At 45.3% G+C, this 57,671-nt stretch carries 42 protein-coding genes and 1 rRNA gene (1 of these 43 running past the window's edge); 25 read left to right on the top strand and 18 right to left on the bottom strand.

The window, feature by feature from the left end; all coding sequences use genetic code 11:
• Window positions 1–278 carry the 3' portion of a VolA/Pla-1 family phospholipase gene (locus L5M40_RS14885; protein ID WP_263175591.1) on the top strand. 2,206 nt of this gene lie to the left of the window's left edge, so the window shows 278 of its 2,484 coding nt (coding positions 2,207–2,484); its start codon lies off the left edge, out of view; it ends in the stop codon at window positions 276–278.
• A 111-nt stretch (window positions 279–389) separates the two neighbouring features.
• A complete protein-coding gene (gene sohB / locus L5M40_RS14880) occupies window positions 390–1,406 on the top strand; it encodes a protease SohB (protein ID WP_198572807.1) in 1,017 nt (338 codons plus the stop codon).
• A gap of 87 nt (window positions 1,407–1,493) precedes the next feature.
• Here the strand turns inward: sohB and L5M40_RS14875 are convergent, their stop codons facing one another.
• The gene (locus tag L5M40_RS14875) at window positions 1,494–2,561 is read right to left on the bottom strand and encodes a DUF3083 family protein (RefSeq protein WP_028760986.1); all 1,068 of its coding nucleotides are present in this window, start codon (window positions 2,559–2,561) and stop codon (window positions 1,494–1,496) included.
• A 145-nt stretch (window positions 2,562–2,706) separates the two neighbouring features.
• Window positions 2,707–3,306, bottom strand: coding sequence for an arylesterase (locus L5M40_RS14870; RefSeq protein ID WP_263256837.1), 600 nt, complete (start codon window positions 3,304–3,306; stop codon window positions 2,707–2,709).
• Window positions 3,307–3,358: 52 nt separating this feature from the next.
• Between L5M40_RS14870 and L5M40_RS14865 the strand changes: the two genes are divergently transcribed.
• The 3 genes from L5M40_RS14865 (at window position 3,359) to lepB (ending at window position 7,560) form a co-directional block, all read left to right on the top strand.
• Window positions 3,359–4,087, top strand: coding sequence for an ABC transporter ATP-binding protein (locus L5M40_RS14865; protein ID WP_263175589.1), 729 nt, complete (start codon window positions 3,359–3,361; stop codon window positions 4,085–4,087).
• A gap of 2 nt (window positions 4,088–4,089) precedes the next feature.
• Window positions 4,090–6,585, top strand: a complete 2,496-nt coding sequence (locus L5M40_RS14860; RefSeq protein ID WP_263175588.1) for an ABC transporter permease — start codon at window positions 4,090–4,092, stop codon at window positions 6,583–6,585.
• Window positions 6,586–6,897: 312 nt separating this feature from the next.
• Window positions 6,898–7,560, top strand: a complete 663-nt coding sequence (lepB, locus tag L5M40_RS14855; RefSeq protein ID WP_263175587.1) for a signal peptidase I — start codon at window positions 6,898–6,900, stop codon at window positions 7,558–7,560.
• Between the two features lie 75 nt (window positions 7,561–7,635).
• Here the strand turns inward: lepB and gltS are convergent, their stop codons facing one another.
• From gltS to folX, 3 genes are all read right to left on the bottom strand, one after another.
• On the bottom strand, window positions 7,636–8,859 hold the full coding sequence (gene gltS / locus L5M40_RS14850) for a sodium/glutamate symporter (RefSeq protein ID WP_113940752.1): 1,224 nt from the start codon (window positions 8,857–8,859) through the stop codon (window positions 7,636–7,638).
• A 532-nt stretch (window positions 8,860–9,391) separates the two neighbouring features.
• Window positions 9,392–10,285 (bottom strand): TIGR01777 family oxidoreductase, encoded by an 894-nt coding sequence (locus tag L5M40_RS14845; protein ID WP_263175586.1) that lies wholly within the window; start codon window positions 10,283–10,285, stop codon window positions 9,392–9,394.
• Window positions 10,286–10,372: 87 nt separating this feature from the next.
• Entirely contained in the window at window positions 10,373–10,735 is a 363-nt protein-coding gene (gene folX, locus L5M40_RS14840) for a dihydroneopterin triphosphate 2'-epimerase (protein ID WP_006082167.1), read from the bottom strand.
• Between the two features lie 98 nt (window positions 10,736–10,833).
• Between folX and L5M40_RS14835 the strand changes: the two genes are divergently transcribed.
• Both L5M40_RS14835 and L5M40_RS14830 read left to right on the top strand, forming a co-directional pair.
• The gene (locus tag L5M40_RS14835) at window positions 10,834–11,943 is read left to right on the top strand and encodes an AI-2E family transporter (RefSeq protein ID WP_028760979.1); all 1,110 of its coding nucleotides are present in this window, start codon (window positions 10,834–10,836) and stop codon (window positions 11,941–11,943) included.
• 6 nt (window positions 11,944–11,949) lie between these two features.
• Window positions 11,950–12,867: a class I SAM-dependent methyltransferase gene (locus L5M40_RS14830; protein ID WP_263175585.1), complete on the top strand. Its 918-nt coding sequence runs from the start codon at window positions 11,950–11,952 to the stop codon at window positions 12,865–12,867.
• A gap of 800 nt (window positions 12,868–13,667) precedes the next feature.
• Here L5M40_RS14830 and L5M40_RS14825 read toward each other — a convergent pair.
• The 3 genes from L5M40_RS14825 to ackA form a co-directional block, all read right to left on the bottom strand.
• Window positions 13,668–14,102, bottom strand: coding sequence for a hypothetical protein (locus L5M40_RS14825; protein ID WP_105252133.1), 435 nt, complete (start codon window positions 14,100–14,102; stop codon window positions 13,668–13,670).
• A gap of 477 nt (window positions 14,103–14,579) precedes the next feature.
• On the bottom strand, window positions 14,580–16,733 hold the full coding sequence (gene pta, locus L5M40_RS14820) for a phosphate acetyltransferase (protein WP_263184831.1): 2,154 nt from the start codon (window positions 16,731–16,733) through the stop codon (window positions 14,580–14,582).
• A gap of 111 nt (window positions 16,734–16,844) precedes the next feature.
• Window positions 16,845–18,044 carry an acetate kinase gene (ackA, locus tag L5M40_RS14815; protein WP_219234385.1) on the bottom strand — a complete coding sequence of 400 codons (1,200 nt, stop codon included), beginning with the start codon at window positions 18,042–18,044 and terminating at the stop codon, window positions 16,845–16,847.
• A 141-nt stretch (window positions 18,045–18,185) separates the two neighbouring features.
• Between ackA and yfbV the strand changes: the two genes are divergently transcribed.
• On the top strand, window positions 18,186–18,629 hold the full coding sequence (gene yfbV / locus L5M40_RS14810; RefSeq protein WP_081729091.1) for a terminus macrodomain insulation protein YfbV: 444 nt from the start codon (window positions 18,186–18,188) through the stop codon (window positions 18,627–18,629).
• A gap of 44 nt (window positions 18,630–18,673) precedes the next feature.
• On the opposite strand, the gene pflA is transcribed toward yfbV, so the two are convergent.
• Window positions 18,674–19,414 carry a pyruvate formate lyase 1-activating protein gene (gene pflA, locus L5M40_RS14805; RefSeq protein ID WP_105252135.1) on the bottom strand — a complete coding sequence of 247 codons (741 nt, stop codon included), beginning with the start codon at window positions 19,412–19,414 and terminating at the stop codon, window positions 18,674–18,676.
• Window positions 19,415–19,477: 63 nt separating this feature from the next.
• Window positions 19,478–21,760: a formate C-acetyltransferase gene (gene pflB / locus L5M40_RS14800; RefSeq protein WP_028760972.1), complete on the bottom strand. Its 2,283-nt coding sequence runs from the start codon at window positions 21,758–21,760 to the stop codon at window positions 19,478–19,480.
• 1,216 nt (window positions 21,761–22,976) lie between these two features.
• On the opposite strand from pflB, the gene focA reads away from it, so the two are divergent.
• Complete coding sequence (focA, locus tag L5M40_RS14795; RefSeq protein ID WP_028760971.1) at window positions 22,977–23,972, top strand: formate transporter FocA; 996 nt, start codon at window positions 22,977–22,979, stop codon at window positions 23,970–23,972.
• A gap of 154 nt (window positions 23,973–24,126) precedes the next feature.
• Here focA and L5M40_RS14790 read toward each other — a convergent pair whose 3' ends face one another.
• The 4 genes from L5M40_RS14790 to cysK form a co-directional block, all read right to left on the bottom strand.
• On the bottom strand, window positions 24,127–26,841 hold the full coding sequence (locus L5M40_RS14790) for a TonB-dependent receptor plug domain-containing protein (RefSeq protein ID WP_113940758.1): 2,715 nt from the start codon (window positions 26,839–26,841) through the stop codon (window positions 24,127–24,129).
• A 693-nt stretch (window positions 26,842–27,534) separates the two neighbouring features.
• Window positions 27,535–28,533 carry a TDT family transporter gene (locus L5M40_RS14785; protein WP_173244152.1) on the bottom strand — a complete coding sequence of 333 codons (999 nt, stop codon included), beginning with the start codon at window positions 28,531–28,533 and terminating at the stop codon, window positions 27,535–27,537.
• 152 nt (window positions 28,534–28,685) lie between these two features.
• Window positions 28,686–29,759 carry a methyltransferase gene (locus tag L5M40_RS14780; protein ID WP_263175581.1) on the bottom strand — a complete coding sequence of 358 codons (1,074 nt, stop codon included), beginning with the start codon at window positions 29,757–29,759 and terminating at the stop codon, window positions 28,686–28,688.
• A gap of 202 nt (window positions 29,760–29,961) precedes the next feature.
• Window positions 29,962–30,930, bottom strand: a complete 969-nt coding sequence (cysK, locus tag L5M40_RS14775; protein WP_113940761.1) for a cysteine synthase A — start codon at window positions 30,928–30,930, stop codon at window positions 29,962–29,964.
• Between the two features lie 250 nt (window positions 30,931–31,180).
• Between cysK and L5M40_RS14770 the strand changes: the two genes are divergently transcribed.
• Entirely contained in the window at window positions 31,181–32,383 is a 1,203-nt protein-coding gene (locus L5M40_RS14770) for an RDD family protein (RefSeq protein WP_263175580.1), read from the top strand.
• Entirely contained in the window at window positions 32,380–33,501 is a 1,122-nt protein-coding gene (locus L5M40_RS14765) for a beta-ketoacyl-ACP synthase III (protein WP_028760965.1), read from the top strand. The genes L5M40_RS14770 and L5M40_RS14765 overlap by 4 nt, the downstream gene beginning before the upstream one ends.
• 100 nt (window positions 33,502–33,601) lie before the next feature.
• On the opposite strand, the gene L5M40_RS14760 is transcribed toward L5M40_RS14765, so the two are convergent.
• Both L5M40_RS14760 and cysZ read right to left on the bottom strand, forming a co-directional pair.
• Window positions 33,602–36,043 (bottom strand): DUF5916 domain-containing protein, encoded by a 2,442-nt coding sequence (locus L5M40_RS14760; RefSeq protein ID WP_411568999.1) that lies wholly within the window; start codon window positions 36,041–36,043, stop codon window positions 33,602–33,604.
• A gap of 144 nt (window positions 36,044–36,187) precedes the next feature.
• A complete protein-coding gene (gene cysZ / locus L5M40_RS14755; protein WP_263175578.1) occupies window positions 36,188–36,967 on the bottom strand; it encodes a sulfate transporter CysZ in 780 nt (259 codons plus the stop codon).
• Between the two features lie 197 nt (window positions 36,968–37,164).
• Here cysZ and L5M40_RS14750 point away from each other — a divergent pair, with 197 nt between their 5' ends.
• The 12 genes from L5M40_RS14750 (at window position 37,165) to L5M40_RS14695 (ending at window position 53,841) form a co-directional block, all read left to right on the top strand.
• Window positions 37,165–40,581, top strand: coding sequence for a chromosome segregation protein SMC (locus L5M40_RS14750; RefSeq protein WP_263146359.1), 3,417 nt, complete (start codon window positions 37,165–37,167; stop codon window positions 40,579–40,581).
• 23 nt (window positions 40,582–40,604) lie between these two features.
• On the top strand, window positions 40,605–41,678 hold the full coding sequence (gene zipA, locus L5M40_RS14745; RefSeq protein ID WP_113940764.1) for a cell division protein ZipA: 1,074 nt from the start codon (window positions 40,605–40,607) through the stop codon (window positions 41,676–41,678).
• 103 nt (window positions 41,679–41,781) lie between these two features.
• Window positions 41,782–43,839, top strand: a complete 2,058-nt coding sequence (ligA, locus tag L5M40_RS14740; RefSeq protein ID WP_263175577.1) for an NAD-dependent DNA ligase LigA — start codon at window positions 41,782–41,784, stop codon at window positions 43,837–43,839.
• A gap of 248 nt (window positions 43,840–44,087) precedes the next feature.
• Entirely contained in the window at window positions 44,088–44,573 is a 486-nt protein-coding gene (locus L5M40_RS14735) for a DUF2919 domain-containing protein (protein WP_131523553.1), read from the top strand.
• Window positions 44,574–44,795: 222 nt separating this feature from the next.
• Complete coding sequence (locus L5M40_RS14730) at window positions 44,796–46,001, top strand: HD-GYP domain-containing protein (protein ID WP_263146366.1); 1,206 nt, start codon at window positions 44,796–44,798, stop codon at window positions 45,999–46,001.
• A gap of 56 nt (window positions 46,002–46,057) precedes the next feature.
• Window positions 46,058–46,921: an NAD(P)-binding domain-containing protein gene (locus L5M40_RS14725; RefSeq protein WP_198572821.1), complete on the top strand. Its 864-nt coding sequence runs from the start codon at window positions 46,058–46,060 to the stop codon at window positions 46,919–46,921.
• A gap of 121 nt (window positions 46,922–47,042) precedes the next feature.
• Window positions 47,043–47,663: a thiol:disulfide interchange protein DsbA/DsbL gene (locus L5M40_RS14720; RefSeq protein ID WP_173244167.1), complete on the top strand. Its 621-nt coding sequence runs from the start codon at window positions 47,043–47,045 to the stop codon at window positions 47,661–47,663.
• A 632-nt stretch (window positions 47,664–48,295) separates the two neighbouring features.
• A complete protein-coding gene (locus L5M40_RS14715) occupies window positions 48,296–48,562 on the top strand; it encodes a DUF4212 domain-containing protein (RefSeq protein WP_006082142.1) in 267 nt (88 codons plus the stop codon).
• 11 nt (window positions 48,563–48,573) lie between these two features.
• Complete coding sequence (locus tag L5M40_RS14710) at window positions 48,574–50,310, top strand: sodium:solute symporter family protein (RefSeq protein ID WP_028760955.1); 1,737 nt, start codon at window positions 48,574–48,576, stop codon at window positions 50,308–50,310.
• A 198-nt stretch (window positions 50,311–50,508) separates the two neighbouring features.
• On the top strand, window positions 50,509–52,356 hold the full coding sequence (locus tag L5M40_RS14705; protein WP_263175573.1) for a DUF294 nucleotidyltransferase-like domain-containing protein: 1,848 nt from the start codon (window positions 50,509–50,511) through the stop codon (window positions 52,354–52,356).
• A gap of 1 nt (window position 52,357) precedes the next feature.
• On the top strand, window positions 52,358–53,044 hold the full coding sequence (locus tag L5M40_RS14700; RefSeq protein ID WP_263175572.1) for an exonuclease domain-containing protein: 687 nt from the start codon (window positions 52,358–52,360) through the stop codon (window positions 53,042–53,044).
• A 203-nt stretch (window positions 53,045–53,247) separates the two neighbouring features.
• Window positions 53,248–53,841 (top strand): lecithin retinol acyltransferase family protein, encoded by a 594-nt coding sequence (locus L5M40_RS14695; RefSeq protein WP_263175630.1) that lies wholly within the window; start codon window positions 53,248–53,250, stop codon window positions 53,839–53,841.
• A gap of 88 nt (window positions 53,842–53,929) precedes the next feature.
• Here L5M40_RS14695 and L5M40_RS14690 read toward each other — a convergent pair whose 3' ends face one another.
• Together L5M40_RS14690 and L5M40_RS14685 are read right to left on the bottom strand one after the other, a co-directional pair.
• Window positions 53,930–54,997: a ketoacyl-ACP synthase III gene (locus L5M40_RS14690; RefSeq protein WP_028760951.1), complete on the bottom strand. Its 1,068-nt coding sequence runs from the start codon at window positions 54,995–54,997 to the stop codon at window positions 53,930–53,932.
• Between the two features lie 91 nt (window positions 54,998–55,088).
• A complete protein-coding gene (locus L5M40_RS14685; RefSeq protein ID WP_028760950.1) occupies window positions 55,089–55,760 on the bottom strand; it encodes a GntR family transcriptional regulator in 672 nt (223 codons plus the stop codon).
• A gap of 467 nt (window positions 55,761–56,227) precedes the next feature.
• Here L5M40_RS14685 and gmhB point away from each other — a divergent pair, with 467 nt between their 5' ends.
• Together gmhB and L5M40_RS14675 are read left to right on the top strand one after the other, a co-directional pair.
• A complete protein-coding gene (gmhB, locus tag L5M40_RS14680) occupies window positions 56,228–56,776 on the top strand; it encodes a D-glycero-beta-D-manno-heptose 1,7-bisphosphate 7-phosphatase (RefSeq protein WP_263175571.1) in 549 nt (182 codons plus the stop codon).
• 640 nt (window positions 56,777–57,416) lie between these two features.
• Window positions 57,417–57,671 (top strand): 16S ribosomal RNA (locus L5M40_RS14675); the annotation flags it as partial.

The raw sequence follows: 57,671 nt of genomic DNA, 5'->3' as shown, positions 1-57,671 counted from the left end.
TCGATAACTTCCCATTATCGGGCACTGAGCCGCTGATCGCTGCCATCGGGCTACCTTGTGCCGATAGCACGAGCAAAGGTCATGGCGTTGTGCGCTTCGCTAAAGGTCACCACAGTTCGATTGTTGATCCTAAAGAAAAGGAATCAACGGATGGTATGGCCGCGGCTGCCACGGTTGAAATGCAGACTCAAGTGGCAACCTATGCAGCTACTGCAGGTAAGGACGATGCGACGATTTTAGTGACAAACAGTGGGGTCATTGCGACTTGTCCTAACTAATCTTGCCTTAATCGGAAAAACCCAGCCTTTGCTGGGTTTTTTTATGGGCCTTTAGGCTGTTAGAATAGCGCGCAATTGACTGAATGATGTAACGCCCTAACGGAGAACACTTTGGAATTTTTATACGAGTATGGAATGTTTTTGGCGAAAGCCGTCACAATAGTGGTCGCAATCGTTGCCGTTATTATTGTGGTGTTGGCTTCCACTGTAAAACACAAGTCAGATAAGGGCGAGCTGAGGATCACTAACTTGTCTGAAGAGTTAGAAGAACTTAAGCATGGCTTAAAAGAAGAACTTCTGTCAAAGAAACAATTCAAAGCCTATGAAAAGCAATTAAAAGCTGACGAAAAGGCAAAAGACAAAGCCGCAGATGAAGCCTGCACGGGCAAAGTGTTCGTGATTGATTTTAAGGGCAGTATCGATGCCGCTGAGGTTGCATCACTGCGTGAAGAAATCAGTGCAATTATCGCTATCGCAGAAAAAGGCGATGAAGTGGTTGTCAATGTAGAGAGTGGCGGTGGTATGGTGCATGGTTATGGTTTAGCCTCCAGCCAGTTAGATCGCTTACGTCAATCAGATATTCCATTGACTGTCTGTGTTGATAAAGTCGCCGCCAGTGGTGGCTATATGATGGCTTGTGTTGCGAATAAAATTTATGCTGCACCTTTTGCCATTGTCGGTTCTATTGGTGTTGTTGCTCAACTGCCTAACTTTAATCGCCTGCTGAAAAAGCATGAAATTGATTATGAGCAACATACGGCCGGTAATTTTAAGCGCACCTTGACAGTATTTGGTGAAAACTCCGATGAGGGAAGACAGAAGTTTCAAGAAGAACTCGAAGAAACCCACGTCTTATTTAAAGCGTTTGTTGGTAAGTATCGCCCTGAGTTGGATTTAGTGAAAGTCGCTACTGGCGAGCATTGGTACGGTCAGCAAGCCATTGAATTAGGTTTAGTTGATGCGATTTCGACCAGCGATGATGTGATAATGTCACTCGCCACAGAGCGTACTGTGTACAAGATACGTTATCAGGTGAGAAAGAAACTCGCTGATAAAATTGCCCACGGTGCCTCTTTGTCTGTGAACGCTATTTTCAATCGCCTCATAGAAAAAAATCGTCCTATGTAATTCTGTCTATTGGTGAATAAAAGTAAAAACGCCTGCATTTGCAGGCGTTTTCATTTGCTGAGCTTTCGCGGCTAATACCGAAGCGGGTTAGATTTGATAGCTGATATGTTGATGGAAACGTACGATGAGATCTTCACGCTCCGGATCGACACCTATGTCCGCAGCAAAGGCCTTCAGGGCTGTTTCAACATTGTTCATAAAGCGACCGAAACCCGAATCGTCACAGTCCTTAGTACCTGCCACTATGGTAAAGTGCGCGGCTTCGACCAAGTTATCGGCATCCCAGCGACGGATAACTTGTTGCTCAGTCGCATTAGGATCGAACCCTATCATTTGTACTTCGGCTTTGCTGTCGAGCTTTTCAAACTTACTGTTACGCACAAGCGGTGTTAAGCCGTTCGCTATCATAGCAAGGCGTGTCAGCTGTCTATTAGCTGCCGCTTTGAGGAAGCAGTCTTCAAGATGCTGATATAAAGGCGTAAAGTCAGTGGCTGAGTCAGGTAATAAACCCTGTTTGAGTTTGCGACTCAGCGGCAAGCTTACCGTCACATAGGTAAGAGAGCTAACGTTTTCTGGTAACTCACATTTTCTGGCTTTATATCTTGGGCCGATGGCGCGCAGTTTATAACCATAGGTTTCTTTATAGCCCTTAGCTTTTGCGAACAGATCATAGGATAAATGCTGATGGTCGCGGACCTTAACCTTAAGATCGCTTATTGGCATTAAGGGCATTAATTCAGTGAGCAACTCACGCACCTTGATATGGAAACTGGCGGAATTACTGCGAATATCGTCACCTGTGGCAAGAAACACAATGCGCAGTTTGCGGGCGCGATAGTTTTCTTGCGAGAATAAGTTTTGGGCTTCGTGGTAGGCTGGGTTATAAAAAAATAGAATTTGTTCAGTGGTTTGGAAGCAATATGCTTCGGTATGGTAACGCACTACTGGCAGTTTATCGTTAGTGATCACGTGAACATTACGGAGATCGTGTTGTTCTGCCAAATTAAATATCAAACGGCTTAACGTTTGATAGCAGCTTTGATAATCGGGATATTGATTGAGTAGCTCATCCGTCACCTTGATTTCGGCTGTGATGTATTGATTTGTACGGGCTTCCTTGGGTATGTACACTTTTTGCTGATGGCTAAGGGACATATTGACTCCTTGTTTGAGTTAACCATTTGCTAACACGAATTTTACTGTTTATCTATAGGGTTAATCTTGCGTTAGAACACGTTTTTATCCGTTGAGTATGAGTTTAGCTAAGTAAGCGGTTCGTTAGCTTAAAATAGCAGCTATTTTATTGGGTTAACGCATTTTCTATCCATGGTTGCATCCAAGCCGCAATCTGAGCTTGTGCCTTTTCGTTGGGATGAATGCCATCCCTTTGCATTAATTCTGGATGGGGCGCGATATCCTGCATAAAGAAGGGGATCAACACTATATCCTGGGTTTTAGATATGTCTTGATACACTTGGGTGAACTTTTGGGTATAGCGAGGGCCATAGTTAGGCGGTACCATGATCTCGGTCAGCAGCACTTTTGCGCCGCTATCTTTGGCTAGGGTAATGATTTGGATTAGATTATTTTCGAGTTGCGTTGGGGGGAATCCACGTAAACCATCATTACCTCCTAGCTCAACGACCACAAGATCGGGAGCAACAGAATCGAGCAAGGCGGGTAATCGGCGTAGGCCGCCCGCTGTGGTTTCGCCGCTCACTGAGCCATTGGTAAACTGATGTTCGGGCAGATTTTTTTGCAGTAGTGCTACCCAGCCTGACTGTTCTGCCATGCCGTAGCTAGCGCCTAAGCTATCGCCGAGGATCAGTATCTTTGCCGCTTGAGCGGGCGTGACCATGAGTACACTCAGTAGGATGAATGCCCCTAGGGTCTTCGCCATTGATTTTAATCTTAGCGATTGATACCAGAACGATTTATATAAGAAGGATCCTATGTCTAACGTCATCTTAAAAAACAGTGCCATTAATGTTGTTAACCTCGAAAAATCAGTGATTACTCAGGAAGGAACGCTCACTATCCTCAAGGGCATTAACTTAGATGTCAAGCAAGGTGAGAGTGTGGCCATTCTCGGCCCATCAGGTTCAGGCAAATCCACCTTATTGGGATTGCTTGCGGCGCTTGATACGCCTACGTCGGGGGAGATTTGGCTCGATGGTGTGGCATTATCACCACTGAATGAAGAGCAAAAAGCGGCACTGCGTAAACAGAAGGTCAGCTTTATTTTTCAATCCTTTATGTTAGTTGATACCTTAACTGCGCTCGAGAACGTCATGTTACCCGCCGAGCTTGCAGGCGTGAGCAATGCCAAGGAAAAAGCGCAGGCCATGTTGGTGCGGGTTGGTTTATCCCATCGCTTGACCCATTTACCCAAACAGCTTTCGGGTGGTGAACAGCAAAGGGTGGCGATTGCCCGCGCTTTTATCTGTGAGCCTACAGTTTTGTTTGCCGATGAACCAACTGGCAATTTAGACAGCGTCAACGGCCATAAGATTGCCGATATGTTGTTTGAGCTTAATCAAGAAAGCCATACAACCTTAGTCCTTGTTACCCATGATCTGCAGTTGGCCAAGCGGTGTGAGCGTCAACTGGTGATGGATAACGGCCATTTACAGGAAGATATCACTCAAACAGAACTGCTAGCTGATGTTAAGGAGGCTTAATAATGGAGTTAAGTCTGGCATGGCGCCTGTTTAAACGCGAGTTACAGCAGGGACAATTGTTACTGATTATCCTCGCTATTACGCTCGCGGTTTTGTCTGTGAGTGGCTTAGCGCGGGTGAGTGAACGTCTGCAAGTGGCAATTAGTGGTCAAGCGTCACAGTTTATTGCGGCCGACCGTATTATCGATTCGCCGGTTAAAATTGATGCGGCGATTTTATCCAAAGCCGAAGCGCTTGGGCTTAAGCATGTGACTAACATGCAATTTAATTCCATGGTCTATTCGGGAGATAAGTTTCAGTTAGTCACAGTACGCGCCGTAGAGTCGGGTTACCCGCTTAAGGGCGATATTGAACTCACCAGCGGTAAAACCAAGGCGTTACCTCAAGCGGGCGAAATCTGGTTTGAGACTCGCTTAGGCGGACTTTTGGGTTATCCCAAATCCATCGAACTAGGTAACAGTGAATTTGTGCTCAGCAATGAGATCAGTCGCTTGCCCGACGCGGGCTTTAATCCTTTTGCTTCATCGCCCGTGGTATTGATGCGCATGGAAGATGTCGCCAAAACGGGAGTGATTCAACCGGGCAGCCGCGTGACTTATCTGTATCAATTTGCTGGCGATGAAGCTTCGCTTACGGCCTTTGAGCAAAGTGTTAAACCGCTTTTGAATAGCACCCAGCGTTGGGTCGATGTGCAATCCGGTGACTCGCCGATAGCGGGAGCGGTTAAGCGAGCTGAGCGCTTCCTACTGCTGGCAAGTTTGATGGGCATTGCATTGGCCTGCGCGGCGATAGGTATTGCCGCCCAGCGTTATTGTCAGCGCCATTACGATGTGGTGGCCATGCTGAAAACCTTTGGCGCCTCGGCAAAGCAAATTCGTCTGTTGTTTGGTACTCATTTATTGTTGGTAACGCTACTGGGAATTGGTCTAGGTCTTATTGGGGGAGGGTTACTCGATTTTGGGATCAGTTATCTATTGCCACCCGAAATTGCGGCCTATTCACCGCCACTCACACGACCATTATTACTCGGCATCAGCACAGGGCTCATCAGCGCCTTTATGTTTTCGGCTTATCCATTGATGCGTTTACTGGCTATTCCGCCACTGCGGGTGTTGCAGCGCCAGTTAGAAGGCTTACAGCTTGGTATGTGGCTGCATTTGCTACTGAGTCTAGGGGCTATGGCACTATTGGGCTATTTGTATTCCCAAAGTTGGACTTTGACTCTGACTGTGGTCGCGGCTGTGCTATTGCTGGCTGCGCTATTAAGTCTGCTTGGATTTGTGATGATACGAGCAGGACACAGTGTTGGTATGAAGACTACCAATCCTTTGCAATTAGCGCTGGCGGGGCTAAGGCGTCGTGCGCGGCAAAATGCGGTGCAATTGGTTGGCTTTAGCGCTGCACTGGTACTGTTATTGACTATTTTGGCGTTAAGACAAGATTTACTTAACGAATGGCAAAAACAGTTGCCCGAAAATGCGCCTAATTATTTTCTTGTCAATATTGCGCCTGATGATGCAAAGCCCTTGAATGATTTCATGACGGCTAAGGGGATAGTGGCGACAGACATTTATCCGGTGATCCGTGGCCGATTAACTCAAATTAACGGTGAAGCGCTGATTTCGAATGAACAGTCAGAAGCGGGTGAAAAGGGAAGAGTGGGCATTTCGCGCGAGTTAAACCTAACGTGGCGCAATACACTGCCTGCTAACAACGAACTGTTAGAGGGGCATTTTAATCAAGCCGCCGATGAAGTGTCGGTGGAGTCCGGCGTGGCGGAGCGTCTAGGTATTGGTCTTGGCGATAAGCTGACTTACGTGATTGATAATCAAGAACTCACAGTTAAAGTTGCCAGTATTCGTGCCGTGCATTGGGAAACACTGCAACCGAACTTCTTTATGATTTTCACCCAAGAAGCGCTCGCGCCTTTTGCGTATACCTCGATGGCGAGTTTTTATCTGAATGATCAGGCGACTAACGATAAGACTATGAATGCTGATGGTACGCCTAAGGATGCAGTGATCCTTGCGCTTATTCAGCAATTTCCGACGATATCTATCATAGATGTTGGCGCTATGGTGGGGCAGTTGCGGCAGATAATTGAGCAAGTGTCGCTGTCGTTGTCTTTAGTGCTGGCCTTAGTGTTATTAGCCAGTGCCTTAGTCTTGATTGCACAGACTGAGGCTGGCATGGCAACTCGGCAACGTGAACTGGCGGTGTTACGTACCTTTGGTGCTTCAGGATGGTTATTGCGCAGTGCAACGGGTTTAGAGTTCGCCTTACTTGGCGGTATTGCGGGTGTGTTAGCCGTAATTGTGGCCGAATTTGCGTTATATCTACTTAAGACTCAAGTATTTGAACTTAATGTATACATGCACTGGCCTTGGTGGGGTATTGCCCCTGTTTCTGGAGCCTTAATTGTCGCCCTACTTGGGGTTTGGCGTTGTCGACAATTGCTCAGCCAATCTTGTTCCGAGCTATTGAAGGCTGGGAGCTAGGGCGGTTTGTGAACTCTGTTGATGGGCTAAAACATAAAGCTTATTAAGACAACAAGCTGAGCCAACATTAAAAGCACTGATGCTGCCTAAGCTCAGTGCTTTTTTATTGTCTGGCTGATTCTGCTGATTCTGCTGAGTATGAGCATGACTCGAACATGAGCATGAACATGAATTTGAGCATGAACATGCGTTTTTACATTGGCTTACAAATTGATCTGTGCTTAAGCAGGTAGCAACAGAACTTAGTGCAACGCAATGGGTCTATCTAACTGAGAACAGCGACTAGCTTATATATGCCATAGAGGGAATATTATGTTCAAAGGAATAACAAAACTGCTTAAGGATAATCGCTCCTTTTTTCTGTTTATCAGTTTAATGCTAGTGTTCAGGAGCGCGGTGGCCGATTGGAATACTGTGCCATCGGGTTCTATGCTGCCGACTATCGTCGAGGGTGATCGCATTCTAGTTAATAAGATGGCTTATGATCTTAGGGTGCCATTTACGCATATCGCATTAGTCAAACTGGCCGATCCCGCTCGCGGCGATATCGTGGTATTTGACTCGAAAAAGGCCGATAAAAAACTGATTAAGCGGGTAATAGCTGTGCCAGGCGATACTGTGATGATGCAGGATAATCGCTTGTATTTAAACGGCGAACTGCTCAGCTACACATCCCAAGCATTGAGTGCTTATGCTCCCGCTGATGTGACAGAAATGCAGGAATATTTACTCGGTATGGTCCATAGTATTCGCCTTAACCCTGTACCCTCAAGGCTTGCCAATTTTGGACCTGTCACAGTGCCAGATGCGCATTATTTAGCCCTGGGTGATAATCGTGATAACAGCGCTGACTCTCGGGTTATTGGCTTCGTGCCCCGTGATGAGATTGTTGGCCGTTCAAGTTCAGTCGTTTTCTCCCTTGATTATGATGATTATTACCTGCCTCGGCCTGAACGCTTAATGCGTGAATTCTAGTCTTAACTATTTTGAACCATGAAATAGGGCGCCAAAGTCGGCGCCCTATTTTTTAAGTGATTGAGTTATAAACAACTACTTCATAAAGCTCAGATAGCCCTGTAAGACAATTAAGTTAACTATGTCGATGAAGAAGGCACCGACGATAGGTACTACCATAAAGGCTTGGGGTGATGGTCCTGTGCGTGAGACTAGCGCGCCCATATTCATTACCGCTGTTGGGGTTGCCCCCATACCAAAGCCGCAGTGGCCACCGGTGATCACCGCAGCATCGTAATTACTGCCCATGACTTTGAACGTCACGAAATAGGCAAAAATGGCCAACACTGCGGTTTGTACCAGTAATATCACCAGTAGCGGGATCGCTAAATCAAAAATTTCCCATAACTTTAAAGTCATTAAGGCCATTGAGAGGAAGAGAGACAGCGCGACAGTCCCTATCACATCGATGCTTTCGGTATGGGGTTTGTAACCGCGGGTGAGTTCTGTGAGATTAGCGATGAGCACGCCAAGAAAAAGAGCATATACAAAGTCGGGCATCTTTAGCCATGCAATACCCGATTGGCTGATCCACAGCGTGAGCCATTTTGATCCTGCAACACACAACAACAGCACAAACAGAGTTTCTAATATGGTTTTGGCGGTGACTTGGTCTTCTTCTAAGTGATCATAAGTGACTAAATGTGGATGTTCACTGTGATGCTTGCGGCCAACCCCATAGCGAGAAACAAGATTATGCTTACCGATTAATCGCTGCGCGACGGGGCCACCGATGATCCCACCCATGATCAAACCAAAGGTTGCCGCAGCCATAGCAAACTCTAAGGTGTTGATACCGTAGCGCTCAGCAAAGGTTTGTGACCAAGCGACGCCAGTACCATGGCCGCCCGACAGGGTAATTGATCCTGCGATAAGTCCCATGATGGGATCGAGCCCCAATAGGCTGGCTAAACTGACGCCGACGGCATTTTGAATCACAATATACACTGAGGCCACACCTAAAAAGATGAAGACTTTTTTACCACCGCTGAGCAATAGCTTGTAGTTTGCCGAGAGGCCAATGGTGCTAAAAAACATCAGCATTAAGGTATTTTGCAGTGATAGGCTGAAGTCGAGACTGATATTTTGAAAGTGAAGAAATGTAACTCCCGCGGCGACAACTAGGCCACCCACTATGGGTTCGGGGATATTATATTGCCTGAAGACACGTACATGGCGATTGATAGAGTGGCCGATAAACAGCACGAAAATGGCAATTAAAAATGATTCTAGCTCGCCAATCATATAGGTCGTGTGCATGAAAATTCCTTACAAACTGTCTAAGTGCGGGCGTTTCATTGGGCACAATGTCCAATGAGAAGTAACCCATCTTGTTATTAAGTACCTGCTAATGCTGGATGTTAAGCGCTTGATGTCGAGGACAGATCAGTGTTAATCCGATAAAAAATTTAAAGGACGAGTAGGCGCGAGTGTGTATCGTTTTATGGTCTACAGACCAAGAACAGCAGATTAAATAGCCTGTTCCTGAGCATAAATAACTATCTATTTATGAGGTGTTGCTGAGTCTATCTGTGGTCAAGGCTGAGGCGGTTAATGCGTGCCTCCTATGACCGAATGGAGGCGAGTTTAGCAGAAAATGGACGTATTGTCGCTAAATCATAATAGAAATCATGATGTTACATTCTTGTTTTTCTAGTGTTGCTAAAATAATGGCAAGATTGACGTTACAATATACCTGGTTGTTGAGCGGATTTAAGCACTAAGATCCGCCTGCATCAGCGACTGATTTTATCAGCATATTTAAGCTGAGTTTAGGCTCTAGCGTGCTAGCCTATTTGGCTAACACGTTTGTTAAGGCGTTATCGAGATCACTGAATTGAAACTGAAAACCCGCTTCGAGGGCACGTTTGGGGTAAACAAATTGCCCTTCTGTCAGCAGCTCCGACATTTCGCCCATCGCTAAGCGTAATGCAAGCGGTGGGGTCGTGATTAACGCTGGGCGATTAAGTGCTTTTCCGAGCGCTTTGGTAAACACAGCGTTACTCACTGGATTGGGTGCAGTGGCATTAAATATGCCTTTACAGTGTTGTTGAGTGAGTAAAAAATCAATAAGGGAAATGAGATCCTGCACATGGATCCAGCTCATACCTTGGCGTCCATGGCCAATTGGGCCACCGAGTCCGAGTTTAAATGGCGGTAACATTTTCTCTAAGGCACCACCTTTACCTAGCACGATACCAATACGGATAATACAGACGCGTGTGTGCTCTGAGGTTGCATTTAGCGCTTCTTGCTCCCATTTTCGACAGATGTCATGGCTAAACTCAACATGGGCGCCACTAGACTCATCGAGTAATTTATCATCGTGCCGCCCGTAATAACCTACTGCCGAACCACTCACCATGATCTGAGGAGGAGTGCTACTCTGTTGTATTAGCTGAGTTAATCTTGCCGTAATATTCCAGCGACTATCACAAATGCGTTGCTTCTGGTTTTTACTCCAACGTTTAGCGACTATGGGTTCACCCGCAAGATTTACAATGGCATCAATGTGATTTAAGTCGCTTAGCTCATCGAGACTCTCGAGGTAATGGTGCTGATTGCCGAGCACTTTTTGTGTTTGTTGCACCGAGCGAGTTAATAACGTCAGTTGATGATATGGCGCCAGTCGTTCGACTAATTGGCGGCCAATAAAGCCGCTTGCGCCGGTGATCAGTATATTCATGGAACCTCTCTTAATTGGTTAAGCTCTGCGGATATATACCAAAATGCGGTGTGCAACGATCACTTAGTCGGAGTATTTTTAGCTAGATTATTTTTGATAACATAACTCCATCGAGACTGAATCGGCAAAGCGTAGTGCATGGGGCTTGTCGATTTCGACACTGGCAAATTCAACCCAAGGATGCTCACTGGCGATGGCCAGCGTTTGGCTGGTGAGATTTTCGAGTAATGAGAAACGGTTATTCTCAATCAGTTCAATGATCTTTTTGGTGATAGTGCGGTAATTGAGCGCATCCTCGACATTGTCACTGTTGCGGGCACGTTCGGCACAATAATGGATCACGACATTAATGATCACGTCTTGGCGATTTTGGATTTCATCTTCTTTAATGCCAATAAAAGTACGAAGTCTTAAGTTTTTAATGCGTATAATCGCGGTTTCTGGTTTCATAATGACAAATGGCTATCTTAAGCTAAAGTTGCTGAGGTTAAGTGGTTTCAAGGGTTAGCCTAACAATTTTATCTAAGATCAAGAAGGATTTTTAATAAATGACTCGACCTAATGCGCCCTCTGCTGCTTATCGTGGCTTTGCGGTTATGGCCTTTGTAGTGATTATTTTGGCAGGGATTAAGGCGGCGAGCCCGATTGTGGTGCCGTTTGTGCTGTCCAGTTTTCTTGCGGTGATTTGTAATCCTGCAATCGGTTTGATGACAAAGTTCCGTGTGCCTAAATGGCTGGCAGTGATCCTCTTGATGGGTTTTATTGTGTTGATGGGCCTATGGTTAGCCTCAGTCGTCGGCAGTTCTGTCAATGAGTTTTCTAAACAATTGCCCCAATATCGCGATCAGCTGGTGGAGCAGTTTTCGTGGATTATCCATAAATTACAGGCATTAAATATTCAGATTTCGAAGGATCAGGTATTAGCCTATTTTGATCCTGGCATGGCCTTGTCCATGACCACAAATATGCTATCGGGTGTCGGCAATGTGATGGCGAATTTATTTCTGATCATCCTCACTATCGTCTTTATGCTGTTTGAAGCTCAGTCGCTGCCAAAGAAATTGCACCTGGCATTGGACGATCCCGATATGCGCTTAAAGCAGATTGACCGCTTTTTACAATCTGTGAATCAGTACATGGTGATCAAGACCTTAGTGAGTTTGGCTACTGGGATCATTGTTGGTGTGGGGTTGACCTTCATCGGCGTGGATTACGCCATGTTATGGGCGGTGATTGCTTTCCTGTTTAATTACATTCCCAATATTGGTTCTATCATTGCCGCCATTCCAGCGGTGTTGTTGGCCTTTATTCAGCTTGGCCCTGCAGCTGCGGGGGGGACTGCACTTTTGTACGTGGGTGCCAACATGGTGATGGGCAATATCATTGAGCCTAAATTTATGGGGCGCGGCCTGGGGTTATCGACCTTAGTGGTATTTTTATCATTAATTTTCTGGGGCTGGTTATTAGGTTCTGTGGGCATGTTGCTGTCAGTGCCATTGACTATGGTGGTTAAAATTGCCCTCGAATCGAGTAAGAGTGGTAATTGGTTAGCCATTTTATTATCGGACGATATCGAAGATAAGTTCTTGGCCAGTAACACGGAAAATTCAATTCCCAATGGCGATGAAGCCAATACAAGTGCAACTGAGAGTAAGTAGTAGAAGATGCAAAGTTTTATACAAGCGCTAGCGACAATTGAGTTAGGTGATGATGCGGTGCGGTTATTCCACGGCCGCGGTGGGCATTACGTGGGTTGTGAGCACCTATGTTTAGATTGGTTTGCACCCGTACTATTGCTGACCAGCTTTACTCCCTTGGAGAATACGGATTTAACCCTCTGCCAACAGGCGATTGCAGCGCGCTGGCAAGCTATTAGGCCAGATAGCCAATTGAATTTAGTCTACCAATACCGTAGTGCGGGGGAGACGTTTACCCAATTATTGCAAGGTGAAGTGCCTGAGCCGCATATCGTTAGCGAAAATGGTGCACGGTTTCAGGTGCACCTAATGCGCGGACAAAACCACGGACTCTTCCTCGATATGGCCAATGGCCGCGAGTGGGTTAGAGCAAACGCCCGTTATAAAAAGGTGCTTAATTTATTCGCTTATACCTGTGGTTTCTCGGTCGCGGCATTGCAAGGCGGCGCCGATGAAGTTGTGAATATGGACATGAGCAAAGGCGCATTAGGCATAGGCAAACAGAACCATTTGCTGAATGGCTTTAGCGCGGGAGCCCGTTTTTTAGGCCATGATATTTTTAAATCTTGGGGCAAACTGAAAAAGCTCGGTCCCTACGACATTGTTGTTGCCGATCCACCGAGCAATCAGAAGGGCAGTTTTGTTGCGACTAAGGATTATGTGCGTTTAATTAGGCGTTTACCTGAGTTGCTTGCCGAGAATGGCGAAGTATTACTGTGTCTAAATGCACCTGAACTCGATACCGCTTTCCTGCGTCAACAGGTAGCGGAAGCTGCACCTGCACTCGAATACATAGAGCGCTTAGCCAATCCGCTAGCCTTTATGGATGTGTCGGAAGAGAAGTCACTTAAGGTGCTTCGCTACCGCTTATCGACTCAAGCCTAGGCCTGATTTAGCTTAACTGGCCAGTATTAACTGGCCTTTTTTGTCGGCTTAGGTTGAGTGTTTAGCTTTCGACACTGTCGCTTATTACACAGCACTTATTCTTCAGTAGCTTAATCGCTCAGATAGCTGCGATCGCCCATAGGTTTCAATCACTTTACTTACTTGATGTTGGTCTAAGTGTTTGAGGATAGAAATTTCACCATAAAGCCTGCCCTGAACATCTAATGGCATTCCCTAGATTCATTTTATGTAAGCGATTTCTGTTAATCGCTTTTGTGTATAAAGCGAATGATGAAATGGCGTCAGCATGGCCTCAATATCCTCGTAGAAAGTGAAAGTCTTTCATGTTGAATCACTGATTGTGAGCTATTTAAATGATAACCAGCCTTAAATGCTATGCTTGGTGATACAAAACTGAAAGTTTTCTGTAATTGTGGCTTTTGCTTTGTTATACTCCAGCCCACGGAATGTATCCCTTTCCTCATAGGCAAAATGTCAGCATAGAATGGCAAGCCTCTGCGACCTTACCCAATCAAGCAGGAGTTGTTATGGAAGTTCATGAATACGAAAATGCTTATTATCAAGTGAAAGACGATGTACTAACGTCTTTACCTGCTGAAAGCGAAGAAGAAGTGATCCAAGCTTAATCGATAGCGATTAAACTGACGGTACTTATGAGTCGGAAATAACAGAACAAGCACAAAAAAATAGCAACCCTAAGGTTGCTATTTTTTTGGCTGAAAGTAAGCAGAATGATTGTATGACAAGGTATGCGCGGTGAAAGCAGGCAAGAAGGGGGGTTAACCGTTAACTTTGCGCTTTTCAGGCAGAAGTTCGACGATAATCCATTGGCTACCAATTTTGTGTAGGCGTATGGTCCTGTCATCAATCCATGGTTGACCACCTTTAAGACCTTTCATTTTGACCACAACAATGACGTCTTTGGTAAATTTGCGGAAGAAGTCGATATCGATATCATCAATTTCCATTTCAACATTGGTCATAGATAGGCCGAGCATATTACGCTGTACGGCTGCGGCAATGTGGTAATGGGTGAGCACTTGTTTAATGGGATCGTCGACGTATTGCTTGGCTTGTTCAACATTACGATCAACATAAATCGCTTTAAAAAAGCCTAAGCTCACTTCTTCCGGTGATAACTGGCGTTGCTCTTGCGTTGAGGGATCGCCACAACCGAAGAGGAACAGGAGGGAGAAAAAAAATAGAGTTCGCATAAGTTTTAGTTATTGGAATTTGTTCCGAGTATCGCGATTTTAGCTGTAATGTACAAGTCTTGTCGTGATTCGCTGTCTATTGTGAAAAGCATTGACTCAAACCTCATGTGTGTGGCATATAGTTAGGAGTCATATAAAAAGGTTATCCACAGAAACTGTGGAAAACTATGTTGAAGACTTCAGTGATACTTTGTAAGTCATTGATATTGTCTTGCTTTATTTGCTGGTTAAAAAGTGACGCTTTTCTGCTTTCCATTATGTTCCACTTCTACTTGTGGATATTTTTCGCAATTTGCCGAGCTTATTCACACTGCATAATTCGATATTTCTCGTTTTTTCTTCATCTTTTGTAATTTCGACTCATCCATTAAGCGATTCTTGCGATCAACGGTATGGTTTACGCTAAATTTGAGCATAAAAAAGCACCGGTAATAACCAGTGCTTTTTTGTGCGTAACGCTATGCAGATTTAATGCTGTTAGCTTTTAGCTGCGTCGTTTTGTGCGGCTTGAATTGCCGTTAGTGCGATAGTGTAGACGATGTCATCGACTAACGCGCCGCGAGACAAGTCGTTCACAGGTTTGCGCATACCTTGCAGCATAGGACCAATACTGATCAGATCGGCGCTTCGCTGTACGGCCTTGTAAGTCGTGTTGCCTGTATTAAGGTCTGGGAACACGAAAACGGTAGCTTGACCAGCGACAGGGCTATTAGGTGCCTTAGAGCGGGCAACGTTTGGCATAACCGCCGCATCGTATTGCAATGGACCATCAATAATCAGATCTGGGCGTTTTTCTTTGGCAATACGGGTTGCTTCACGCACTTTATCCACATCAGAACCTGTACCTGAGTTGCCAGTTGAGTAGCTGATCATCGCCACTCTTGGCTCGATACCGAAGGCTTTTGCTGATTCCGCCGATTGGATGGCGATATCTGCTAACTGCTCAGCATTGGGATCTGGGTTAATCGCACAGTCACCGTAAACAAGCACTTGATCTGGCATCAGCATAAAGAAGATGGATGAAACTAAGCTTGAGCCAGGTGCCGTTTTGATCAATTGCAGTGGTGGGCGAATGGTATTGGCTGTGGTGTTAACCGCACCAGAAACGATACCGTCGACTTCGTTTTGCGCCAGCATCATAGTGCCGAGCACCATGTTGTCTTCTAACTGTTCACGGGCAACGACTTCAGTTAAGCCTTTGCTGCGACGCAGTTCCAACATAGGTTCTACGTAACGGTCGCGCACCTCTTCAGGATCGATAATGATCACGCCTTCGCCAAGCACCACATCTTGCTGGGCGGCGATACGCAGGATTTCATCTTTTTTACCTAAGAGTACACAGCGAGCAATACCGCGTTCTGCACAAATGGCCGCCGCTTTAATGGTACGCGGCTCATCACCTTCTGGAAGCACCACAGTCTTGTGGGCGGCGCGCGCCAATTCCGTGAGTTTGTAACGGAAAGCGGGTGGCGACAGGCGATGCTCACGGGGTGAGTTTTTAGTCACGCTTTCAATCCACGTTTGGTCAATGTGGCTGGCCACATAATCCTGCACCAGATCGATACGAACCGCGTCATCGACAGGTACTTCATGGTCGAAACGTTGAATGTTGAGCGAGGTTTGCCAAGTGTTACTGTCTATTAAGAACACAGGTAAACCGGTTTCAAAGGCCTGTTCACACAGCTTAAGGATTTCTGGCTCTGGCTCGTAGCTACCGGTCAACAACAGGGCACCAATTTTCACGCCGTTCATGGCCGCAAGACAGGCTGATACGATCACATCTGAGCGATCGCCTGAGGTTACAAGCAAGGAGTCAGTCTTGATATGAGTGACCATGTTCGGGATACTGCGGGCACAAAAGGTTACTTTACGCAGGCGGCGGGTATGCATTTCACCAGCATTTAGAATGCGTGCACTTAAATGTTTCGCTAAATCCGACGCACGAGGAGCGACAAGATCAAGATTGTAGGGCACGCTGCCTAAAATACGCAGTGGGCTTTTACCCGGCAGTTGGAACATGCTGGCCGCATCTGAGCGTTGAACACCTTGGTGATCAAAGACTTCAGATAGATCAGGGCGCGCGCGACCTTCGTCGTCCACGGGGGCACCAATCTTGTTAATTACAGCACCAATTAAGCGTTTATTCTTTTTCCCGCCCCAAGAGTTATAGGCGATTTCGAGGCGATTCATTAGCCCTGTAGCCGTATCACTGCCTGGTGTGGCAATAAAAATTACGTCGGCATCCATGGCTTTAGCGATGGCATAGTTCACATCATCGGCGAAGGGATGATTACGCGTTGGCACTAAACCTTCGACAATTAAGGTCTCTGTGTTGCTAGCGCAATCGGCCGCACGGGCGATGATTTGCTCCATTAAGACGTCGATTTGATCGGCGCGAATTAAGGCTTCGGCATGGGCCATGTCGAAGGGCTCTAAGGGATTTACTGTTGGCGATTTGCTCAGAATAGTGGTCGAGCGTTCTGGGCCATTATCGTTTGGACGAAGCTGAGAAATAGGCTTAAAGAACTGAACCTTAACCCCGTGGCGCTCCAGTGCGCGCACCATCCCAAGGCTTAAGGAGGTCAGGCCGACTCCGGTACCTATGGGGATTAACATAATATTACGAGACATAAAAACCTCTAGTGTCGATGGTTTTTGGCAGAATAGTTTCTGCAAATTTGCTTGTGAGTACGGCTACGTAAGGTATAAAGCCGTTTGGGTGAGCAAACGGCTTCGGCCTTTTTATTTGTTGATAAGTTTAATGGAATCTTCGGCGATAACCCATTCTTCGTTCGTTGGGATCACCATGGCAATCGTGCCTTTATCTTGGGTGATGATACCTTTCTTACCGAAACGCGCCGCTTTGTTGCGCTCACTATCGACATGGAAATTGAATATTTCCAGCATGTTGAGCACTTTTTCACGGATTAAATCTGAGTTTTCACCAATACCACCGGTGAAGACGACTGCATCTAAACGGCCCAGTGGCACAGTGTAAGAGGCGATGTACTTGGCTAAGCGGTAGCAGAAGATTTCTAAGGCTAAGGTCGCGCCTTTATGGCCCTCGGCGTAACCTTCTTCGATGCCACGGCAATCGTTGGTCAGCTCGGAAATACCCAGCAGACCACTTTGCTTGTTCATCAGGTTATTCACTTCTTCTAAGGTGTAACCCAGTTGATGAACTAAGTGGTAGATGATTGAAGGGTCAATATCGCCACAACGCGTGCCCATAACCAAACCTTCTAATGGGGTTAAGCCCATAGAAGTGTCGACACTTTTGCCGCCTTTGATGGCAGTCACTGACGCGCCATTGCCTAAATGAGCACAGATCACGTTGGTATCTTCGATGGGCTTGTTGAGCATTTTTGCCGCTTCACGGCTAACGAATAAATGACTCGTGCCATGCATGCCATAACGACGGATACCGTGTTCACGGTATAACTTGTAAGGCAGGGCGTAGACATAAGCTCTGTCTGGCATGCTTTGGTGGAAAGCGGTATCAAATACAGCAACCTGTGGCAATTTAGGGAAAGAGGCCATTGCCGCGCGGATGCCGATAAGGTGAGCAGGATTGTGCAGTGGGGCTAATGAAGCACAGTCTTCGATGCCTTTGATCACGCTCTCATCGATGATCACTGAGCGAGTGAATTTCTCACCACCGTGAACGATACGATGGCCAACGGCTTGAATTTTTGCTGCTAATTCAGGTTGTTCCGCAAGAATTTTATTAACAATGTATTCAACTGCTTCACGGTGAGCCGTAAATGCACCTAAGGCTGCTTCATGTTTTTCGCCGTTGATTTTCCATTTAATGCGAGAGTCTTCTAAACCAAAACATTCGGCTAAGCCAGAAATTTGGTCGTCACCTGTTTGCGCGTCAATGACGGCAAATTTGAGAGAAGAGCTACCGCAATTGAGAACTAAAACCAGTTTATTTGACATGTGTAAACCCTTTGCCATTGTGTTTAATATAACGATTCTAAATAATGAGGAACTGCGGTGTTTTTACCATATCAGTCTTGGGGCGATTCGCCAGATTGTGCTATGGTAAGAGCAGTATTCCATTGTAGTTGGTGTCTAAGATTGAGCATTAAGATCCTCAAAACCTTAGGTGATGGTCATCAGTATATGAAGACTTGGCCTATGGTTAGACAACTGGGTTTTTATTTTCCTGAGTATCGGGTCGTCCGAGCAACTCAGCTCGCCATACTGGTGATGCCAGTGCTGGCGATTTTTGTGAGCATGAGCCAGCTGTATATTCACGGTTGGGCATTTCTGCCCCAAGCTGTCACTCTCGGTTTATTTTTCATCAGCTTACCGTTACAGGGGCTGCTGTGGTTAGGCTGGCGAGCTCGCCATCCATTACCGTTAACGCTGTTCGACTGGATTAACCAGTTGAGTGCGAAGTTGTCATCCATGGGTATCAATTGCCACACGTTAGGCGCTAAAGCCTGTTACCTCGATATGGCACTGATTTTAAAAATAGCCTTTGAGCGTTTAGATGCCAGTTATTGGGAAGAACTTTAGGCCGTTGCCGCGGTTATCCGTTTTGGCTTTTCTATTACTGTGGATTAATAAATCGCGTTAATCCCTTGTTGGACAAATACCGCTTTGATCTTTTCCATGGTTTCTCGACTCGGGGGGGATATCCCATCGAGTTGATAGCTTTCGCCCATGGCTTCCCACTTATGTTTACCTAATTCGTGATAGGGTAGTAACTCTACCTTTTCAATGTTTTTCATGGGCTTGATAAACTCGGCCAGTTGTAATGCCGATGCTTCATCGTCGGTAAATCCGCCCACTACGACATAACGTATCCACGTCGCTTGATTACGCTCTGCCAAATACTGCGCAAACTGTAATGTTCTATGGTTGCTGACTTTAGTTAACTCAATATGTTTTTCATCGTCCATGTGCTTGATGTCGAGCAGGACCAAGTCAGTGTGGTCGAGCAACTCATCAATCACTGGCGTGTACTTACGTACAAAACCATTGGTATCTAAACAGGTATGAATACCTTCTTGCTGACAAGCCGTGAATAATTCGGCGACAAATTCGGCCTGTAAAATGGCTTCACCACCACTGGCCGTAACACCACCATTGCTGGCATCGAGAAAAGGCCGATAGCTGATGATTTGACTCATTAACTCATCGACCAGAACTTCTTTTCCACCATCAAGATCCCAAGTGTCACGGTTGTGGCAATATTGGCAGCGCATTAAACAGCCCTGCATAAAGGTGATAAACCGTATGCCGGGACCATCTACTGTGCCAAAGGATTCCACCGAGTGGATCCGACCGATAACTGCCATTGTGACTCCTGTTAAAATAAGTGAGGCTGTAGCACAGTGTACTACAGCCTTGACTAATTTAGCTTACAGACCTTTTGTGAATGTACGCGTGATCACATCTTGTTGCTGTTCTGGTGTCAGTGAGTTAAAGCGCACTGCATAGCCAGAAACACGGATGGTCAGCTGTGGATACTTGTCTGGATGCTTAACGGCATCTTCGAGCATTTCGCGGTTCATCACGTTGACGTTCAAGTGTTGGCCACCTTCTTTTTTGTCATTGTGGTCGAAGTATCCGTCCATCAATGCCGCTAAGTTGGTACGGCGAGCATCATCATCTTTACCCAGCGCATTTGGCACGATTGAGAAGGTATAAGAAATACCGTCTTGAGCGTGGGCAAATGGGAGTTTTGCCACTGAGGTTAAAGAAGCGATTGCGCCTTTTTCATCACGGCCATGCATAGGGTTTGCACCCGGTGCAAATGGCGCACCTGAACGACGACCATCGGGTGTGTTACCGGTTTTCTTACCATAAACCACGTTTGAGGTGATGGTCAGAATTGACTGCGTTGGGATCGCATTGCGATACATTTTACGGTCACGAATTTTCGCCATAAAACGTTCAACTAAGTCACAGGCTATATCATCAACACGTGGGTCGTTGTTACCAAATTTTGGATAGTCACCGCTGATATCGAAATCAACTGCTATGCCGTTTTCATCACGAACCGGTTTTACGGTGGCGTATTTGATGGCAGACAGTGAGTCGGCTGCGATAGATAAACCCGCAATACCACAAGCCATAGTGCGACGTACGTCTCTGTCGTGCAGCGCCATAAGCGCGGCTTCGTAAGAGTACTTATCATGCATGTAGTGGATTGAGTTCAGTGCAGTGACATATTGAGTCGCTAACCAATCCATTAAACCGTCTAAGCGATTCATCACGTCATCAAAGTTGAGCACTTCGTCTGTGATCATGTCTGCTTTAGGGGCAATCTGGATTTTCAGTTTTTCGTCTACGCCGCCGTTAATCGCATACAGCATGGTTTTCGCTAAGTTAGCGCGAGCACCGAAGAACTGCATGTGTTTACCCACAACCATAGGGCTCACACAACAGGCGATTGCATAGTCGTCTGATTGGAAATCTGGACGCATTAAGTCATCGTTTTCGTATTGGATTGAGCTAGTGTCGATAGACACTTTGGCGCAATATTTTTTGAAACCGATTGGCAGTTTATCTGACCATAATACTGTGATGTTTGGCTCTGGACTTGGACCCATAGTGTAAAGGGTGTTCAAGAAACGGAAGCTTGATTTCGTCACTAACGTACGGCCATCTAAGCCCATACCGCCGATTGACTCCGTTGCCCAAATTGGGTCGCCTGAGAACAATTCGTCGTATTCAGGGGTACGTAGGAAACGCACCATACGCAATTTCATCACGAAATGGTCAACCATTTCCTGAGCTTGTTGCTCAGTTAAGGTGCCATTTTTCAGATCACGTTCAATATAGATGTCGAGGAATGAAGAGGTACGACCTAATGACATGGCAGCGCCGTTTTGGCTCTTCACTGCAGCTAAATAGCCGAAGTAAGTCCATTGGATCGCTTCTTGTGCATTGGTCGCTGGACGAGAAATATCGAAGCCATACTTGGCAGCCATTTTCTTCATTTGGCCTAATGCACGGTGTTGCTCGGCAATTTCTTCACGTAATTGGATAACGTTAGATAACTCTTCACCCGCTTCGAACTGCGCTTGCAGTGAGCTAAATTGGGCAAACTTATCTTTCATCAGGTAATCGATACCGTAAAGTGCCACACGGCGATAGTCACCAATGATACGGCCACGGCCATAGGCATCGGGTAAGCCCGTTAAAATACCTGATTTACGACAGGCCATAATTTCGGGGGTGTAAACATCGAACACACCTTGGTTATGGGTTTTGCGCAGTTCTGAATAAACGTATTTAACATCTTCATCCAGTACACGATCGTAGGCGGCGCATGAGCTTTCCACCATACGAATACCACCGTTAGGCAACATAGCGCGTTTTAGCGGCGCATCTGTTTGTAAGCCAACGATAGTTTCTAATTCTTTGTTGATATAGCCAGCGTCGTGGGAAGTGATGGTTGAAACCATCTTAGTGTCGAAATCAACAGGCGCGTGGGTACGGTTTTCCTGTTTGATGCCTTCCATGACTTTATCCCACAATTTTGTGGTCGCTTCGGTTGCACCAGCGAGGAAGGATTCGTCGCCTTCAAAAGGCGCGTAGTTTTGTTGGATAAAGTCACGTACATTGACTTCAGATTTCCAATCGCCAGGAGTAAAGCCTTCCCATGCGTTGGCAAACAGTTCAGTTTTGTCGGTCATCGTACTAATACCTTCTGGTTGAGATAAAAGGTTATTGGCGATCAGCGTTAAGCAATGCTGAGTATAAGCCAATAGCTAATTCCTGAAATAAAGCTCCCTTCATGATGACGCCCTATGATGGGAACTGGATTTTGAAGCGCTCGTCACTCCAAAAGTCTGTCTATTGATACCCGATAAGATGACAAATATTCGCTTACTTTGATTATCGGCTACTGATAAATCTTTATAATTGGTAAGACCAATTGTCCATAGGCATATTAACATAGGTCTGTCGCTATCGCATCTTAAACGGCTTGGTTTATGCTCTGTTAATCCCAAATTTGCTAGCTAGGTAGCATTTTTTTACCACAATAGGGAATACGGCACGCTTTTTAAGTTGGTGTGACATCTGAACCCCATTATCTCTTAAATCAGCCTGCCTATATTGTTCCCATTTACTGTCCACCTTTAGCGAGGATAAATCTATCCTCGTATAGGCTGATTTTGATTGGTGGGAGTCACGGCTCGATAATGGGAGCTGTCATAGTAGGCGCGGTGGTTATGATATTAAAAATAAGTTTGATGTTAGCTATTTGTATTAATTTATTTTTATTTGCTAACTTAGTGTCGATTTAGGAGATGGCATGTCATAACGCCATCAAATAAAGCATGCAATGCTTAAATCATTCAGGAAGGGTTAAAGAGTGGCTAAATACAGTAGTTTGCTATGATGCAGGCAACTTGTTACTTGCTGTTGGACTAAACTGTAAATGCTAAAGTATGGGTTATAGTGGGTTCAATTTAATGAATACCGAGATACACGCATCAAGCTATTGGTCATTTAATGTGTCATTGCTGAGGTTTGCTTGAATCTATAGCGCATTAATTTAAGCGTTAGTTCGCTAAATATGAGATGGAAACGTGCAGGATATGCATTGTATACCATCTTAATTAAGCCACATTCTCGCGATGAAAATCGGGCTGTCATGGTAAGACCAATTAACCTTTTGTGTTTTTGGCTTCAAAGTTTTCACATTTTGGGTGTGAATAGCATCACGCTTTAGCAATATCTGCTTCACAGCATAAGCGCGTTGTATGATACAAAGCGAGACTTTAGTGAATCATCATTTAAGCAAATCATTATCTCGGTTTTGATTCGTATTATCTGCGCAATGGCGCTGCTGGAGATACCTATGCTACGCGTTCAAGTTTGTTTATCTGAAGTTGGAGTTATGCAATGAAAAGCCCAAATCCATCGTCATCAGTTCCAACTGTGACAAACAGCGCACATGAAGCGCCACAGGTTTCAGCTCATTTTAGTTGTTACAATCAGGCTGAAATTTACGGGACAAGCAAAGTGGTTAAAGCACCTTGGCAGTCCTTTGGCTTAGCCGTGTTTGCTGGCGCATTTATCGCTTTAGCCTTTGTTTTTTATTTAACCGTAACCACTGGCGCAGGCGATGCGTCTTGGGGTTTAGTTCGTTTCGTTGGCGGAATAGCCTTTAGTTTAGGTTTAATTTTAGTGGTTGTTTGCGGTGGAGAACTGTTCACCAGTTCTGTGCTCAGTACCGTCGCCTGGGCACAAAAACAGGTTACTGGCGCTGAATTACTCAAATGTTGGTGCCGCGTATATGCTGGCAATTTTGTCGGCGCCATGTTGATGGTTTGCTTGATCACTGCCGCAGGTATGTATGATCTCGATGGTGGTAATTGGGGATTAAATGCCCTTAAAGTGGCACAGCACAAACTGCACCATACTTGGATTCAAGCCTTTAGTTTAGGCATTTTATGTAACATGTTGGTGTGTTTAGGTGTGTGGATGACCTTTGCTAGTCGTGATGTACTGACGAAATCGTTACTGTTAATTTTACCTGTGGCTATGTTCGTTAGTAGTGGCTTTGAACACAGTATCGCTAACCTGTTTATGGTGCCTATGGGCATGATGATCCAATCAATCGCCAGCCCAGAGTTCTTCGTGTCTTTAGGGGTAACTCAAGCACAATTTGCCGATTTAACCGTGGCAAACTTTATATTCAATAATTTAATACCAGTAACCTTAGGCAATATTGTCGGTGGCGGTGTGATTGTTGGTTTAGGTTATTGGTGGATAGAGCAGGGTAAAGTCACCTTGGCTGAACCACATAAAGCTCATCATGAACACTTTTCTGCACCACATTCACATGCTGAAAAATCTCAGCATCAGAGTGAGATTAAGCTGACTAAACATTCCTAAAACGTCTTTAATTATCAGTCTGAAGTGAAAGTGCCCAGCAGGTAGCTGGGCACTTTTTTATGTCGGTTTTCTATGATGTGTAAATGATGAAGTAAATAAAAACGGCATCCGAAGATGCCGTTTTTTGATTAGGTTCTAACTAATCAACACCATATTAGAATTTAACTTCGCCTTCGATAAACCATTCACGACCACGCGCATCATATGATGAACGGTTATAGTGTGGCCAGGCTGTATCTGTTGGATCAAAGTTTGGTCCAGCATTAAATAAGTTCATTACACCGCCAGTCACTTTAATTGCGTCTGTGATGTTATAAGCCGATGTTAAGTTCCACTTCGTTTGTGATGCAATTTCGTTTGCACTTTCATCGAATGCCAAACCTTTATCTAATGCAGCTTTTTTAAACGATTTATATCCAACACCATGCATTCTTGCTGTGTGGTAAGCACCTAAAGTTGTTTCAAAATCGTTTATATACCAACCTAAAATGATATTGGCTTTATATTGCGGTAAACCACCATCATCGATGTCATCATCAATTGCTGCTGTAGGATCTGTTTGTCCTTCAGAAAGAAGAATATAAGTACCATTAAAGTTTAGTTTTAACTCACCAAAGTCAGCGACATCCCATCCGTAACCAGTGGTTAAGTCAATACCACGAACTTTCTGATAAGCAAGGTTTTGTGCGACGGTATTAATGTGAGTAATAGTACCTAATGCGTCACGGGTGATCATGTTTGCATAAGTTTCATATTCACGAGCAGCTTTGCTTGCAGAGATGTCACTTACCATGTCATCCAGTTTCCACTCCCAAATATCGAGTGAAGCATTTAAGCTATCGCCACCATATACAGCACCTATGTTGGCTGTATAGCCTGTTTCAGCGCTAAGATCTTTGTTAGCACCAGTAGTGATATCAATATTGAGTTCATTACAGATTTTGTTCAGTGTTGGATCTGGATTTTTCTGAGATGGAGTTCCACCTAGAGCTTGGCACTGTTTAAAATCAATGATATTGCTATATGCTTTAGTTGCATCTCCATATACGCGATGCATATCTGGTGCGCGGAACACTTTACTGATAGAGCCACGAACTAATAATTCATCAAGTGGACGATACTCCACGGTTAATTGAGGCGACAAATTTCCACCGAAATCATCATATCGGTCATAACGTAAGGCCGCATCAAGTGTTAAGTCCTCAAGAACTGGAAGCTTTAATTCCATATAGGTTGCCCAGTATGAACGCTCACCAGCACCTGATGAACCACCACGGCTTAGAATATTGCCTTTAACAGATTCTGAGTCAGATTCTGATGAGTAGTCTTGAGTGGTATATTCTGCCCCAAAAGCAAAGTCAGCTGAACCTGCTGGCAGTTCAAATGCTGGACCTGTGATATTTGCTTGAATATTTTTTTGAGTTGATTGAGCTTTTTCAAACGGAGTGTACGCTATACCGCTGACATCATTTGTGCTGATTGGCGCAAGCAGTGATTTACCGTCAGTGCCTTGAGCTAGATAATTAAATAATCCACCCACAGTCGCAAAGCCACTATTGAATACATCCACATTAGTACGGCCGTAATTTACGGATGTATCCCAACTATAATCATCAGCGATCACGCCTTCCAAGCCCGCGGTGAAGAAATAGTTACGGGTACTTGTTTCTCCTGCGCGGTTGCCGAATTCGTGCAAACGACGAATATAGTTGTAGTCACCATTTTCGGCATTTTTAAAATCTCCACCAAGACCTGTATTCTTGTCGAATGTCTTTGTCAGTGAATCATCTAAATCAACGCCTAAAGTTACTTTGTCTCCTGCAACATTGACTGTGTAGTTATCGATACCCATAGGTTCGATACGTGTTGTTGATTTTGCTTCTGCAAAATCAAGACGTCCTACAAAGTTCAAATTATCTGCAAGTTCATAGTTAAAGTTCGTTGAACTGATAAAACGAGTGCTTTCTGGTGATAGATCGCGCCACTTTGAGCGATCAAAGCCACATGCGCTACCTGTCCAAAGAAAACCGCCCGCTTCGCATTCACTCGCAGTTAGGACACGTTGGCCTTTTGGTGTTGTTCCACCAGCAGGTTTTTTACCTGTAATGCCAGCCCCATATGAGCTGTATTGTGAATATTTACTATAAGGTACTTTGTCTGTATCTAATCCAAAAACAGCTCTATCAGTTGCATTCAAACGCTCAGTATCAGTAAATTCGATGAAGGTTGAGACGTTACCACGTTCGGAAGATGAACCCAGAGATAGCGCAATTCGATCGCTTCCACCACCGCCTTCAGTAGTATCACCATGTCGATATTTTAATGCGACGCCATCAAAATCTCTTTTTAAAATAATGTTTACTACGCCACCAACAGCATCTGCACCATAAATTGCTGAACCACCAGATTGTAATATCTCAATACGAGCAACAGCTTCCATTGGTAAGTTTGCGGTATCAACAAAGTTGTCTGTACCACCTGCTGGTTTAGGATATTGGTTGAGACGTTTACCGTTAATCAATGTTAGCGTTCTGCTTGCACCCGCATTACGTAAACTGATTGATGACGCAGCTGGTGTAAAACCATGTACTGATTGAGTTGTCATTGCTCCTGTTGTTGAAGTCAGGCTCTGCAATGCATCTTGTACGTTAGTAAAACCTTGTTTTGCCATATCATCAGCACTTAGTACTGTAACTGGGGTTGCGGTTTCCATATCGGTACGCTTAATACGTGAACCTGTTACTTCAATACGTTCAACTTTGGCACCATCTTCAGCTGCATATACTATCGAAGTGGTTAACGCGGCAGTAGCTGCTCCGCTTATTAATGCAAAGCGAACGGCTTTGGCTAATGTAGAATTTGCACGCATTTTATTCTCCCTTAACACATGTTGTATGTTTATTTTTTATTTTTCTTAAATGGTTACTTATGTAAAGAATTAAGCTCTCATTTAATTGAGTTCAGGATATAACCACAAGAAAATAACAAGTGCAACATTGGTCATGCTGGAGTTTTGTTTAAAATTTGTTATTTACTCTCTTTTTAAAATGCAGATATAAGTAGGGTGTGTGTGTAATCGGTGGCAGATAAGGTTTTAATCTGAGGGTTTTGTTTTTTATTTGGCTTTTTGTTTTTATTATTGGTTCTTTGTGTTTTTTTATTGTTGCTATTTTTTTGTTTTATTGTGTTTTAATTTTGTTGTTTTCAATAATAGTTTGAAACTATTTTATGTGAAAAAGTAAAAATTAATAACGATATGGTTTGTCATTCCATATATTTTAGATTGGATGATTGAGGAGTGTTATCAATAAGGGTTTTCATGCGGTTTAATTTTGTATGGTGATATTTTTACACCGCGTCAGGAAGCTAGAAGTAAAATTATGGAATGAAATGTTGTAAAGAGTAAAAACTAATCAAATGCTATTTCTGATTATTTAATTTTGACTGTTTAAATATAAAATTTAAGTGAATATCTATTCACTTCAATTTCGGTTTATTGTTTAGTTTTTTGAGTGAACAATTCATTTGTATGGTTAATGATTTTTACAAAAAGCTGTTCTGTTTATTTGCTATTTAGAACTGATTTGTGCTCTACCACGTTAAATTGCAGTGGAAAGTAGTGTCCTAAATAACGTAGGGCGACATAGGCAACCACTAAGGTGGCGATTACCAGTTCGAATTCTGCTAAGTATTTTATCCATATCGCTAACTCACCCATGTTATTGAACTGCGTTAACCAAGCTGCGGTTTTAAAGAGGGCGGTTGCACCGATCACCATAGGGAAGGTAAAGGCTGCGTAGCCTGGGCTAAAGGGCAGTTTTAGTAGGTGAAAGAAGGCCAAGTAGATGATGCTGGTCATCAGAATGGCGATACTCAGTAGTAAGGCGACTAAGGGAATTGATGCCTGCTCACAAACAGTCAGATAGCCCGCGAGTGATAAACTGGCGGGAGCTGCAAGAATGGCAATGGTTGGTTTAGCGGCATCAGGTATCGTCTGACAGAAAATGAGGCGATAGAGCATCAAAGGCAGCATGATTAAGTAGGCTAACATTCCAAAAACCAAAATGGCGTTTGCTAACCATTGGTAATCAGACACAGGGAAAGACACCGCCGCGACGATAATGCCAATCGGTGGTACAAACCAGCTTGGAACCATGTGCTCGAGTTTAAAATCGATGGCGCGAAAGTAGATAAACGCGCTTAGGAAGATCACATGGATACCAATGGCGACTAGCCACAGAGTTAAGCCTGCATGGGGGAAATAATCGCCGAGTGATTTAGACACCACCATCAAGCCCATGGCGAAGGTGGGGATCACACTACCAATCACTGGGTGGCTTAGCTCGTCCTTTAAAATATTAGGATGAAGCATGAATTTACCCATGAGCAATAACAGTAACACAGAGGCTATGATGGCCCCTGTGAGTTGTCCTGCGCCATTAAGTGAAGGTGTCATGTTCTCCCATGTCCAACCTAAGCTGGCAATTGCCAGTGCCAACCCAGCCATAGGGCTGGGAAGTTTAGCTGCGTGGGATGTCCAGCGTTTGCGTTTTGAAGTCATTTTGAATACCTCTCAATACTGACAATGCTTAACATCGCTTTTTTAGGGCGCTGTTTTGATGTATTTAGTGTACTGCGGGTATCAATGATAAATAAATTTGATTAATTTTATTCATTGCATAAGTTTTGTTTACTTTGATGTTGCTATTAAACTTAAGGTTTGAGTTTACAACGCAGTAGCGTGTGCCCTAGGCCAAGATTGTCTGTATCTTCATCCACATACAGTCCCGCTTGGTGAAGCTGGGCCAATAAATCCTTAGAGTGATACATGCGGCTGTTGCCATTGGCCATGGCGCTGAAATAGAGGCTAGTGGCATTTACGCAATAGGCGGAGGCGGCCGATGGCTGTCTATCCCAAAAGGTTTCGACGATAAAGAGTTGGCTGCTTGATGTCATTGCCTTTGCCGTGCGTTGTAAAATGCTCAGGATTTGGCTTTTTGAGAAGCAATCCAGAAATTGACTCATCCAGTAAGTATCGGCGCCTTCGACAAAGGGTAGTGAGTCGTCCAGCAGATCGGTGGCAAAGGTATGCACGCGTGCTGCAAAACCTCGTGCGAGTGCATTTTGTGTGGCTACCTCTAGTTGCCCCGGAAAATCCATAATCGTGACTTCAACGCTTGCGTCATAATCACAGCAGCTCAGTGCCCATTTTCCCGTATTGCCGCCTATATCCACTAAATGGCTTGGCTTATGGGCAAACACTAATGGCAGAAGCTGTGGAAAGGCATGATCCGAATAGTAATGATCGAAGGCAAACCAGCTCTGTTTCGCTTTGGGTGGTAGATCTTTTAAGGCAGGGTAGATGGTATTCCAGTCACCGAACACCTTAAGTCCTGCGGCCTTGCCTTCGAGTAGCGCGGTATCAAGGTTAAAAAGGCCTTGATAGCAAACATCCTGCACAAAGTTAAGATTGATGGCTGCCATGTCGTCATGGAGTAAAAAGTGCCCAGTTTTGTCGAGCACATAGCCATTTTCATTTTGCCAAACGAGACCCATACTGAGCCCCATATCCAGCAAGACTCCAAGGGCGTACTCGCTCAGTGGTGTCGATTGGCTTAGCTCGGCGGCAGTGATCCCATGCTCGGCCGCTTTATCTATTTGGGCTAGCACATCGAATTTGAGTAGGCAGTGGGCGACTTGAAAGCTGATGGGGCCAAAGGCAATTTTTTGAGCTTCAAACTTCGCATTGAAGGCGCTGATATTACTTGGTGTTCGGTAAAAAGACATAAAAAGGAATGAATTGGCGAGCGGGTCCGTTCTTTATAACCAAGTTAGCCGTGAAAGCCAGTTGAGATACGAAGAACTATGAGCTGTATCCAAACTTGAGCAGTAACTTGTTTATGCTCTGTAATCGAGATCTAAATAATGGAATGCCATAAATAAAAATACCCAGCCAAAGCTGGGTATTTTAAGGACGATAAAACGTCGTTTATTGAACGTTTTCTTCGTCGCCGAATTGGCCTTGGAACAAGACTGAAGATAGGTAACGCTCGGCTGCCGATGGTAAAATCACCACAATGGTTTTGCCTGCAAACTCTGGCAACTCAGCGATGCGGTTTGCGGCGACAACGGCGGCACCCGATGAAATACCCACTAAAATGCCTTCTTCTTGCATTAAGCGGCGGGCCATGTCGATGGCTTCATCGTTAGTTACAGCTTCAACACGGTCAATCAATTCTAAATCTAAGTTACCTGGGATAAAGCCAGCACCAATACCTTGGATTTTATGCGGCCCTGGTTGCACAGGTAAACCCGCTAAGGTTTGAGCTATAACAGGAGAATCTGCTGGCTCAACCGCCACAGAGGTGATGGTTTTACCGGCCACTTTTTTCAAGTAACGGCTTACACCAGTAATTGTACCGCCAGTACCTACACCAGCAACAAACACATCCACTTCACCATCGGTATCATTCCAGATTTCTGGACCTGTGGTTTTTTCATGGATTTCCGGGTTAGCAGGGTTATTAAACTGCTGCAATAAAATGTATTTTTCAGGAGCCGATTGGCGAATTTCTTCCGCTTTATCAATCGCACCTTTCATGCCTTTCGCGCCTTCAGTCAGCACGAGAGTTGCACCTAGGGCTTTGAGTAGCTTACGACGCTCTAAACTCATGGTATTTGGCATGGTCAGGGTCAGTTTATAGCCACGGGCCGCGGCAACATACGCTAATGCAATACCTGTGTTGCCTGATGTAGGCTCAATCAGCTCGTGATTTTTTGTTAATAGACCTTTCTTCTCGGCATCCCAAATCATATTGGCACCGATACGGCATTTAACACTGAAACTTGGGTTACGGGCTTCGACTTTGGCCAGCACTTTACCTTGGCTAACACGGTTTAAACGTACTAGCGGTGTATTACCAATAGTATATGAATTATCTTCGAAAATTTTGCTCATGGATTGCTTGCTCCTATGTTGGCACTACTGAATCATAATCTGCTGTGGCGCTTTTAGAAGTGATTGTTTGTTCTTCTTTATTCGATTTGGTTATTAAAGGGTGTGCTGTTATTCGCAAACCCTGATTGGCAGCCAGTTTAACTGTGTTAACCTCTTGCTAACATAAAAAAGATTGTGGCATTAACAGGGATAACTTCTTGATGTCTCAATCGTAAAACTAGCCTATCACTCGTATCGGACAAGCGCAAAGATGAAGCAGCAACAAATGGATCTGGGTAAAGATCCAAAAACGATGGTAACACCAAAGGCATTTACCATTGCAGCAGCCGTGTTATATACCCCATTGGCGACACCGTTGAAGCGGATGTTAGCCATACTGATTGATGGTTTGCTGATCACTGTGTTAGCTGAGCAGATGGATTGGATGTTTGTCTTGCTGGTGGTCAGTATTATCTGGATTGAAAAGCGCAGTCGTAAGTTTGGTCGTTTATTAAAGTGGGGACTTTATGCCCTGATGTTGGTTTTTATGTTGCTGACAACCGCCAATAATCTGTTTGATTTTAATGGAACAGACGTTAAAAGCAGTGAGGGAGTAGAGCAACAATTGGCATTAGGTGAACAAATCATTACGTCACTACCAGCATTGATGTCGTTGAGCCAGTGCAATAATTATGCTTGTGGTAAAACTCAAGTTCAATCCCTACATGAAGCGATAAAAAGCGCTTCAGGATCAAAGGGTATGACAGAAAATGATCAACGTGAAATAGTGCTAGCAACCATAGCCAACAGTAGTTTGCCTGCCATAGACAGTGAAAAGTTACAGGCGGAAGTGCTTAATGGCAGCTTATGGCCTGTTATTACGCTTCCTGTTGAGTTGGCGACAACAGATTATCCGCCTGAGCCACTTCAGCCTATTCAAGCTATTTCGCCGGATGTACAGCCGCAAAGCGCGGTGGCTGATGCAGTGAATGTGAGCTCTTCGCAATATTCTCGCCTCAGAACCGTTGATGAAGCTACAAGCCATAGTGTTGTCGCTTGGGTTAAAGGCTTTCTGAGTGATATGGGGCTGGGTTTTGGGTGGGCAGCGTTTTACTTTACCGTCTTTACTGCACGATTTGATGGTCAAACCTTAGGTAAGAAGATGCTGGGCATTCGGGTGATCCAGCTCGATGGTGCCAACATCAGTTTATGGGCCGCGTTTGGCCGTTATGGTGGCTATGCCGCAGGCTTTACCACAGGCTTACTTGGCTTTATGCAAATATTTTGGGATGCCAATCGGCAGGGGATCCAAGATAAAATATCTTCAACAGTCGTGATAGACTTAGTGCAAATGCATAAAAAGCAACGATTAGAGCAACAAGCGCAGGGGCAAAATGAGTTAGCACCTGTGCTTACGAGTGATGATGCATCCTCTGCTCACCTTACAACCAGTACCCGTTTGGAGCATTTATGAAACAGGTCGTCATTTCGGGGAGTGGCCTATTTACGCCGCCCCACAGTATTTCCAATGAAGCCTTAGTTGAGAGCTTCAATGCTTATGTGGATATTTTCAATCTTGAAAATGCAGGCTTAATTGAGCAAGGCCATGTTGCGGCTTTGTCCTATTCATCGAGCGAGTTTATTGAAAAAGCCTCAGGCATCAAGCACAGATATGTGATGGTGAAAGAGGGCATTCTGGATCCCGAAGTCATGATGCCGTTGATTCCTGAGCGCAGTAGTGACGAATTATCGATGCAGGCCGAGATTGGCCTTGAAGCTGCCTTGATGGCACTAAAGAATGCCAATCTCAAGGCTGAGCAAATTGACTTAGTGATTGTTGCCTGTGCTTATACTCAGCGTGCGTATCCTGCTATGGCGATTGAAATTCAACGTGCACTGGGTACGCGGGGTTATGGTTACGACATGCAGGTAGCGTGTTCATCGGCGACGTTTGCAATTGTCGCCGCGGCTAATGCCATTGCTACGGGTTCTGCCTCAAGAGTGCTAGTGATCAACCCTGAAATTTGCTCGGCACAGGTGAATTATCGCGACCGTGACAGCCATTTTATCTTCGGTGATGTGGCGACGGCTCTGGTACTGGAAGAACAAAGCTTAGCCCAGTCTGACCATGTGTTTAAGATCCTCTCAAGCCGCTGTTTTACCGATTACTCGAACAATATTCGTAGTAATTTTGGCTTTTTGAACCGCTGCGATCCGAGTGCGGCCCATCAAGCCGATAAGTTATTCCACCAACAAGGGCGCAAGGTATTTAAAGAGCTGTTGCCGATGATTTATCAACATTTGGATGAACATCTGGCCGAACAAGCGTTAACGCCACAGTCCTTCAAACGTTTATGGTTACATCAAGCCAACATCAACATGAATCAGTTCGTGGTGAGAAAGCTGTTAGGGGATGATGTGTCAGCTGAACAAGCGCCCGTGGTGTTAGATGAATACGCCAATACGGCTTCCGCGGGTTCTGTTATTGCATTTCACAAGTTTTCCGGTGACTTTAAGACTGGCGATTTAGGTTTATTGAGTTCGTTTGGCGCAGGATATTCTATTGGCAGTGTTATTCTGCAGAAGGTCTAAGATTCTCACCGTCATAATAAAAAGCCCACATCGAGGAAGATGTGGGCTTTTTTATGTCAGTTGTTTGCCTAAGTTGCTTTCTGTTTAAGGCAATGATTGTTTATAGCAGCCATGCGTAACTTAACTTCATAAAGTAGGTTTTCTCGTCCCGCGTCAGGCGGCTTAACTCATCATTAGCCTGCAAACTATCAGAGTATCCGAGGTAGAACACACTCTGCGGATTGAGTTTATAACCGTAGAGGAGCTCATTGCCTAAATGCGCTTCCTCACTCTGCGGCGCCGAATATAAATACTGCGCCACATTGCGATTTATCCGGGTGTAAATGCTAGAAAGGCGAATAAAACTGTGTAGACTGAATTGCCAGTTGAGGCGTACATCGCTCAGATTAGCGGTAAAAAGCGCACCTTGTTCCACATCCATTTGCTGATAAAGATGGGATATATCGATAGAAAGTCCATTAGCAATTTTCCAATTGATACTCGGGTTCATTTGCGTTTTAGTGCCCAGCCTATCATTGATAAAATCAATTTCATCGCCGTAGTACATTTCAAGCTCCATACTCAGGGGCGATAACGGGGTTACTGTGCCATAAAACCACACTTGGGTTTCATCATATAGTTGACTATTTCCGGCGATAGTGAACAGTGAAGCATCGCGGCGAGGGCCCACACGTTCACGGGTTTCTACACCAAAGGTGATTTCGCTTTGTAATGCGCCGAGGATTTCGATGTAGGCTTCATACTCTTCTTCAAGTTGTTCGCCTGCTTGGTTATGAGTGATATCCCAATCTCCCGCTAATTCCACCTTGTTAAAGGTGCCCGTAGGATACCAAATCAAACCCGCACCAGCCTCAAAGGTGCGGTAATCGATTTTTTCGACAAAGCCTAAATCGGCACGAAAATCGGGATCAACGGCATTGTATTCACTGTAAGCAAACCAATTTCGCTCTTCGTGTTTAAAGGTTAACTGATATAAATTACCGCCAAAGCGGCTATCAGATTTGCTACGTAATACTTGTTCGTTGAGTTGGCAGTGACCGAGTTCGCAATCAAGCTGAGATTGGCCACAGGGCAACCCATTACTAGGGTCATTTTCAGTATCAGTACAAAATTGACGATAGACTCCCGTGGGGTATTGAGTATCCGATTGGGCCACTTGTGCAGTGAAACTGTCCTGTGGTGTTGGTTGATATTTCGCATCCAGACTAATGACATAGTTGTGGTAATCGGGTTGGCTGTTGATCTCATAGTGCGGGTTATTTGTTGTACCATTGTGAGTGTTGTCACTGCTTGTTTTCGCGGTAAGTAATCCGCCGATGGAGAAGGTTTTGCTCATGTCGAAACGATAACGTCCCGCAAGGTTCAAACTTTCTTGATCAAGCGAGGCAACCTCTGAGCTTAAATTTCCCGGTACCAAAAACGTGGTTTGGCTATCGTTACTCGCTAGCAGAGCTAAGGTGTGATCATCGCTCTTACTTGTCAGTTTGATACCATAGTCAGGTGCAACAATATTGCGGGTGTGCAGCAGATTCACCTGTGTGTCGAAATAGTCTTTATTATCCAAAAAGAACGGCCGTTTCTCATCATAGAACAAGGAGAAAGTGCTGTTCACATCGAGCTGGCCAGCATCGGATTCCACTTGGGAAAAATCGGGATTAATGGTGGCATTGAGTAAGGTGCTGGAATTAATGCCCCAGCGCAAGTCTACACCTGGCTCGAGATTGTTATCAGCTTCCCAGCCATCCGCCTGTTTATGTTCGTTACGGTTGGCGATAAAAGTCGGGGTGATTTGTACATCCTGTCCTTGTTCTGCCCCCGCCAAGCCAGAAGCCACACCTAACTGACAAAGTTGACAACTCGTATTACGGTCAATCTTATGGGTCGATAGGCGATGTTTTTCATTGCGTGGATAATAACGAATTAACTCAAAGCCCCATTCTTGCAGGCTTTTCTTGTCGTCAAAGTTGAACAGTCTCAGTGGTAACTCGACTTCGACCTGATAGCCATCGGCGGTGATTTTGCCTGCGGATTTCCAAATACCATCCCATGCTTCGCTTTCTTCACCCGTTAGTTCGTTTTCAATTGAGTCTAATTGCACGCCAAGGGGATTAATAAAAAATTGGTATGCTAAACGGGCATTATTAAAAGTATCGAGTTTAATTCCGACTAAATCATCACTCCACAGCTTGTCTCTGTCCTTGAGTGTGGCGCGAATGAGTTTGGGATTAATGTCTTTGGCAGTAAATGCCACAAAAAGACTGGTTTTAGTCGCATAGACTCGCGCCTCGGTTTTCACTAATGCGGCAATGTTTTCCCCTGGTTGGGTTTCGTATTTGAGCTCTGTGACTGCGGCTTGTTGCCAAATGGCATCGTCCAACTCACCGTCGATATTGGCAGCACTGTTAAGTGTTGGAATGGCTAACTGAAATTGGCTGGCATAGCCAGCAAGACAAGTTACAGGTAGAAAAGTAAGACTAGATAAGATGATGGCTAAGATTGATTTCAACAAAAAAGACTCAAATAACACATTCGTGGCGCGCATTTTGCCAGAAAATGTGAAGTTAACAATAGCCAGTAATTGTTACAAGGTTTGCGTTGATTTTAACGAGGCGAAACATGATTGGATTATTGGGTCTAAAAAAATTGGGGAGCAGTGCTGAGCCATGACTCAGCACTGCTGGTGTTACTACTCGGGTGCGATGGCATGGTTGCGATACGCTTCACGATACTTATCGACCCACATGGCCGTCGCGCCACAAATCGCCACTGGCATGACGATAAAGTTGACTATGGGGATCATCGAAAATAGCGTCACAGTGGCGCCAAAGCTAAAACTGGTGCCACGGGTTTGATTCAAGGCAAAGCGCATATCTTTAAAACTGACCTTGTGGTTATCGAAGGTATAATCGCAGTACTGAATCGCCATCATCCAAGCGCTGAACAGAAACCATAAAATCGGCGCCAGCGTCTGGCCTACCATAGGCACTAAAAACAATAACAAAAATACCAGTGCGCGGGGCAGATAGTATTTGAGTTTGATCCACTCACGCCCAAGGATACGCGGTAAGTCTTTGATTAAATCAATACCAGAACCGGTATTCAGCTGCTTACCAGTTAACAACTGCTCGACTTTTTCAGCCAACAGACCATTAAAGGGGGCGGCGAGCCAGTTCATGACGGAGCTAAATACAAAAGCAAGCATCACCAGCATAGTGGTGACGGCGAGTGGCCAAAGTAAAAAGTTTAACCAGCTTAAGTACTCAGGGAGCTGGGCATTCATCCAAGTGAATAGCGTATCTAACTGGCCTATGGCTACATAAATGACGCCAGCAAACAGCAGAAGGTTAATCATTAGCGGAATAAATACGAAAGTGCGCAGGCCTTTACGTGTGATTAAACCAAAGCCATCGAGAAAATAATTAACGCCACTTTTGGCTGGGAAGGGCAAGGTTTTTTTCTGTGTCATATCGTTTTTCCAAAAAGTTAAGCGACAGCTATATGCGATTGTGATCAACTCATGGACAGATGACAAGCTAAAAGCCGCATGAATTCAATAAAAAGCGTTACAAAATGCTGCCTGCTTTGTTAAAGTTGCCAGCAGAATGCATTTGCACCGCTTGGCTCATTTTCGGGCCAGACTTCAGAGACGCGCTAACTGGCACCATGAGATTAAAACAGATAAAACTTGCCGGCTTTAAGTCGTTTGTCGATCCTACGAAAATTCCTTTTTTACAGGCATTAACCGCCATTATTGGCCCAAATGGCTGCGGTAAATCGAACGTGATCGATGCCGTGCGTTGGGTGCTCGGTGAAAGCTCGGCGAAGCACCTACGCGGTGATTCTATGGCCGATGTGATATTTAACGGTTCAAGTGCGCGAAAACCTGTGTCTGTGGCGGGTGTTGAACTTATTTTTGAAAACAAAGAAGGTCGCCTCGCGGGTCAGTATGCCAGTTATGAAGAAATTGCCGTTAAGCGTCAGGTGAGCCGCGACGGTGAGTCTTGGTATTTTCTCAATGGTCAAAAGTGTCGTCGTAAAGACATTACCGACTTGTTTATGGGCACAGGTCTTGGCCCGCGCAGTTATGCCATTATCGAGCAAGGCACTATTTCCCGCCTGATTGAATCTAAACCCCAAGATTTGCGCACCTTTATTGAGGAAGCCGCTGGGATTTCCCGCTATAAAGAGCGTCGGCGCGAAACTGAAAACCGTATTCGCCATACCCGCGAAAACCTCGAGCGTTTGGGCGATATTCGCAGTGAACTCGGTAAGCAGTTAGATAAACTCGCGCAGCAGGCTAAAGCCGCTAAACAATATCGTGAGCTTAAACAGGCCGAGCGTAAGACCCATGCTGAACTCCTTGTGATGCGCTATCAAGAGTTGCAAGCTCAGATGGCGAGCCTATCTGAGCAGATAAGTGCTATTGAAGTACAGCAAGCGGCGGCGCAGTCACTCGCGCAAACAGATGAATTACAAACCACTGAACTGCAAGTGCAACTCGCGCAATTGGCGGAGCAAGAGCAGCGAGCCGTTGAAGCCTATTATCTGACTGGTACTGAAATCGCTAAGTTAGAGCAACAGCTACAGAATCAAAAGCAGCGCGACGCCCAGCTCGAAACCCAGTTGGCGCAAGTCAAAGAGCATATCCAACAAAATACCGACAAGCTTAACGGCTATAAAGCGAGTCTTAGCGCGTTGGAGCTTGAGCTTGCCAAACTTGGGCCACAGCATGATGAGCAACAAGAGCTCATGGATGAGCTGCAATCCCAATGGGAAATGAGCATAGAACGCAGTCAGCAGCAGGCCGAAGTGGCGCGCCAACAGGCAGCGGATGTTTCTCAGCATAAGTTGCAGCTTGAACTACGTCGCAGCCAGTTAGCGCATCAGCAGCAATTACTGCAACACAAACAGCAGCAAAGTCGTGAGCAGCAGGCGCAACTTTCGGCGTTAATGGACGGTGATCTCGCATCGAGTATTACACCATTGCAGCAAGATATTGAGTCTTTGGATGATGCGCTCACACTGCAAAATGAAATTAATCATCAGCAAGAACAAAGTGTAAGTGCAAGTACGCAAGCCTTAGATGAAGCCCGTCATAGCGCTGAGCACATTCAGCAGCAATTAACCGCGACTAAAGCGCGCCATGAGCTGGTTGAACAGTGGTTGACTAAGCAAGAACAGCAGAGTGATAAACCGCAGTTATGGCAGAGTTTAACCGTTGAAAATGGTTGGGAAACAGCGGCGGAACTCGCCCTAAATGGCTTGTTGACCTTGCCCGTTGGCGTCACTGAAACTGAAATGGGGTTTCAAGCGTTAGCGTCACAATCAAGCCAAAGTGAATTTTTACAGGCTAAGGTGAATCTCGCCCCTTGGTTAGCGGGGCTTAAGTGGGCAAAGGATATCCATGCAGCGAAAGAACTGCTGCCACAGCTAACATCCGATCAACGGATTGTCACTGCCGACGGTTATCTACTGGGACAAGGTTTTTTAATCACGAAAACAGAGGGCGCCCAGTCACTGGTGCAACTCAGTAAAGAGCAAGCTCAGTTAGCGCAAAATATCCTCGATTTGCAACAATCCCTGCAGATTCGGCAAGACAAGATGACAGATCTTGCGGCTATTTTGCAGCAACAAAGACTGCAACTGACCGATGGCGCGCAAAAATTACATCAATGGCAGTTAGACAAAGCGACTAAGTCGATGCAGCTTAGTGGTTTAATCGAGCAAGTGAAGGCGCGCGTCGAACAGCAAAGTAAACTCGACGCGGCTTTAAGTACGAGTTTGATTGATATTGAACGCTTAAGCGAGCAATACGAATTATTAGCAGAACAAGAAATGGAGCTCGATGAGACGCTGCAGGCTAGTGAAGATATTCAGCGGCAACTCATCCAAGACACACAGGCTGATAGTGTGCGCCATCAAGCATTAAAAGGGCGTATTACTGAGGTAGAACGTCAATTATCAGCCACTGCGACGGGTTTGCAAGCCGTGACGATGCGCATGGCCGTGAGCACGGAGCAAATTGAATTACAGCAAGTGCGTGTCAATGAACTCATCCACTCCCGCGAGTCTGTGTTAACAGAACTTGCCAAAGTTGCCCAATTGAGTGGGGTGCAAAATAGTGTGCAGCTGACTGAGCAGTTAACGCAGTTACTAAAGCAACAACATGAGCAACAACAGGGCTTAAAAGAGGTTCGTCAGCAGCAAAGTGTGCTCACAGACACATTAAACAGTATAGGAATAAAGCAAAAACAAGAGCTTGGTAAGCTTGAGGACTTGACTCAAAGCCTGAGCACGTTAAAGTTACGTCGTGAAGGAATAAAAGGCCAAGCGAATAGTCAGCTGGAAGCCTTGCAGGAACAGCAAATCATTCTGTCTGAAATCCTTGGAAACTTGCCCGCAGAGGGGATGCCAGACAAGTGGCAGAGTGATTTAGATCAAATACGGCAGAAAATTGTTCGTTTAGGTGCCATTAACCTTGCGGCGATCGAAGAATTTGAACAGCAAAGTGAGCGAAAATCTTATCTTGATCATCAAGATGACGATTTAAATAAAGGGCTTGCAACCTTAGAGGAAGCGATCCGTAAAATAGATAAGGAAACCCGAAGCCGCTTTAAGACGACATTTGACTCAGTCAACGAAGATCTCGGACGCTTATTTCCGAAAGTGTTTGGTGGCGGCCGAGCTTATTTAGCGTTAACTGACGACGATTTGCTAGAAACGGGCGTGACTATCATGGCCCAACCACCGGGGAAGAAGAACAGCACAATCCATCTTCTTTCGGGTGGTGAAAAAGCATTAACCGCTTTATCATTGGTATTCGCCATTTTTAGGCTGAATCCTGCTCCCTTCTGTATGTTAGATGAAGTGGATGCGCCATTAGACGATGCCAACGTAGAACGCTTCTGTCGATTGCTAAAAGAAATGTCACAGAGCGTACAGTTTATTTATATCAGCCATAACAAAATAACCATGGAAATGGCGGATCAACTTATTGGCGTGACTATGCACGAGCCCGGTGTGTCTCGTATAGTTGCGGTAGACATAGAGCAAGCGGTGGCGATGGCTGACGCTGGATAACTAGAAGAAAGACAGGGTAACCAATGGAAGATTTGCAACTAGTATTGTTCGTTTTAGGCGCCATAGCCATAGTTGCTGTGCTGGTGCATGGATTTTGGTCTATCAGAAGACAACAGCCTAAGTCATTGAAAGATAGCCCAATGAGCAACTTTTATAAGAAACAGGCTGAGAAAGGTGAGCCGAGTCCGAAGCGGATCGATTCAGAAGGGTTTGATGCCGATGGTATTGGCGCCGTACGCGTGCGCAAAGCCGGTGAACTTGCACCTAACAACGAAACTCCTGCGACCAATCCTTATTTGAAGCAGGAAGTAAAGCTAGAACCTAAGCCTGAATTTAAACCACAAGAGTTTAAATCAGCAGAATTTAAACCAGAGTTGAAAGTTGGCCCTAAACACGAGCCTGTAACAGCTCAGCCTGATTTTAGCTTGCAGCCACCCGTGGCAAAAGAGCAACACCGTGGCCCGAAAGTCTCGCGTCAAGAGCCCGTTTTGAACACTCAAGTGAGCACGCAAACTCCGCCAATGGGTCAATCTCATGCGGCTATCGTCGCGCAAAAAGCGGCTGAGCAGGAACATGCGTTACGTAGTGCAGCTCCGCAGCAAACGGCCTTGTTTGACGAAAATGAATATAAAGAAGATAGCTATCAAGAAGAGGTTGTCGAACAAGCCGCTGAAGATGAGTTAGGTGAACCACGCGACGTACTGGTATTACACGTGGTCGCTAAAGAGGGTCTACAGCTTAACGGAGCCGAATTGCTACCTTGTTTCTTAACCTTGAATTTTAAATATGGCGATATGAATATTTTCCATCGCCATGTGGATAATGCTGGCAATGGTAAAGTATTGTTCTCGATAGCGAATATGCTAAAGCCTGGCGTGTTTGATCCGGATAATATGGAGCAGTTCAGTACCCAAGGTGTGGTGTTTTTCATGACTTTGCCTTGCTACGGTGACGCCCTAATGAATTTCTCGATTATGCTTAACTCGGCGCGTCAACTCGCGGATGATATCGATGCAGTCGTGCTTGACGGACAACGCCAACCTTGGGGTGAGTTCACTAAGCAAGATTATTTACACCGCATTCGCGCTAACGCTTAAGCCGACGCCGCAACTTGGCGGTTAATACATTGATGAGGCCGCGATTGCGGCCTCATTTTTTGTGATCTACTTTTTGTGATCTAAAGAATTCTGGATAAAGAATATGCAAGACATTCAAATCGATACACTTCTGTCTAAAGACGTCACCCCAGAAAACGCATCGCAGGTGATGCAGGCGCTCAGCCAATCGCTGAACGAGCACAACATTCGTTACTATGTGGACGATGCTCCGAGCATTACCGATTCTGAGTACGACAGGTTGATGCAGCGTTTACTCAAGTTAGAAGCCTTGTATCCCCATTTGATTGTCGCTGATTCACCGACTCAAAGGGTGGGCGGATTGGCACTGGCTAAGTTTGAGCAAATCACGCACCTTAAGCCTATGTTGAGCCTAGATAATGCCTTCGATGAGGCGGATTTCAGTGCTTTCCATAAGCGTGTCACCGATAAAGTGGGTGAGGTGAGTTTTTGTTGTGAGCCTAAACTTGATGGCCTTGCCGTGAGTATCTTGTATCGCCATGGTGTGCTCGAGCGTGCGGCGACGCGCGGCGATGGTTCAGTGGGTGAAGACATCACTGAAAATGTTAAAACCATTAAATCGATCCCGCTTAAATTACGCGGTCATGATTTTCCCGAACTCGTTGAAGTGCGCGGCGAGGCTTTTATGCCAAAAGCCGCTTTTGAAGCTTTGAATGATAGGGCGCGCGCCAAGGATGAAAAACTTTTTGTTAATCCGCGTAACGCAGCAGCCGGTAGCTTGCGACAACTCGACAGTAAAATTACTGCTGCCCGTTCATTGGCTTTTTATGCCTATGCGCTCGGTGTAGTGGATCCCGATTCCCATCCGTTAGCTAAAACCCATTTTGAACAGTTGCAACAGCTTAAGTCGTGGGGTTTACCCGTAAGTAGTGAAATCAAAGTCTGCGCTGAACTAAGCCAAGTCTATGACTACTACAAAGACATTCTTACTCGTCGCGGCGATTTAGCCTTTGAAATTGATGGCGTAGTGATGAAAGTTAACGACATTGCCCAGCAGCAACGTTTAGGTTTTGTGGCTAAATCACCCCGCTGGGCGATTGCTTATAAGTTCCCCGCACAGGAAGAAATGACCCAACTTGAAGGCGTTGATTTTCAAGTGGGCCGCACAGGTGCCGTGACGCCAGTGGCACGCTTAAAGCCAGTGTTTGTTGGCGGCGTCACTGTATCAAATGCGACGCTGCACAATGCCGATGAAATTGCCCGTTTAGGCATTAAGGTCGGTGACACTGTGATCATCCGCCGCGCTGGCGATGTTATCCCACAAATTGTTGCCATAGTGCCTGAAAGACGCCCTGAAACAGCGACAGACATTGTATTCCCACACAATTGCCCTGTATGCGGCAGTTTAGTCGAGCGCCTAGAAGGTGAGGCTGTGGCTCGCTGTAGCGGTGGTTTATTCTGCGAAGCGCAGCGTAAAGAAGCGATTAAGCATTTTGCATCCCGCAAGGCTTTAGATATCGATGGTATGGGCGACAAAGTCGTTGAGCAATTGATTGATAAAGAACTCGTCCAAAGTCCTGCGGATCTGTTTAAGCTCACCGCTTCTATGATGACTATGCTTGACCGCATGGGGATGAAGTCGGCAACCAATTTAGCTGCCGCGATTGAAGCAGCCAAAACCACCACTCTCGCGCGTTTCTTATATGGCTTAGGTATTCGCGAAGTGGGCGAGGCGACGGCAGCAAACCTGGCGGCGCACTTTGCCAGTCTAGATGCGCTGCGGGAGGCAACTGTGGAGCAGTTAACTGAAGTAGAAGATGTTGGTGCTGTCGTTGCCCAGCATGTGGCCCATTTTTTTGACCAGCCCCATAACCTTGAAGTTATTGATGCTTTAGTTGCTGCTGGTGTTCATTGGCCCGCCATTCAAGCACCTAGTGCAGATGCTCAGCCGCTTAAAGGCCAAACTTGGGTATTGACTGGCACCTTAAATCAGCTCAATCGCAATGATGCTAAAGCGCAGTTGCAGGCGCTGGGGGCGAAAGTGGCAGGCAGTGTCTCCAAAAATACCGATTGTTTAGTGGCAGGTGAGGCGGCAGGTTCAAAACTGGCTAAAGCGCAGGAGCTTGGTGTTAAAGTGATGGATGAAGACGAGTTGTTAGCCCTTCTCGCCGCGAACGCTTGATTGGCGTCATTTCAGAGAGGGCGTTGGCTTGATGTTGATTCAATGCCGGCTGTAGCGGCTGCAGCCTTGTATCAAGGGGTGAATACCGCCGAATAGCCGATATTAAATAGTGCCTGGCCCAAGGCGCTATTTTTTTGTCTGAAAATAATCAAGGTGCGGAAAGATTATCTGCTTTGGCTATTGAATTAACTGCGATTGGCACCATCTCCTTAATATGCTGTTTTAGATTTTGCTGATTGGAAACCTATTTGAATTTTAGTCACATCACTTGGCTCGATGATAAAGGCCACATTAAACCGCCCATCTTTTTATATGCGCTTTTGGCTTATCTCGCGCGTGGTTGGTGTATTTTTATCGCCTCGCTGACTCAGATGGGTGATCGTTCTGAGTTAGTGCGGATTTTTTACCCTGAAAAGTCAGATTTTTTGCTAGCACTCGGGGCGGGACTTGGCGCGGTTTTGATTTATCTTGTGGTGATAGCTGAACGTCGACGTTCGCCCCAATGGTTAAGACCGATTTTTGTGCATTTAAAATGGGGGTTGTGGTTGCTGTTGATTATTGATGGCGTCTTGTTGGGTCAGCGATTGATCCATGGCCAATTTCTGTTTCATTGGAGTCTTGCTTTAGATGCTTTAATGTTGTTTTGGTCGAGTATTTATCTTATTAAATCGAAGCGACTCAGTTATTACCTCCGTGATTGGCCAAAAGAAGAAGCTAAAGAACTTCAGCCTTAGTTTTTATCGTATTGTTATATAATAACTTTATTTAGAACTGAGCGGTGGGGCACATGACGATGTGTTCTATCCCTCAGTTTGATAAGGATTTTTACCTTATTTCTCCATTGAATGCTTTGAATCATCTATAGTTATATGTACTTAGCTTAAATGTGCCCTGTGGGATACGCAGATGAGGTCATCTGTTTATATCCACATTACATTTGAAAGGAGTCATATTGCGTGGCAAAAGTACCTCAAAAAAAGTTGTTACTGTCAGAAATTCAACTTGGCATGAGAGTCAAGTTGCCTTTGTCATGGACGAACCACCCTTTTTTATTTAACCGTGTTGATATTAGCAGTGCCGCTCAAATCGAAATGATCCGTGGCTTAGGCGTCCCCTATGTTTTTTTGTTATCTGAATTGAATCCCGGATCGGAGACTGTTAGGGAAGATGAGGATGTTGAAGATGAAATTGAAGTTCCACCTGAGCGAGATCTTAAGGCCGATACCCGTAAGGCGATACGTTTAAGCCAAAAGCGTTTCCTTGAGAATGTAAATAACTGCCGAAATGTATTTGGCAAGATAGCCAGTGATCCCGAAGGTGCCTATCGATTGTCGGCGTCATTGGTAGAAGACTTGCTAAGCCATTTGCAGGAAGTTGAAAAACCTTTCCTCACTTTGGTCGGAATGGATGATAACGATGTCAGTGTGACCCAGCACGGGGTCTCTGTGGCAGTATTAGCAATGATGATGGGTCATGCACTGGATTTAAGCCCAAGGGAACTGCGTGATATTGCTCTTGGTAGTTTGTTACATGATATTGGAAAACTTAAGGTACCTGATGTTATTCGCCGTAAGCGCGGAGCCTTAACACCTCATGAGTCAAATTATCTGCAAATGCACCCTAATTTCGCCTATGACATGCTCAATCGTTCCGGATTATTCCCTAAAGAAGTACTCCACATTGTGCTACACCACCATGAGTTTATTGACGGTTCAGGTTTCCCTGATGGGTTAACTGATCATAAAATTCCTATCATTACGCAGATCGTGAGTTTGGCAAATGACTACGATCAACAGCTCAGTGGTCAACAAATATCCTCCCCTCAAGTCGCTTTAGGTTATTTGTTTAAGAATCGGGCCACTAAACATGCCGAATCTTTAATCGCTATTTTGGTTAAAATTCTCGGTATTTATCCACCAGGAACCATAGTGAAACTCTCCGATGGCTGTATCGCAAAAGTCATGATGACGACTAAAGATGTGAGTCAACCCCAAGTGTGGGCCTGCAAAGAGGATGGTAGTGAGCCATCGCTGCGTTTTTTAAGTAATGAAGGCGTGACAGTACAAAAAGCCATCAAGGCGGAAGAGTTGTCCGAGGGTGCTATTCGTACCTTACAAGTCGATAAAGGGATTAGTTTTTATTTTAGTTCGCTACAAGCTTGAATCTTATGCGCTAAGTTCCGTATTCTATCCGCTGATGTGATTCCCTTAGGGCTAATATGGCGAATGTAAAAGCAGAAAACAGTGCAGTAAAATCCAGTGTTGCTTTGGTCGGTTGTGGTTGGTTTGGTTTTGCTTTGGCAAAGCAACTTGTCCATGAAGGCTATCGAGTCACTGGCTGTAAGCGCAGTGCCGAAGAATTATCGGTATTAACTGAAGTCGGGATTGAAGCCTATCCGCTGCAATTGGGCCACGAAGCATCATCTGCCCCCGATGCTCAGGCGTTAAGCGGTTTATTTCAGACTGATTATCTGGTGGTCAATATTCCTCCACGGCTAAAGCGTGGTAATGCTGCTTATCTTGAAGAATTACAACAACTCATCGCATTAACTCAAGGCTGGCAATATCAGCGGATTGTGTTTATCAGCACTACGGGCGTATATCCGACCCAAGATAAATTGATGACAGAAGCCGATGCGATGGCAGAATCAAGCGATAGCCAAGTGCTGTTAGATGCTGAAGCTTTATTTCAAGCATTGCCCCATACCTGTATCGTTCGTTTTGCTGGACTCGTCGGTCCTAAACGTCATCCTGGGCGTTTTCTTGCTGGAAAAACCGATGTGAGTGGAGCGAATGTCGCGGTAAATTTAGTCCATCTTAGCGACTGTGTGCGCGCCGTTAGCGCAATTCTCGCGGCAACTCATTCTGGATTATCAGTGGCGCCGATTTATAATCTTTGCGCACCTTCACATCCGACTAAAGCTGAGTTTTATCAAGCTGCTGCCGAATCTCTAGGTTTAGTCGCGCCAGAATTTAATCAACAATCTATGCCGAGTAAAGTCATCCAAGCTGACGCGATTGTCACAGATTTAGGCTTTCGATATCAGTATGTTTCGCCGCTGGATATGCTAGCGGCATGTTGAGAAAGGTTCATTACTGTAAAAGGTAAAAGTCGAACTTTTAGGTTATCTTTGGGTCCCAAGTTTGCTTGAGCAAATGTGTAATCCTTATTTAAACAAACGACGAATAAAAAGAGACAATATAATGAGCGTGTTTAATCGAGTTCGACCTATAGCAGTATTTGCGTGCGGATTAATGCTGAGTGCCAGCTTTGCCCTGCAGGCTGCAAGTTTCGAAGAAGGCAAGGATTATGTCACTGTGGCGGGCATTACCGAAACGCAAAAGCCAGTGCTGCGGGAGTTTTTTTCTTATAACTGTACACATTGCTATAAGCAAGAACCGCTCATTGAGTCGACAGTAAAGCTGCTTGGCAAAGATGTGGCCTTTGAGCGTACCCCCGTTGGTGCAGGTCGTCCCGCTTGGGAATTGAGCCAGTTTGCCTATTATATGGCGCAAAAATTAAAGATGACTAAGCAAACCCATGGTGCCATTTTTAAGCAAATTCATGAGAAAGGTGAGCAATTTACCACCCTTGAGCAAGTAAAAGCCTTTTTCATTGCCCAAGGCGCTAGGGTGGATGATGTCGATGCCGCGATGAATTCCGTCGATGCTAAATTCACCCTAATGAATTATGACTCTCAAGCTGAGCTTGCTGGGATCAAGGGGGTACCGTCATTACTGGTTAATGGCCGTTATATGCTGACCTCAACCGCACATACCGCAGAAGAATTGGCGGCGTTAGTGAAGTTTTTAGCTGCGAAGTAACGGCATTTTATAGACGGACGGCGCGCGATGTATCATGCGATGAAAGTTGCTTGTTGCGAGTAACGCTTAGTCACGTTTCCTCAAGGTAGATTGAGTAACCCAGCATAGGCTGGGTTATTTTTTGTTGTAAACCTGCAAGGTGACTGTGAGTCAAACCCTAACATTTTGACGAAATAACATGATGAAATAAAACGGTAAGCAATTGGCCTGACCTAGGTTTGATGAGAGATTTAACGTCTCTAATTAATTGAGGAACTCATGATTAGAATTCTCAATAATCTAGGCTAAAAATCTTAAATCATCTGATTTTTAGCCAGTCTAGAGCTGTATTAAAGGTCATTTAAATTTCTAATTTCCCTAGTTCAGACAATAAGTTATTTCTATTTATTGGATGAAAATCCTCTTTCTCCATTCACATCCCACTCATTCATGTTCGACATTGGTCTAATCTGTTTAAAAAGTTAAAACCGCATCAAAATGTAATATCATTGTTAACTCTTTGAATTTGTTTCTGTTCGCTATTTTCGGACAGTGTTTTGAATCACGGGTTAGACGAAAGTCGTGATTGTGCTCACACCAGCTGTTGCTAGATTAAACATGACTTAAAATTAAAACAGGACAGGGGAGTCACTATGGGTTTTGAAAACAACGACAAGGCAAAGGGTTATTGGCGCGAGAATATTCGTCTCGTACTGAGCTTATTAGCCATTTGGGCGGCAGTTTCTTTTGGATGCGGCATTTTATTGGTTGATGTACTCAATGAAGTCCATTTCATGGGATTCAAATTAGGTTTCTGGTTTGCACAACAGGGATCTATGTATGTATTCGTTGCGCTTATCTTTGTCTACGCGGCAAAAGCCAACGCCTTAGATAAAAAATATAACGTACAAGAAGACTAAGGAGCTTTGAGATGGATGTTCAAACACTCACATATATTATCGTAGGGCTCTCATTTGCGCTCTACATTGGGATTGCAATCTGGACCCGTGCGGGTTCAACCAAAGAGTTCTATGTTGCTGGCGGCGGTGTTCACCCTGTGGTGAACGGTATGGCAACGGCGGCAGATTGGATGTCAGCGGCGTCATTTATTTCGTTAGCGGGTATTGTGTCTTTCGTCGGTTACGATGGTAGTGTGTACTTGATGGGCTGGACGGGCGGTTATGTATTGCTTGCTCTTTGTATGGCACCGTATTTACGTAAATTTGGTAAGTTTACTGTGCCAGATTTCGTCGGTGAGCGTTATTACTCACAGGCGGCACGTACAGTCGCGGTTATCTGCGCTATCTTTATTTGCTTTACGTATATTGCAGGGCAAATGCGTGGCGTGGGTGTTGTGTTCTCGCGTTTCCTTGAAGTGGAGGTGGATACTGGCGTATATATCGGTATGGCGGTCGTGTTCTTCTACGCGGTACTCGGTGGTATGAAAGGGATTACCTACACTCAGGTTGCCCAATACTGCGTACTGATTTTCGCCTTTATGGTTCCGGCTATTTTCCTTTCAGTGATGATGACGGGCCACTTAGTACCGCAAATAGGTTTTGGTGCTGAGTTACTGGATGCCGCTGGCAATAATAGCGGTGTATATTTGTTAGAAAAACTCAATAACGTTTCGGTTGAGCTCGGCTTTGCACCTTACACCGACGGTTCTAAGAGCATGATAGATGTGTTCTGTATTACGGGTGCCTTGATGGTGGGGACTGCGGGTTTACCCCATGTTATCGTGCGTTTCTTCACTGTACCTAAGGTGAAAGATGCACGTATCACTGCCGGATGGTCGCTTGTTTTTATTGCGATTATGTACACCACAGTGCCTGCGTTAGCAGCGTTCTCCCGCGTGAACATGATTGAAACTATTAACGGTCCCGATTCTAAAGGTGTGGCTTATGAGTCTGCACCAGATTGGATTAAGAACTGGGAAAAAACCGGTTTGATTAAGTGGGATGACAAAAATGGTGACGGTAAAATTTACTATTCGTCAGGTAAGATTGAAGATCCCGCTAGCAAAAATGAAATGAAGATTGATAACGATATTATCGTACTTGCTACGCCAGAAATCGCTAATTTACCAGCTTGGGTTATCGCCCTCGTGGCGGCGGGTGGTTTAGCTGCTGCATTATCAACATCTGCAGGCTTGCTATTGGTGATTTCAACGTCGGTTTCACATGACCTATTGAAAAAGAATTTAATGCCTAACCTTTCCGATAAAAAAGAGCTGCTATACGCTCGCTTGGCGGCAGGTATCGGCATTGTGATTGCGGGTTACTTTGGGGTGAACCCTCCTGGTTTCGTGGCGGCAGTGGTGGCATTCGCCTTCGGATTAGCGGCTTCCTCACTGTTCCCTGCCATTGTTATGGGTATTTTCTCTAAGACAATGAATAAAGAAGGTGCGATTGCCGGTATGTTAACGGGTCTACTGTTTACTGCAGGTTATATCATCTACTTCAAGTTTGTTGATCCAACGGCTAACATAGCTGCTAACTGGTTCCTGGGTATTTCACCAGAAGGTATTGGTATGGTAGGCATGTTAGTGAACTTCGGTGTGGCAGCGATAGTCAGTCGAGTCACTGCGGCAACACCACTGCATGTTCAGGAGATGGTTGAATCGATTCGTTTCCCTAAAGGTTCGGGTGAAGCAAGCGGCCACTAACCTTACTGCATAATGGTGAGTACCAACACAAGAGAGCGCTTCGGCGCTCTTTTTTATGGCTCTTTTGGCCTGCCTTTATGACTCTGTGGGGAGTCACTTTATTATGCTTGCGGCTGACTTTAGTCGAATGTAGCGTAGCGACAATGCAGGCTATAGTGATGACATCTCAGTAAAAATTCGCCTAAAAAGGTGTTGCCTATGAATGCCAGTGAGTTACAACCCGTAGTGCAATTTCTACAGGGACTTGTGCCCTTTGATGCTCTGCCTGAGGATGTCGTCGTGCGCTGCGCTAAGGCTGTTACTGTTGGGTATTACAGCAAGGCCTCTGGTTATGTTAATTTCGACGCGAATTCGCCTAAGTTGTATATGGTGCGTAGCGGCGCCTTTGAGGTGCGCGATCCTGACGGCATGTTGGTGGATAGAGTGGGCGAGGGTGAGTTTTTTGGCTTTTCTACTTTGTTATCAGGGGAAAAAGTCGTTAATAAAGTCGCTATTCTTGAAGACGGTCTAGTTTATCATCTGCCCCAAGCCTTGTTTGATAGCCTTAGGAGTGAGAGTCGTCACTTCGATAAGTTTTTTACCCGCGCCTTCGCAAAGCGTTTACGCCATGAGGCCCGCTTTAAGGCAAAGGATCTGACGACCACAAGTCGGATAAGTACCTTGATGTCTTCCACTCCCATCGTTATTGATGCCCAAGCTAGCGTGACTCAGGCGGCACTCTTGATGCGAAATCGCCGAGTATCGTCCTTATTGGTGACGGATAATCATAAATTGGTTGGCATCTTAACCGATAAGGATTTGCGTAATCGCGTGTTAGCTGCAGGGCTTGATGGCAACGTTGCTGTGCATCAAGCCATGACGGTTTCACCTATCTCGATTTCCTCCAATGCATTGATTTTTGAAGCCATGCTGCTGATGAGTGAGCATAACATTCATCACTTACCTATTATCGATCAAGATAAAGCTATCGGTATGGTGACCAGTACTGACATCTTGCGCGGGCAGGGCTCACAACCGCTACTGTTGATTGGTGAGATTGAACGGCAGCAGGATCTTGCCAGTTTAATTGGTGTCAGTAAGCAAATTCCCCTATTGCTGCAAAATCTTATTAGTGCCGATGCCAGAGCTGAAGAAATTGGCCGAGTGTTAACCTCTGTGACCGATGCGCTGACGCGGCGATTAATCTTGCTCAATCAACAATTGCTTGGTGAACCGCCAATGGCCTTTTGCTGGTTGGCATTTGGCTCCCAGGGACGACAAGATCAGGCTGCGTGTTCAGATCAAGATAATGGCTTGTTAGTCGCAGAAGAGATGGATGATTTTGCTAAAGGTTACTTTGATGCCTTAACCCATGCCGTGTGCGCAGGGCTTGATCAATGCGGTTATGAATTTTGTACCGGCAATATTATGGCGCAAAATCCTCAATGGCGGATGTCACTCAAACAGTGGCAACAGGTATTTGAAAAATGGGTCATAACGCCTGAGCCTAAGGCGTTAATGCACGCCAGCATCTTCTTCGATATGCGATCGGTTTACGGTCCACAAACCCTGTTTGATGCCTTACAGGATAAAGTCTTAGCTCAAACCCGCGATAACGATATTTTCCTCGCGGGTATGACTGGCAATTCGCTGGTGGAGTCACCGCCGCTAGGATTTTTCCGCAAATTTGTACTCGAGCGGGATGGTAGTGAAGTTAAAGGCATAGATTTGAAGCATAAGGGCAATGCTTTGATTAACGATATTGCCCGTGTTTATGCCTTGTCTGCGGGCATTAAAGAAGTGAATACTGCAAAACGTATTCGTGCCTTGATGGATGCGAATATCCTCAATCGACAAGATGCGCTCAATTTGGCTGATGCCCACGAGTTTATCGCTCATATGCGGTTATCGAACCAAGGTTATCAACATAATCAAGGGGGAGAGGTGAGTAATTATTTGCTGCCTGGGCATTTATCTTCGCTGGTTCGTCATCAGTTACGTGACGCTTTTAAAGTCGTGCATGAGGCGCAGGCGGGGATGAAGATGAAATTTATGCGAAGTTTTTGATATGAATATATTGTTGCTGAAAACTCAGCTCAATTGGCGGGCGCTGCGTTGCCAACATCATTTATTTAAAGGCTATTATCAGTCGCTGTTGCCTCTGCTGGCAATGCCGTTATCCGAAGCGCCGTTAACGGCGATGGATTTGGAGATGACAGGGCTCAATCCACAGCAAGACCAAATTCTCAGTATTGGATTGGTGCCGATTGAGCGCGGTGAGATCCCGTTGGCACGCGCCGAACAAAAGTTAGTACAAATTCGCGGTAGTGTAGGCCAAAGCGCGACGATCCACGGCATTCTTGATAATCATTTGGTACAAGCCGTCACCATTGAGGAAGCCATGGGCTGGTTTATCAATCAAACCTATGGACGCGTGCTGGTGGCACATCATGCCCCTTTAGATTGTCGTTTTTTACAGCAGGATTTATTGACGATTTATCATCAAGCCCTTGTTTTACCTGCAATCGATACTTTAATGGTTGAAAAGCACCGTTTACTACGGGAGCACTCAGTGATTAAAGAGGGGAGTTTGCGCCTTGGCGCTTGTCGCGAGCGTTATGGTTTACCTATTTATGCGGCCCATAGCGCGCTGACCGATGCCTTAGCTTGTGGGGAATTATTACTCGCGCAAATGGCCGCCATGGGCGGTGCAGCAAAGCTTACTGTGGCTGATTTACTGCAAAAATCGACTTAGTCAGTGTTAACAGAAATCACTCTTTGTGGTGAGTGAATCCATTTGAGATGGATTGATTTCACTTTGATTTCATCTTAGGTTAATCACTGACAAGCTAAACTCAGTTGACATTTAATCCTCTGTTCGAATTCAACCTGCCGTTAACTTGGCAATCCAACCAACTTGTACTTCACTCTACTAAGTTGAGTGTGTAGGAGAATATGATGCCGTTACCTTTACTTTGGGTGGGTGGTGCCGTAATCGGTGCGGTTTTGCTGGCCGATGAGCGCGAGCAGCGTCAACAGCTTGAGCGTGACAGATTACTCGGTAAGGCCCCTAAGTACCCCGTTGCCAATCGCGCTATGGTGGCACCGCCGAGTCAATGGCAAAAGGGATTAAAACAAGTATCGCCAATTCCTGGGAGTATCGTCTGTTGTTATGTTTTTGGTGTGATTGAGCATACTGGCATTTGGCTTGGTGATGATTGCCTCGTAGAGTTACATGGCTCAGGGCTGGTGCGGGCTGTATCGGTAAAGCGTTTTTTAGCGGGACGGACCGGTAGCCAAATCTATCTTGCCTGTAATCACCAACATCAGCCTCTTATTGCCGACTCTGTGTTGCCCCGCGCTGAACAGGCGATTTATCAGTATCGGGAATATAATTTATTCGACAATAATTGCCATCGATTTGTCTGGTCTTGTATTAGTGGCAGCGAAGGCGTGATTAAAGGCTTTAACGAGTTAAATCAAAAACTCGCCGAACATTTTAATCAAGCTATCTATTGGGATGAGATGATCATTAGCAAGCTGAATGAATAAGTTCTGTAGTCATATACTAAAAAAGCCATCGATTAAGATGGCTTTTATGTTTTAGTGAAACACTATGTAATCGTTTTGCAGAAACCGTTTACGGCTTACAAAAATAATCTACAGCGCGTTTGACTAACTCTATGCCTGTTTTATCGCAAGGCGGTAACTCGGCATCACTGATATTGATAGGTGTGACGCGATTTCCCCATTGCAGCAAGAGTGCGGCAGAGGTTAAGCCTGCGCCAAAGGCACAAGAGAGTATGGTTTGATTCGGCTTGATAATGCCTTGTTCTAACGCATCACAAATGGCAATTGGAATCGTCGCCGCCGAGGTATTGCCATAATTAGCGATGTTCACGAAGGCTTTTTCTTTCGGGATTTTCATTCGGCTAACTAAGGTATCAATAATACGTTCGTTGGCTTGATGCGGGATCACGAGATCCACTTCATCCTTATCAACACCACATTTTTCAAGCACTTTAGTGCTCAATTTATTCATTCCGTTAATCGCACGCTTGAAGATTTCTTGGCCATCGAATTCAATGAAAAAGTCCAATGAGTCGGCTGAGAATCTGTCCATCGCCGTGCCAAAGCCTGCTTTCAGAATATCACGACCTTCAGGATCGTTATTTAGCTCATAACCGAGCACGCCACCGGCAACATCTGTCGCTTCAACCACAACGGCACCCGCACCATCACCAAATAGCACTGCAGTTTCGCGGCGCGACCAATCTAAATAGAAAGATAAACGTTCAGCACCAATGACTAATACTTTCTTGCTCTGGCCACTCTTGATTTGTGAGCTGGCTAAACCTAAGCCATATAAGAAGCCACTGCAGGCAGCATTGATATCGAATGCTGCACAACTGGCGCCAATATTAGCTTGTACAGTGGATGCAATATTTGGGATCAAAGTGTCTGGGCTGGCACTGGCAAGAATGATCATGTCGATTTCACTGCCATCAATACCTGCTGCTGCGAGCGCACGTTGTGCTGCAACTGAAGCAAGTTCAGAGGTATTTACATGACTGATATGGCGCTGGCTGATCCCTGTGCGAGATTTAATCCATTCGTCGGATGTCTCGATAAAGGTCGCAAGATCATCGTTGGTCAGCGTGGCTGGTGGAACACATTTGCCCCAACCAGTGATAGTGGCGTACTGCATGGTGGTTTCTCTCAAATAAAAAAGGCAGAACCTGAGCGCTGCCTTGAATCGACAACAAAGCTTATCGGCAACTCTAATGGCCGTCCGTGATCTAGACCACCTGTTTGGCGACGAGATCTCGAATTGTCATTGCGGCATGCAGAATATGATGACGCAGTAGCGCCGTCGCTTTTTCTGTTTCTCTCAGTTTGCAGTGGTTGAGCAAAGCCCTGTGCTCATGCTCTGCGGCAGGAATTCCCCCCGCGAGCAATAACTGCAAACGAATGTATCTATCACAATTAGTATTGAGGCCGTGAACAACCTCAAGGGTGTGTGGGCGATTAGCCGCCTGATATAAGCAAGTGTGAAATTGCGTATTCAACTCGCTCCAACTGGCGACGGCATCTTCATGTTTGAAGGCCGACTCCAATTGTTCGAGTACACGTTCTGCTTTTTCTAAATCAGCCTCTTGAAGTCGTGGGATCGCTTTCGCAAGCAGATCGGTTTCGATCATTGCACGTAATTCAAAGAGTTCGGTGACTTGTTCGACGGATAAAACGGTCGCAGTCGCACCTTTATGGGGCTCAAACTTAACGAGTCCTTCAGCTTCGAGTTGCAATAATGCTTCTCTTACCGGAATACGGCTGACATTTAACGCTTCAGCCAAGGCACTTTGTCTGAGGGGTTCTCCTGCGGCTATGTCACCTGAAAGAATTCTCTCTCTGAGCACTTCCACAACTAACTGGGTGCGGGTTTTGTGGACGATAGGCGTAGTTCGACTCATTATTTCCGTCTATTTCGGGTATTTTCTCGTTATTTGCCCAAGATTACCGTTAAAAACACCACAAATAAAGGGAAATGCTTGATTGAGTGCAGCATCTAAGAGACTAACAATGTCCAAACGACGGGGTTTTTTGTGGTTTTCTCTTACGATTTGAAGCGCATTACTTGCGAGTGGCTTCGATGGTAACAGTGGCAATTATTTGTAAAAACGCTGTTCAGCTTCTTCGATTGAGTATTTTGATTAAAACAGTGCCATTACACATTCCATTGCTGGATTTTTTGGACTCTGATTTGGTGGGACAATTGCTATCTCGCATAGACACAAGCTGTACATATAGATTTGCCTGTACAGCCACGAAATATCACTAACGCGCAATTTAGCGCTAAAAGCATAACTTCGCGGTGCAATTTCTAATAATGAATGGAATAATAGCGCGATAACGCCTTAGGCGATTTGGGAGTATTACAGTGAGTCGAGCAGTATTTTTAGACCGTGATGGTGTGATTAACAAAGACCATGGTTATGTCCACCTAGTGGATGACTTCGAATATATTGACGGTGTGTTTGAATCTTGCCTCTCTTTAAAAGAAATGGGCTACAAGTTAGTTGTCGTCACTAATCAATCCGGTATTGCCCGTGGCATGTATACTGAAGACCAATTCCACAGCTTAACGGAGTGGATGGATTGGAACTTTGCCGACAAAGGGGTCGAGCTCGATGGTATTTACTATTGCCCGCATCATGCCGAGAAAGGCATCGGGGAATATAAGGTTGATTGTGATTGCCGTAAACCTAAGCCGGGTATGCTCAATGATGCGGCGCAATTCTTAAAAATCGACTTAGCGAACTCAGTCATGGTTGGCGACAAAGCCGAAGATATGCAGGCCGCGGAAGCTGCGGGCGTGACTACTCGTATATTAGTGCGCAGTGGTAAGGTTATTGCTGATGACAGTGATGCCACTGTGGTACTCGACAGTATTGCCGATGTGCCAGCTTACTTAAAAAGCGTGGGTTAGTTGGAGTTCTACTACTTATAATCAGTTCATCATGGGCTGATTCGTCAACCAAGGTTGCGATATAAGCGGTGCCAGTTGTTGCTCTTGTTGGATAGAAATCAGAAGTAAAGCTATTTCGCATGAGATAAAGAGCTAACCAATAGGTTGGCTCTTGTCATTTCTAGCGCTGAGTTAACCTCATCTTTTGCCTTAATTCGGCAAAAATTCGATAATATTGGCGTTAAAACACACTTTTAGTTTGAAAAGTGTGCGATTGAATCGTTTTTTCGTAATTATTCGCGCCAAAGGGGTTGCGGTAAAATCTGACATCCCTATAATGCGCATCCACTGACCCAGCGGGGTCAAGGGTTAAACGCTGAATAAGCTGATAACCACGCTCTTTAACAATTTATCAAGCAAATCTGTGTGGACACTCGCAGGTGTTGAGTTAATCGAAACTGCTTAGCCTTCGGGTTAGTAGTCAAAAATTTAAATCAATGTTTTCAAGTCATTCTCCTTAACGGGAAGCATGATTGAGTGTTCATAGTAATATGTACATACAGTAATGTATGAATTGAAACGCAATGCTTCTTAGTGAGCAAAGCGAATCAAAACAGTAGAATTCATTGAGCCGTTTGACGTCAGTCAAACAACAAAACTTTAATTGAAGAGTTTGATCATGGCTCAGATTGAACGCTGGCGGCAGGCCTAACACATGCAAGTCGAGCGGCAGCGCAAGGGAGTTTACTCCTGAGGCGGCGAGCGGCGGACGGGTGAGTAATGCCTAGGGATCTGCCCAGTCGAGGGGGATAACAGTTGGAAACGACTGCTAATACCGCATACGCCCTACGGGGGAAAGGAGGGGACCTTCGGGCCTTCCGCGATTGGATGAACCTAGGGATTGGATGAACCTAGG

Origin of the sequence: Shewanella sp. SM68 (genome assembly GCF_025653925.1) — a bacterium.
Taxonomy (GTDB): domain Bacteria; phylum Pseudomonadota; class Gammaproteobacteria; order Enterobacterales; family Shewanellaceae; genus Shewanella; species Shewanella oncorhynchi.
Note: the sequence above shows the minus strand (reverse complement) of the source record. Positions and strands in the feature narration are given on the sequence as shown.

What these genes read in the sequence shown, in the direction of transcription:
- L5M40_RS14870 (WP_263256837.1), bottom strand. Translation starts at nt 3,306, where the DNA reads ATGGCGAAGACCCTAGGGGCATTCATCCTACTGAGTGTACTCATGGTC.
- pflB (WP_028760972.1), bottom strand. Translation starts at nt 21,760, where the DNA reads ATGACCGACAAAACTGAACTGTTTGCCAACGCATGGGAAGGCTTTACT.
- ackA (WP_219234385.1), bottom strand. Translation starts at nt 18,044, where the DNA reads ATGTCAAATAAACTGGTTTTAGTTCTCAATTGCGGTAGCTCTTCTCTC.
- L5M40_RS14835 (WP_028760979.1), top strand. Translation starts at nt 10,834, where the DNA reads ATGACTCGACCTAATGCGCCCTCTGCTGCTTATCGTGGCTTTGCGGTT.
- L5M40_RS14865 (WP_263175589.1), top strand. Translation starts at nt 3,359, where the DNA reads ATGTCTAACGTCATCTTAAAAAACAGTGCCATTAATGTTGTTAACCTC.
- L5M40_RS14825 (WP_105252133.1), bottom strand. Translation starts at nt 14,102, where the DNA reads ATGCGAACTCTATTTTTTTTCTCCCTCCTGTTCCTCTTCGGTTGTGGC.
- pflA (WP_105252135.1), bottom strand. Translation starts at nt 19,414, where the DNA reads ATGGCAGTTATCGGTCGGATCCACTCGGTGGAATCCTTTGGCACAGTA.
- gltS (WP_113940752.1), bottom strand. Translation starts at nt 8,859, where the DNA reads ATGCACACGACCTATATGATTGGCGAGCTAGAATCATTTTTAATTGCC.
- L5M40_RS14875 (WP_028760986.1), bottom strand. Translation starts at nt 2,561, where the DNA reads ATGTCCCTTAGCCATCAGCAAAAAGTGTACATACCCAAGGAAGCCCGT.
- cysK (WP_113940761.1), bottom strand. Translation starts at nt 30,930, where the DNA reads ATGAGCAAAATTTTCGAAGATAATTCATATACTATTGGTAATACACCG.
- L5M40_RS14685 (WP_028760950.1), bottom strand. Translation starts at nt 55,760, where the DNA reads ATGAGTCGAACTACGCCTATCGTCCACAAAACCCGCACCCAGTTAGTT.
- focA (WP_028760971.1), top strand. Translation starts at nt 22,977, where the DNA reads ATGAAAAGCCCAAATCCATCGTCATCAGTTCCAACTGTGACAAACAGC.
- folX (WP_006082167.1), bottom strand. Translation starts at nt 10,735, where the DNA reads ATGAAACCAGAAACCGCGATTATACGCATTAAAAACTTAAGACTTCGT.
- L5M40_RS14780 (WP_263175581.1), bottom strand. Translation starts at nt 29,759, where the DNA reads ATGTCTTTTTACCGAACACCAAGTAATATCAGCGCCTTCAATGCGAAG.
- L5M40_RS14770 (WP_263175580.1), top strand. Translation starts at nt 31,181, where the DNA reads ATGAAGCAGCAACAAATGGATCTGGGTAAAGATCCAAAAACGATGGTA.
- L5M40_RS14720 (WP_173244167.1), top strand. Translation starts at nt 47,043, where the DNA reads ATGAGCGTGTTTAATCGAGTTCGACCTATAGCAGTATTTGCGTGCGGA.
- L5M40_RS14710 (WP_028760955.1), top strand. Translation starts at nt 48,574, where the DNA reads ATGGATGTTCAAACACTCACATATATTATCGTAGGGCTCTCATTTGCG.
- ligA (WP_263175577.1), top strand. Translation starts at nt 41,782, where the DNA reads ATGCAAGACATTCAAATCGATACACTTCTGTCTAAAGACGTCACCCCA.
- L5M40_RS14725 (WP_198572821.1), top strand. Translation starts at nt 46,058, where the DNA reads ATGGCGAATGTAAAAGCAGAAAACAGTGCAGTAAAATCCAGTGTTGCT.
- L5M40_RS14830 (WP_263175585.1), top strand. Translation starts at nt 11,950, where the DNA reads ATGCAAAGTTTTATACAAGCGCTAGCGACAATTGAGTTAGGTGATGAT.
- L5M40_RS14715 (WP_006082142.1), top strand. Translation starts at nt 48,296, where the DNA reads ATGGGTTTTGAAAACAACGACAAGGCAAAGGGTTATTGGCGCGAGAAT.
- lepB (WP_263175587.1), top strand. Translation starts at nt 6,898, where the DNA reads ATGTTCAAAGGAATAACAAAACTGCTTAAGGATAATCGCTCCTTTTTT.
- L5M40_RS14760 (WP_411568999.1), bottom strand. Translation starts at nt 36,043, where the DNA reads ATGCGCGCCACGAATGTGTTATTTGAGTCTTTTTTGTTGAAATCAATC.
- pta (WP_263184831.1), bottom strand. Translation starts at nt 16,733, where the DNA reads ATGTCTCGTAATATTATGTTAATCCCCATAGGTACCGGAGTCGGCCTG.
- L5M40_RS14700 (WP_263175572.1), top strand. Translation starts at nt 52,358, where the DNA reads ATGAATATATTGTTGCTGAAAACTCAGCTCAATTGGCGGGCGCTGCGT.
- L5M40_RS14785 (WP_173244152.1), bottom strand. Translation starts at nt 28,533, where the DNA reads ATGACTTCAAAACGCAAACGCTGGACATCCCACGCAGCTAAACTTCCC.
- L5M40_RS14705 (WP_263175573.1), top strand. Translation starts at nt 50,509, where the DNA reads ATGAATGCCAGTGAGTTACAACCCGTAGTGCAATTTCTACAGGGACTT.
- L5M40_RS14750 (WP_263146359.1), top strand. Translation starts at nt 37,165, where the DNA reads ATGAGATTAAAACAGATAAAACTTGCCGGCTTTAAGTCGTTTGTCGAT.
- L5M40_RS14790 (WP_113940758.1), bottom strand. Translation starts at nt 26,841, where the DNA reads ATGCGTGCAAATTCTACATTAGCCAAAGCCGTTCGCTTTGCATTAATA.
- cysZ (WP_263175578.1), bottom strand. Translation starts at nt 36,967, where the DNA reads ATGACACAGAAAAAAACCTTGCCCTTCCCAGCCAAAAGTGGCGTTAAT.
- L5M40_RS14765 (WP_028760965.1), top strand. Translation starts at nt 32,380, where the DNA reads ATGAAACAGGTCGTCATTTCGGGGAGTGGCCTATTTACGCCGCCCCAC.
- L5M40_RS14860 (WP_263175588.1), top strand. Translation starts at nt 4,090, where the DNA reads ATGGAGTTAAGTCTGGCATGGCGCCTGTTTAAACGCGAGTTACAGCAG.
- zipA (WP_113940764.1), top strand. Translation starts at nt 40,605, where the DNA reads ATGGAAGATTTGCAACTAGTATTGTTCGTTTTAGGCGCCATAGCCATA.
- L5M40_RS14845 (WP_263175586.1), bottom strand. Translation starts at nt 10,285, where the DNA reads ATGAATATACTGATCACCGGCGCAAGCGGCTTTATTGGCCGCCAATTA.
- L5M40_RS14695 (WP_263175630.1), top strand. Translation starts at nt 53,248, where the DNA reads ATGCCGTTACCTTTACTTTGGGTGGGTGGTGCCGTAATCGGTGCGGTT.
- L5M40_RS14690 (WP_028760951.1), bottom strand. Translation starts at nt 54,997, where the DNA reads ATGCAGTACGCCACTATCACTGGTTGGGGCAAATGTGTTCCACCAGCC.